The organism is Flavobacterium sp. HJJ, assembly GCF_015351475.1.
Taxonomy (GTDB): domain Bacteria; phylum Bacteroidota; class Bacteroidia; order Flavobacteriales; family Flavobacteriaceae; genus Flavobacterium; species Flavobacterium marginilacus.
Genome location: NZ_JADKPR010000020.1, coordinates 1 through 57,671 on the forward strand (window position 1 = coordinate 1; position 57,671 = coordinate 57,671).

Sequence of the window (57,671 nt, forward strand, 5' to 3'; positions counted from 1 at the left end):
TTATAATCATAAAAAAATACGTATCGTTTAATACAAGTGACTTTGAACTGCGCTAGTTACTGGTTATAACGAGAATCTTAGAAATAAATTTTATGATTTAAAAGCACCGCAACCGATACAAAAAAACATTCCTGCTGTTTGAATTTAGTAATCAAAATCGCATATGTACACGATTTTTTATATATTTGAAATTAAGCTTCTGCCTAAACAGCAGGGCGGTCATTTAAAACTAACATCTAAAAAAGAATAAAACAATTGAACACTATTCAATCATTGCCCCCCGATTTAAAATCAGTTATTGGAACAGAAAAAATTGATTTTTCTATTCTTGCCAAGAGAAAACAGCCTTTAAAAAATTCCTTTGGACTTATCATTTTTGGAACCATCTGGACAGCATTTATCAGCATTTTTGTATTTGCTTTTATAGTCCCGCTTTTTAAGGGCGAAGAGGTTCATTTTAAAGTAAACGATGAACCGGTAACCGGCAGCTGGGAGAATTTTGACCAAATGCTTGTTCCTACACTGTTGATTGGAGTTTTTGTTTTAATAGGAATAGGTATTTTAAGCAGCGGTTTTTACTCATTCTTTCAAAAAGGCGGTAATTTTGTAGGCACTCCAAACAGACTGATTCATTACCGAAAAGGAACTATTACCACCTATGACTGGGAGCAGTTTTCAGGAAACATGGAAATAAACAGTAAAAAAGAAGACATGTCAATGGAACTACGCACAGGGAAAATGGTAAGTGAAAAGAACAAACCCGATAAGTATGTTCCCGATGTCATTTATATTTCGGGAGTTACTGATATTTTAGAAATCGAAAGAATATGCAGAAACAGAATTAAAGAAAATGATCCTACTCCTGCCGCTGCTGTTTCCTTTTTTTAATATTTCAAAGTGATTGATACCGCAGAGTATTGACATCAAAAAAGCCTAATCAGAATATTTTGATTAGGCTTTTTTGATAATACTATTTTTACTGGAGTAAATTATGGATTTAATGGCTAGAACATCTAGAGCAAAGTACTAGTATCTTAATAATTGCAATTATTATAAAAATAACTGTCCTCGCAGAGATTCCAGATGAAGATCCTGATGATTCCTGGTTAGCAATATTAGCAAAAACTGTTTCCCTGTTTCTAAGCAAAACGTCTGTTAGATTTTGATCATAAGCTTTATAACCAGCCATTGAGGATATACATGCCATCAAAAAATCAGACTGCCTGTTCGCATTATAGCGCTCAGTGATAATATTCGTCAGACTCCGCACTTTATCATCCATTTCGATAGAACTGAAAAAAGATAATAAATCATAAAAACTTCTGTACTGAATATATGAAATATCAGATTGATCTGTATTGACAGACTGAGTCAGCCTCATTAACAGAAAATCAATTTTAACAATTAATTTTTTATTCAGCTGAAAAAGAGCATCTTCTGGAAAACAGTCTTTGTATTCAAAAACATCAGCGATAGTATCAAACTTGTTCTGGGATAAATATCCATCATAAAAAAGCACCAGATCATCTATAAGAAACTGATTGACAAAACCCTGAATTTTTTCAGAATCATATACTCTTTGTGGTGCAGGAAATTGGTGTCTCGAATAGTTTTTTTTAGAAAAAAGATTAAACAGAAGACGGTTTGAAACCACAAAATAGAGTTCTTGAGGGAATTCCTTGAATGCCAAAACCAGATTATTGGCCGCATTAGTATCTATGTCAGGATTTATTCTTTTTTCAACATTAATCTGTTTTTCTATGCGGATTATTTCTTCTGGGGAAAAGGACTGGATATTGCTTTTATCAATCTTTAACTCTTCAAATAACTCAATTATATTCATACTTTGTGCTAATTTTCAATCACAAACATAGTCAATTTAAAGCTTTTGCAAAACCTTTGATAAAAAATATTATTAGCAAATAACAACCTACAAAATAAATTGTAAATTGCCCATACCTAAAATCCAATTTAAAAATATATGAATGTAATAATAAACCAGCTGTTTGAAATTGAAAAAAAAGCGTTAGAACAAAACATTGATGGTTTTGAGCGAAATCTAAAAAGAATTTACCACGAATTGGAAGAAAAAGGATATAAAATAATAAATCCGCTGGGAACAAATTATGACGAAAGAGACAGTTCTATTGAAGCGAACATACTTAATTCGAATTCAAAAAAAATAACCAAAGTCATCAGACCCACCATTTATAAAACAGAAAACGATACTTTTCAGCTGGTTCAGAAAGCAGTTGTAATCGTAGAATAACAGCAAGCAGTATATGAAAAATATAAATATCGGAATTGATTTGGGAACAACCAATTCGGGAATTGCAAAATATGACAACGGTAAAATCAGTATTTACAAAAACCCTGTTGGTTTCAAAGACACCATTCCATCTGTAGTTTCGTTCCGAAAAGGGCGGATTCAGATAGGCGAAAAAGCCAGAGAACACAGTGCGACAAATGCTGAAAATGTATTTTCGTCCTTCAAACGTAAAATGGGATCCGACGAAGTTTACTATATCAAAGACCTGGATAAAAACTGCAGCCCGATAGAACTGTCATCGATGGTTTTAAACGAGCTGGTTAATTTCGCTCAAGGCGAAAGTTTAAAATCGGCAGTAATTACGATTCCGGCTTCATTTGATACAATTCAGTCCAATGCTACCAAAAAAGCAGGATATCAGGCTGGTTTTGAGGAAATTGTTCTGCTTCAGGAACCAATTGCCGCCTGTCTGGCCTATTCCAATTCCTTGAATCTTGAAATTACCGAAGATAAAAAATGGCTGGTTTACGATTTTGGAGGCGGTACTTTTGACATCGCATTAATCAATATCAATGAGCGAGAACTCAAGGTGTTTGATCATAAAGGCAATAATTTCCTTGGAGGCGTCGATTTGGATACTTTATTTGTCGAGAAAATAATCTGCCCGAAAATAGAAAAACAGACTCAGGAAAAAAACCTTTGGGAGAAACTGATTTCCAAAGAAAATACAGATTACAACAAGCTGTTTTTTGAGCTTCTTTTCAAAGCAGAAGAAGCCAAAAAAGAACTTTCGATAAAAGAAACTTCCAGCATAGAAGTTGATTTCGACGAACTTTCCATCTCATTGGATCTGGACATTGCCCGAAAGGAATTTGAAGCAATCATCAAATCCAAATTTGAAGAATCCTTCCATCTGGTTGAAAAACTGATTAAAGATAATCTGTTAACCTTTTCGGACATCGAGCGCATTATCCTTGTCGGCGGTACAACTTACATTCCGTACATACGCCAGCAATTGCAGGAACGCACCCAAATTCAGGTGGAGACCAGTTTGGATCCGACAACAGCAGTAATCATAGGCGCAGCATATTATGCCGGTTCAAAACCTTCGGAATTAATCGAAGAAGAAATTGTAAAAACACCTCAAATCGAGCAGAACAGTATTCAGGCCGAAACCATCTATGAACCACATTCTAAAGATTCGGAAGAACTGATCGTAGTTCTTTTGACAGAATCATTTGACGGTTATTACAGAATTATACGCGCTGACGGCGGTTTTGACACGGGTCTTTTGAAAGCAAGCAAAAAAATAGCCGAATTTGTTCCTCTGCTGGAAAAAACATCGAATCAGTTCACGCTGTTTTTATACGACAGTCAGCAAAAACAGGTATTCAGCAATGATTCTATCCAGATTACAAATGGACTTTACAGTATTTTAGGCCAGCCGATTCCTAATGACATCTGCCTTGAGCTGGATGAAGAATCCGGCAAAAGCCACATGGAAATTATCTTTAAGAAAAATGATATTCTGCCTTTAAAGAAAACGATTTATAAAACCTGCTCCAAAAACATTCTCAAAAACTCAGATCAAAAACTAATTATCAATGTCGTTGAAGGAAATGCGGGAAGCATGGTCGGCAGTAATCAATCCATTGGTTACATCGAAATATCCGGAAGGGATTTTGACCAGGATTTAGTTAAAGGAATGGATATTGAACTTAATTTCAAAGTTTCGGAATCACGGGATTTAAGCATCGATGTTTATATCAGTGCATTAGATCTGGAAATAAACGAAGTCTTCAATCCGCATCAAAGAATGATTTCCATCGACAAATTATCATCAGAAATCAAAAATGCCTTAGACGCTGTTACTGAAGAAATAAGAAATGAAGTTCAGAATGAAAATTATGAATATTTGGCCAAATTAAAAAGATCTGAAGAATCGCTGAGCATTCTTTACAATGAGGCATTGGAGAATAAAAATGATGCCATTACTGATAAAAAATATCAAATCGATGAGCTGAAAAAAATCTATATTCAGGAATTTGATGATATTATCAGACACAAACATATACTATCTGAACTTGAAGAATACAACAAGATAAAAGACAGTTTTTCATTTTATATTGAAAAAGGAAGTCCGCGCCAAAAGGAAGAGTATGAAAAGATTATAAAAAACGAGAAGGAAATTCTGCAGTCCAACAATAAATATCTGATCCGCAAAAAAAATAAAGAACTGGAAAGCCTGCTGGAAAATATTTATAACAATCAGGACGAAAGCTATATAGACTATTTTTATTATCTGCGTTTTGAAGATCCGAGTATTTTCAAAGACCGCTCAAAACACAGTAAATTGATGGAACTGGGAGAAAAAGCAATCAATAATTCTAATTTAACCGAATTAAAATCAATCTGCCATCAGCTGTATAATTTACTGATTGTTAAGCCCAAAAGAAAAGACGATTTCAATACATTTGACGGGAATCTTGGGATAAAATAACAGTATAAATTTAAACCATATAAGTCATTTAAGCACATTTAAGATTCAATTTTATTAGCTTCTTACTTGTATTAAATGACTTATATGGTAAAAAAACATGTAGTTATTTTGTTCTTACTATTTTAAATCACAACAAGATTTCAAATAATCTGTAATTCAAAATCTGAGTTTGTATTCTAAAAAAATTAAGAACTGGGAAGAAATACCTCAGCCGGAAGACTAAAATAATCTTTCAGTTTTTTTGCCATTTTAAGAGTGATTTCACGTTTGCCTGAAAGCACTGCCGAAACGTGCCCTTTCGTACCTATTAAGGGTTCTAAATCTTTGTTTTTTAAACCCATTTCCTGCATTTTCATTTTGATAACTTCCAGCGCATCAAGTTCAGGCATAGGAAAATGTTTGTCCTCGAAATCTTTTATCAAAAGAAGTAAAACAGCTAGTTCATCATCTTCGGGTGTGCTGGGTTCAGCATGAAATATTTCCATTGCACGTTTTACAGCAATTTTATGTTCGGCTTCTGTTTTTATGACCTTCCAGTTCATTTTTTTATTTTTTATTTTACAGATGTAAATTTTCGTCAAACTCAATGGTTTCAACATCTATTTTATCATATTCTTTATGCGTTCCGAACCAAATTGAATAACACGCTTTTCGTCTAAAATTGAATGAAACCACTAATCTAAAATCATTTCCTTTGATGTTAAAAACGACTCTTTGATTGTTTACTAAACTTGCATTTCTGTAAACTTATTTGAGTTCATTAAAATTGTCAAAATCTTTTTTAGAAACTTCATTATACCATGTCAATAATTGATTTTTTGCAATTGGATATTTTTGAGTATAGTAAATTATTGTGTTTCTGCTAATTATATTCATTGTCAAAGATATAAAATTGTTTTCATTTTGCAAACATTGTTTTGTCTTTCGATTCTAATTACTTTGAATTGAATCACCTGCTGAACAAAGTGATGAGAATTTACGATGCGAAGAATTTAGATAAGATTCTCAAAGATGTACAAATCTGCAATCTAGAATCGTTATTCTACAATCAAACCGCCTCAAACATTTTTCCCGGCAGAGGCCGAATCACACCTTTCAATTCCATATTCAGCAGTAAACCAGAAATCCTGTAAATGGGAAAATCGCAGTGGAGTGCAATAATATCCATCTGTTCTTTACCTGTTTTCAAAAGATAATCATAGACTTTCTGCTCATCATCATCAAGGGTAACAAACAATTGTTTTTGAACTGATTTATTCTCCTGTACAATATCCCAATTCAAGTTATAAATTAAGTCAGCTGCCGAAGTAATTACATTTGCTTTTTGAGTTTTAATCAGATTATTGCAGCCCTGACTGTATTTGTCAGTGGTGCGGCCTGGAACAGCAAATACATCTCGGTTATAATCATTGGCTATATTAGCAGTAATGAGCGAACCGCCTTTATCAGCAGATTCTATGACAATCGTGGCTTCGGACATTCCGGCAACGATGCGGTTGCGCCGAACAAAATTCTCTTTGTCGGGATTGGAAGTGCTCCAAAACTCAGTCATAAAACCGCCATTCTGTTCCATTTTGGCAACATACTTTTTATGGGGTTTGGGATAAATCTGGTTCAAACCATGAGCAACAACGCCAATCGTCTGCAGATCAAGATCCATCGCGAACTGATGTGCCACTATATCAACACCATAAGCAAAACCGCTGACAATTATCGGATCCAGCGGAGCTAAATCTTCAATCAACTTTCGGCAGAATTCCGTTCCATAAGAAGTGATTTGGCGAGTCCCGACAATACTGATTATTTTGCGATTTTTCAAATCGATGTTCCCAGACGAAAATAGTAAAACTGGTCCGTCAATGCAGTGTTTTAATCGATCTGGATAACTGCTGTCCTGAAAACCTGACACGGCAATATTGTTCTTTTGAATAAAATCCAGTTCATTTTTGGCTTTATCAAAAATGGTTTTATCTTTGAAATTCTTCAGTAAAACCGTGCCTACACCATCAATGGAGGCAAGATGCTGGGATTTAGCTTTTAGAATATTTTCGGCTGTTTCAAAGTGAGTGAGCAGTTTTTTGGCCATAATGTCGCCAACGCCCTCTATCCGAAGTAAAGCCAATGTGTAAAATAAATTTTCTTCTGACATATCTTACAATTATAAGACAAATTTTTGAATATCAGAAAGCTTTAAAAATTTAAAGCATTTCTTTTTTAGAATAAATACAAGAAATTGAGTTTTTTGCACATCAAAAATAAAACATAAACAACTGATTCAATAAAACATACAAATTGTTAATAAAAATTGTGAATAAAATTTTGATAACTATTCACGTTGCATAACTTTGTTAACATGAAAATAGAACTTTACATCGCGCAACTTTTATACCGTTACCAATGTGTAACTCTTCCTGGTTTTGGAGCTTTTTTGGCCGAAATCCAATCGGCACAGCTGCTTGAAAGCTCGCATTCTTTTTTCCCGCCAAAAAAGACAATTTCCTTTAATCCTCATATCAAAAACAATGATGGATTATTGGCAAACCATATTGCTCAAACCGAAAAAACTTCATATGATTATGCCGTAAGCGCTATTGAATATGAGGTTTTGAACTGGAAAAAAGCATTACACGAAAACCGTACTTTATCAATAAAAAACATTGGTATCCTTAACTTGAATACCGAAAACAATATTCTTTTTACTCCAAATGAACAAACAAATTACAATGCAAAATCTTTTGGATTGACCACATTTGTTTCACCAGCAATAAAAAGAGAAATTGAACTTCCAAAAACGGAAGTTATAGCGGAGATTCAAAAAACCGTAATCGAAGAAGAAAAACCTCTTTTCAATTTTATTCCGGAAACAGAAACAAGAAAAAATAATTCTTATCTAAAATATGCTGCTGTATTTGTAGTAGGACTTGCTGTTGCCGGATCTGTCGGATATCCCTTGTATCAAAATCAAATTGCGTCCGAAACTCTTTTAGTAGAAACTGCCGTGCAAAAAAAGGTGCAGAATAAAATACAGGAAGCAACTTTCTTTATACAGACACCAATTCCTGCGGTTACACTATCTTTAAAATCTGACAGTAAAGAAGCTGTCAAACTGCCTTATCACATTATGGCCGGCGCTTTCAGAAGTGAAGCAAATGCCCAAAAAAGATACAACCAATTGGTCGCCAAAGGTTATGATGCTAGAGTATTAGGTGTTAACAAAAACGGTTACTACCCTGTTTTATACGGAAGCTACAGCACTTTTGCAGAAGCAGAAAAAGACAAAAAAGAAATCATCGAAACTGATAATCCTCAAGCTTGGATTTTGATTCAGTCTTTGTAAAAAATTTTAAAATACTAAATCCCGAAACAAACCAATATAAAATGGCTTGTTTCGGGATTTTTGTTTTTCTAATGGACCCTAAATGATTTTAAGCCATTTCAGGCTGTTTTTCTTCAAAAACAAACCAAGACAGCTTTTGATGCCTAAAGCCCTTTAAAAGCACAAAAAAGCAGTTTTAGAATCTAAATTGAATCAAATCGTTAATACCGATTTTAGCCTGACAGATAAATTCAATTGTTTAATCACTTCGTTAGTCAAATTCATTCATACTTTCTTCAAATAATTTTCCATTCTCAATCTACTAATTTGATTTTTATTTTGCTGAATAAATACATACAGGACAGGGCATTCGTTTTAAGACTTTTAAATTCAATATACTCAAATTATAAAAAAAGGCACAAAGATGACACGGATTTAACCGATTTTGCACTGACTCCTGCTAAATTCCTAGCAGATTGTAAAATACCGTTTTCATTGTGATATAGTTTAAAAATACCTTTTACAAAAACTATAATAATACAAAAACACCCACAGATTATAAAATTTAATCTATGGGCATTTTTAGTTACAATTAAAACTATATACTGATTAATCAGTCTATAGTTTTAATTGTTTAATCTTCAATCATTTTCCAAAGTAATTCAAAGGTATCTGCAATAAGCTGATCGGATTCGTCTCCAGTAATTTTATTAGAAATAAGATAATAATACAATCCATTTATCTGGGCTGTAAAGAGCGAAAATACAAAACCTACCTGCATCGGCTTTAAAACAACCAGATTAATTCCGTTTTGAATTAAAACATAAAGAGGATGTTCATCATTATTTAAAACTTTAGTAATCCCAGATTTTGAATAAGGAGAATTGATAAACTGCTGCAGATAATGAAACTCCTTCGGATTCTCCAGATTCCATTGCAAAGAAGCAGTAAATAAAGAACGGAAAGATTCTTTTGAAACCGAATTTGACTCAATACTTTCGATAATAAAATCATCCATTTTCTTAATAATGCTGTTGTAAATACTAACGATAAGTATCTCTTTGGTAGCAAAATAATTAAACAAAGTTCCATTAGCAACACCTGCCTCCTGAGCTATTTTACTGGTTGCTGTTCCATGGAAACCATTGTCAACAAAGAGTTTAATAGCTGTTTCAATAATTATTTGATTTTTATTCATAAAATTTAACTGATTAATCAGTCGTAAAGATAAGAATAAATAATAAAAAAAGGTTTTAAACATAATCCTAAAACTGCTGATTCAAAATAAAATCAAAAGTCTCTAATTGTTGTTGGATCGGCTAATGCCAATGAAGCAATTTCATCTTTTCTTTTAAAAACTACACCTTTGTGCTTTTGCATATATTGTATTAAATCATAGGCCGCTTTTACCATCTGAGGAGTTCCTCCGATGCGGTCATGAAAACTAATAGAAAGCTGTCTTCTTCTGAATGAACTTTCAATATAAAGCTGATCAAATTCGGTTTTAACCTGATTAAAAAATTGATCAACCGAAAAATTCCTGCCTTCTATTAAAACAATATCGTTGCATCGAAGTGTATAAGGCACAACTACAAAATCAGAATGATTCACCTGAATAATAAAAGGCTCATCACGGCTCAAATCATCGATATGATACTTAAATCCAAGTTCCTGCAAAATTTTCAGAGTGTTTTCGCCACGCCGTAACCAATTAGCATTATAGCCAACTGCATCAAAACCAGTTGCTTGTTTTATAGCTTCCACTCCATCCTTAATAAACTTTTTTTCTTCCTCATATGGCATTGTATATTGTGAACTCCAATTCATGCCGTGTGCTGCAGCTTCATGACCCCGCTGTACAATCTCTTTGGCCAGCACTGGATTCTTCAATACCGCAGAACCAACCATGTGTGAAGTAACTTTTATACCCAATTTATCCCAGTTATCAAGCATTCTGGGAATTCCTTCTTTGTAACCATAATCAAACCATGTTGCACCAGGCAGATCAACATACCCTTTCTGAATGTTCTGCGGAAAAGGACTTTCGGCATTGACAGGCTGGCCGCCCGCTTCAAACTGCATCGAAATTGAAACTACCAATCTGGAACCATCAGACCATTTTGCAGACTGCGGTTCTCTTTTTTCAATTGGAAAAGCTTTAACAATTTCGGATGGATTAACTATTCCTGCTAATCCGGCTAAACTTCCCTGTTTAATGAAATGACGTCTTGAACTCATTCTGATTATTATTTGATTAAAGAATCCAATGAAATAGTGTTAGCCACAATAAACTGAAGCAAAAAAGCAAAGAAAGCAGCGTGAATCAATTGAGACGGCAAAGCTTCCCAATTCTCAATCAAAGCAGTTCCAAAAACAAGGATAACCATCACGATAGCAGCCACAACTAAAGCTGGTTTGGTAAATAAACCTGCAATGAGCAGAAGTCCAATAAACAGCTCAGCTATCGGCAAAGCATAACTGAAAGGCACCACAACGGTTTTTGGCAAAAGCGATTTTTCAAAACTTTCCGCCATCCAAGAACTGAAGGCCTGCAATTTGGGTATTCTAACCAATCCGTGACCAAACATGCTTGCTCCTATGGCAAGCCGTAACAAGAAATAAACTGTTGCATTCATTTTTAAAATGTTTAAAATTAGAATACAAAGATGAGGCACTCCCATATGCTTCATTTGTATAATCATTGGGAATAATTGTACATTTGTTAGTATGGAAATCCGAAATCTATATCAGCCTTTTGAACTGGAGTTATTGAAAATCGATAACTATGAGAATCGTGAACATAGGAATACCTTTTTTGAAATGGTTTTTGTACTAGAAGGCGAAGGCACACAAATGATTAACAATCATAAATTACCATATGCCAGCAACAAACTTTTTTTGATTTTTCCCCAAGACATACATGGATTCGAAGTTACTACAACCACGAGTTTTTTCTTTCTTCGTTTTAATGACAGTTATCTAAAAACACAGCCGAAAGAATGGATTCAGAAACTAGAACTGATTTTCAACAACCACAATCATCTGCCTGGCTGTATTTTAAAAAATGTTTCAGATAAAGCATTAATTAGAGCCTTAGTCGAAGCGCTTATCCGTGAAAATGCGAACCCGCAATTTCAGCAGCAGGAAGTCATAAAACAGCTGATAAATACAATCATTATCATTGCCTCAAGAAATATATTACTTATGCCGCCAACTGTTACGGATAAATCTAAAACAGATTATTCAATTCAATTGCTGAGTTATATTCACCAAAACATATATGACCCCGCTCTGCTGAAATCTGAGCGGATTGCAGAGCGATTTAATGTTTCTCCCAAGTATATCAGTACATTTTTTAAAATTCATATTGGACAGACTCTTCAGGATTATATCATTACCTATAAAATAAAACTAATTGAAACCAGGCTTCGCTACACAGATATGCAGATCAATGAAATTGTGTATGAACTGGGATTTAGTGATTCCAGCCATTTAAACCGCCTGTTCAAAAAATATAACGGAATAAGTCCAAGCGAGTATAAGAAAATGATGGATGAAAAGCAGACTTCTTTTTAGACCAAAGGCAAATTTTTAAACCGTCGGTGTTCAAAACCAGGAGGTGTTTTTTGTGCAATTTATAAATATACAATCTCAATTAAATAATTTTTAGTCATTTATCGGATTAACATGTTATTTATCAGATTTGTTTTCAGTAAAAAAAACCTTATTATAAGTTTGTATAGGTCTTAATATCAGAAAAATAAAAATTTGGAGTTATAATTAAAATAGAAACTTAAAAAATAACAAGATGAAAACTAATCAAATTTCCAGCAGAGAATGTGCGTTTATAATCTATGGTTATGTAAGCATTTCAACATTTTTATTGATGTCGATTAGCAAACTTACAGACAGTCTTGAAAAAGCTATGAATTTCAATTCATTTGCAACAGCAATAATTGTTTTAAACATGATCGTGTTTCTTACCTCTCTTTTTTATAAAAGAAAACATATTGTACACGGTTAAAATCATTTTTAACTTTAAAAAACAACAACAAAAATCTTCTTAAAATATAGATAGAGACTTGATTTATATCAGTCTCTATTTTTTTTAGACAAGAATAATAATACTGTCGTTTTAACTGCTATTTACCAGTTGCTATGAATAATAAAGCACGGTCTAAAACCTCGTCCTTTCCTTGCTGGATACCTTCAATTGTAGGCTTAATTTCGATGTCTGAAATAATTCCAAATCTTTGTGTTTCTCTTTTATTAAGATTATAAACGCCAATTCTTGACGTTTTTGTAGGTATATGAGTAATTTCAGAAATATAAATTTAAGTCTCATTAAGAGATTTTTGCCTAATCCTAAACTTTTGCGCACGATCCATATAAAACCAACTTTTTATTATACAATTTGCCTAATTAGCAGTTAAAATGAGTTACTCAAGTTACGCTGGAAAAAAGCGTTGAAGCAAAACTCACCGAAAATCATGCTATTAAACAAAATTTGGAAATCCAGGTTGAGGTTATTTAGAGAAACAATTCGGAGGCAGTAAACTATACATGAATTGATTTTAAAATCCTTTCAATTAAGAAAAATATAAGGTATGTTTGTAAAACTAAGCGGTCTGTATTAATAGAACGTATAAATATTATTTTATCAGACTTCAAATGAAAGTTAGTGCCAATTCTGCACAGAACCCAAAATCGACTATATTGAAAAATTTACTAAGAATTGAAATAAATTCAAATAGAATTTATGGATTAGATATTTTAAGAGCTTTGGCTATTATATTTGTTGTTGCTGAACATGGTGAATATCTCATGCCAAAAGCAAGATATAAATATATAAATTTTTTCCTTTTTGATGGAGTGAATATATTCTTTGTTTTAAGTGGCTTTTTAATTGGTGGAATACTTATAAAAATACTTAAAGAAAATAGACTTAATTCAAAGCTAATAATAAACTTTTGGATTAAAAGATGGTTTAGAACATTCCCTAATTATTTTTTAATATTAACAATACTTATATTGCTTAATGTTTTTTTCAATGATAATTTTAGTTTATATGATTATAAACGCTATTTTCTATTTTCACAAAATTTGTTTTCAGCACATCCTAATTTTTTTCCAGAAGCTTGGAGTTTAAGTGTAGAAGAATGGTTTTATCTATTACTTCCTATAGTTTTATTTATTTCAATAAAAGTATTAAAAATTTCAATTGGCAATTCAATACTTTTTTCCGCATTTAGTATAATTATTAGTATTACTCTATTTAGATATTTTAGATATACTACATTAACAATAAATGAATTTTGGGTTTGGGATATTACATTCAGAAAACAAGTTTTCACAAGACTAGATAGCTTAATGTATGGAGTTATAGGTGCATACATTTATTCTCGTTATATTATATTTTGGAATAAATATAGAATTCAATTTTTAGCATTAGGACTTATACTTTATATTTTTATGAAATTTAATTTATTTGAATTCAAGAGTTTTGGATTATTTAATTGTGTTTTTTCATTTTCTTTAACTTCAATAGCAACTCTTTTCTTACTACCATATTTGAGTTCTGTCAAAAAAGGAAAAGGAGTTATTTTTAAACTTATGACATATACGAGTTTAATTTCGTACTCAATGTATCTTATAAATTTAACAATAGTTCAAAATTGGATTTTAGGAAATATAGAGTGGTCAATATTAGAAAACTTTAATAGGTATGTCTTTTTATTAACGAGATATTCAATTTATTGGCTTCTGACAGTAGCTATCTCAATCATAATGCATAAATATTTTGAAATTCCTATTATGAATTTAAGGGATAAAATCAGAATAAAATAACTCACTCACGTTACGCAAAAAAAACATCACGTATTCGGTTTTAACATTTTCATTGTTGATAACTTATCTATGCTAAAAATGTAGTTATGCTGCTCTTTTTGTTTTTGACAATACAGCTAATTCTTTTTGAGCAGCCAAATAAATTTGAGCCTTTATTGCAAAATGATTTTTATGTGTTCTTTGTTACACCAAACACAAATATTATATGGTCTAAATTTCATCTAAAACACATAGCCATACCCCCATACTCATTACCTCATTTTTAGTTGTATTTTTTACGGCATCAGTAATAAAATTTTCGACATCCTCTAATGATTTGTAAAATTTATTAGAGAACTGTCGTTTGTATTTTGCCCACATTTTTTCAGCGGGATTAATACCGAACAAGTTAAAAGAAACCAGTGTATGTGTTAATTATATATCATTTTTTTCCTTAACTTAATGACATTGCGTGTGGGATAGAAATAAGCCGTCAAAGTAGCATGTATAGCCCAATCCAAGAAGCAGCCTCCTTTACACAGCGGGGTCGTGTCCTAAATTATTATTCACAGAACTGAGTAAATAATTCTGAAAGTTTATTTTAACTACGCATTCAGACTTGCCTTAAACATCCTTAACTCTTCCCAGGAAAATTTATCTCCGTATTTTTCTTTTAACGGAGAAACGGATTCTTCAGCGTATCCTTCAAAAGCGTCAGTAAGTGCAAGGATTTTGTCTTCGGGAAGGACTTCCTGAATGGTTATGGTTTTAGACTGAATCAGTTTTGTGAGGTGTGAAAGGATCGTCTCCTGATTGTATTTCCGGATCAGCGCAATTTCAGAAACTGTTTTCTTTTCTAACCACAGCTCATAAGTTAATTCCACTGTAGATTTCTTAGGTTCTTTAGTACCTGCTTTTTTGGGTGAATAGCGGTCAGCATCTTTTTCATCGTCAATAAGAGTAATATTCGCTTTCTTAAAATCTTCAGAAACACGTTCCAGTTTTATTGTTTTATATTGCTTAATTTCTGGTGAAGTCAGTCTTTCCTTGGAAATCGCTTCGCCGTTTACTAAGGTTTCAATCATCAGCTTAGCTTTCATCAGCTGCAGTACAGCTTTAGTCTGTAAATCGTCAAGAATGACTAATTCATCATAAAAAGATTTGGCTTTTTTCTGTCGTTTTATTTCTTCAATTTTCCAAAGGATTTCATATAAAAGCTTGTCCATTGGATCCATGAAATAATTAAAAGCAGCGTTAATACGATCAGAAATATATTTAAATTCAAGCTGTTCGCTGTGGAACAGTTTATCCAGCTGCAGCATAAATTTAGAAGAAGGATCTAAAAGCTGCCAGATTACGCCTGCCTGATTTTTTGCCCAGACTGCATGTTTCGATTTTACTGAATTTTCAGCATCTTCATTGTAGCTGAACTGATGATTGCGCCATTCCTGTGCCAAAACGTTCCAATCAAAACTGTTTTTCAGATAGTTAAGAATAAAATTCTTCGTTTCGCGTTTCAAAGCATTGGCCAAAACTTCGTCTGATGCTTTGTTTTCGGCATAATCCATAACATCCTGATCATTCGAAATACCATTCATCCGCATCGGAGAAAGCAAAATAAGCCCGTTTAAGGAACGCAAACGAGATAATGCTACATACGCCTGCCCAGGCAGGAAAACCTGCGATACATCAAGCACAGCTTTGTCAAAAGTCAATCCCTGGCTTTTGTGAACCGTAATCGCCCAGGCAAGTTTGATAGGATAATGAACAAAAGTTCCCAAAACCTCTTCCTCTATTCCCTTAGTCAGTTCATTTACAGTATAGCGGATGTTCTGCCATTCATATTTATCTACTTCGATCGTTTTATTCTCGTCAGGAAAATGAACCCATATTTCTTTTTTAGTCATTGTTTTTACAATTCCCATTTTCCCGTTGAAATAATTTTTCTCCATCGACAGGTCATTTTTGACAAACATAATCTGTGCACCAACCTTCAGTTGCAAATTGGAATCTACAGGATAAATTTTCTCTGGAAAATCATCTGTAATCTGTGGCAGGAAAGTCATAGCCTCTCCATCTAAATCTTCAAGAGATTGGGCATTCATTACATCAGCTTTGACGTTATGGGTTGTCAGAGTGATATAGCCTTTATTTTCTTTCAGATCAAAATCAGGTTTCACGAATTCGTTAAGCGTCTGAATATCGGTGGCCGTAATCTCATTATTACGAAGATTATTCAAAACCGAAATAAAACGGTCATCAGTCTGGCGGTAGATTTTGGACAATTCAATATACAGCGGCGGATACTGCTGGATCACATGCGCATGAAAAAAGAATTTTCCTCTGTAGTAATTTCGAAGTGTCCTCCATTCTTCATCGCGAATGATTGGTGGTAATTGTAATAAATCACCTATAAACAATACCTGTACACCGCCGAAAGGCTGCACTTTTTTTCGAACTGACTGCATCATAAAATCCATAGCATCAAGCAGATCAGCGCGCAGCATACTGACTTCATCGATTATAAGCAATTCCATGTTTTGTATCACAGCACGCTTTTGTCCGCTCATTTTAAAATGCCTGCGGAGTGTTGCCTTAGTTTCAAACTTTGTCGAATCTGAAAATTGCGGGGCTGAATTATCTGGAATAAAACCGCCAAAAGGCAATTGAAACATCGAATGAATTGTAACACCTCCAGCATTCAACGCTGCTATACCAGTAGGTGCCACAACAACTGTATTCTTGTGGGTAGTAGCAATAATTTCTTTTAAAAGCGTCGTTTTACCAGTTCCGGCTTTACCAGTTAGAAAAATGGATTGCTGAGTTTGGTTAATAAAACGCAGTGCGTAGGCAGCAGCTTCGGATATGGATTGCATTTGGCGAATAATTTAAAAGCTAAAATATAAAATAATGGAAATAAAAAAAACCTTCAATCTAATTCAAGATGAAGGTTTTATCTGTTTAGTTAAACTGAGATTATTTTTTGTCCTCAGCCTTTGGAGCTGATTTATATTTCTCGTTCAATAATTTAATAATCTCTTTTGTAATATCGTATGAATCTTTAGCATAAAGAACAGAAGCCGCATCGCCAGTCCCGTAGATATAGTCATACCCTTTTTCTTTACCGTAATCTTTGATAAATTTTTTAACTCCTTTTACAAGAGAATCCATTTCTTTACCGCTCTCCTGCTGCAATTGCATTTGTAAACCTTGCTGAGCCTGCGCTAACTGCTGCTCTCTGCGCTGTAATTCTGAACCTTTTTTCTGAGCCCATTCCTGACCGTTTGCTCTTGCGTTAGTTTGAAAATTAGCAGCTTCTTGTTTAAATCTGTTAATTTCAGCTTCCAATTGTCTACCTTTCTCAGCAGCCTGTCCTTTGTATTTTGCTTCTAAATCTTTAGTCTCTGTATATTCTTTCATCAGCTCAGCAGTGTCCACATATGCCGTCTTAAATTCTTTCGATTCCGGAGCTTTTTTATCACAAGAAATAAGTGATACTGAAATTGCGATAAATAATAATAATTTCTTCATTTTGGTGTATTTCAAGTTTTTTAGTATGGTTGACAAAAATATAAAAAAATAGATAGTATTGATAAAAAGTTTCAAAAATGCTTTAAATAAATACCATAAAATTTAACTATTAATAATTATAAAGAAATAGTGATTAACTATAATCTAAAACTGCTAAAATATTAAACTAATTAGTTGTTACTACAGCGGGTTTGGGGTTAAATTAAGCCATATTTTCGGATTTGCCAAATCATTCCAAAACAAAATCATTTTTTCATTAAGCCAATTGCTAAAATCCGTTGCAGCTGTTATGCATTCCATTTTTATTTAGTTACAAATTTTTTATAACTATCGACACGGAAAAGAAATGATGAATGTTTGAGTCCTATAACTTTCCCTTCGACAATGTATTCACTTCCTGCTTTTGTTGAAAAATAATCTTTTCCAAACAATTCTTCGGACATATTATTTTTACCTGTCAGATATAAGTCAAAACCGCTTGGTTTAAAACTCTTTTTTTTGATTTTATTTTCTTCGTCAATTATTGCCATTATAGATTTTGAAATATATAATTTTCCACTTTCTATGTACGCATCTAGATATTCAGTTCCTTCTTTATGACTTATCCTAATTTCGCTAATCGTATCTTTTACATTATATTGATTAAATTCATTTTTTTTTAGCCAATATTTTTTTCTAATTCTGAATTTTTAGATTTAGAGCAGGAAAGCGAAAATAATATTAAAATTGAAAAAATATATTTCATTTCGAATATTTGGATTGCTAGTTTTTTTCGGTTTTCTGTCGATCGAAACTGACGCATAACTAGTTGTTACTAATGATGTAAATATGTGATGAATATTCCATATCCTTTTTTGCTTTCCAGTTAGACTTAAGTCCAATAAAAAAAGCTTTGAAATAATTCATTTTTCCGTTTTTGTATTTCTCAGAAAGGAGGCTCACGTAAAAAGAATCAAATTTCATTGGCAAAACTTTCTTTAAATTCATTTTTTCTTTTGCAAAAAGTAATTCAATCGCTTTTTTAGAGAAATGCCAAAAATGAATAGGTACATCATAAGCTGCCCAAAAATTACCATAATGTCTTGCATCAAAAGATTTGAAATTTGGAACTGCTACTATCAAAGTTCCTGTAGGCTTTAATAATCGTTTCAATTCTTTAATCTGTTCCTCTAGATTTGGAACGTGCTCCAAAACATGCCACATTGAAATAATATCAAAAGAATGACTTTCCAATTCGGAAGTATTTTCTACAAAATTTACTCCTTTGTTTTTTGCGATAGCTTTTGCTTTGTCACTAGGTTCTGTTCCCATAGTTTTCCAGCCGTCTTTTCCAGCAACAGCCAAAAATTCTCCTGTACCTGCTCCAATATCTAAAATAAATCCTTTTGAAGGCTGATAAGAATTGATTAAATCCAATTTGTTTTTTAAAGCAATATTTTTCACGAAATGATATGCTTTTTCAAATAATGATCTTTTCGAATCTGTATGCGAAATGTAATCGGCACTTTCGTAATATCTGCCTAAAATATCTAAACTTGGCTGCGGATGCGTAACCAGCATATCCAATGAGTCATCATGATACAAATCGAAAGTTTCTTGCGAAACTGAATAATCTTTTACAGTAAGAAAGTGTTTTTTGTTTGTAATATCCATTAGTGTTTTTAAATAAATAATTTCAGCTCGATTCAAAAGCTGAAAAGAAATTCTTTTAATTTTATTGGGCTTGAAAAAATATTAATTTGCTATGTTCTCTCCCATCTTATTTTCACAGCAGAAATTTTTTCATTTTCCAACCGTATATTCTCGTTCACTATAAATCCGCATTTAGTATAAAAAACTAATGGGGATAAATATTGTTTTTTATTTCTTTTTAAAAAATTCTCATGATCTGTTACCCAACCGTTCAAAACCAAATTATCCATTTTTAACTGATCAAGCAAAAGCAATCCAAATCCTTTTCCTTGTATTGTGGTATCAATTATAATTCCAAACCAATCTTCATTATCTCTTAAAAAGGTAAAAGCCCAACCCTGAAGTTGCTTTAAATCATCAATCAGTAAATAATGTTTTATATTTAAAAGTCCTTCTAAATACTTTTCAAATTCTTCTAATTCATTATAAAAAATTCTCTCAGGATATTCAGAATTCCAAAGTTCAAACAACCTTTGCTTTTGTTCAGAAGTTAAAATACTAGTTTGAACAATATTCATTTTTCTAATCATTAAAAATCTATTAACTCAACAAATATAGGCAATACGACAGTAGTTTCACGTGGAACATATCAATTTTATTTTTTTTATTACTTCGAGACTAGTATCATTTTACAGAAAAAAATTAAATATAATTTTCAAATTCTAGTCCTAACAATTTTTACTTCTGTATATTTTTACGTGAATTTGGGTTCACAAAGTCACAGAAATACAAAGCATATTTAAACTTTTTAATACTTGTAATTATTTACAAATAGTAATTTGTGTTCTTTTCAAATCTTTTAAAAAAACAACTTAAAGTAAAACTTCAAATAAAAAAAATAAAACACTATAAAATTGAATTTATCCTTAAGCAAAACCAGTCTGCGCTTTCAATTCAGAGTTTAATTTTAAGAGGCACTAAAATCTCTCAATTCATTTCATTCAAAAATTAAATTTTAATTATCATCATTTTCATTTCTTTGATGATGTTCCAAATATTCATTTACTATTTTATCCGTGATATCTTCAGTACTTCAAATACAATAACAACTTGCTTAAAAATATTATTCAAAACAACTATTCTTCAACTCAGTAAATTCCATTTAAATTTTTATTGAAAACCGTCCACTACTTTTTAAATAAAAATTGTATTAACATTATAATTTGGAGCATATTAACTTGACCCGAAATAAATAACTCCCTTTAAAATTTCGACAGCAAAAGTTAACAACAACACTCTTAAACATCACCATTAAAACTTAAAATCTAAATTTTATAATCCAAACAAAATAATATATTAATCTGCTTACCATGCACGAATCTTTTCTAAATATCTGCATTTATAAACAAAAAACACTCTGCACATTCAGTACAGAGGTTTATCTTACAAGTGACTGAAAGTCTCTCAATTTTAAAAACTGTTTATCAATACTAAGGTCAAAAATTAGATTTTTTCGCATTACTAAAATACTGCAATAAACAACAAAATTCCAAACCCGATATTGTAACCAATAAAATTTTAGTTATCTGCCCATATAAATCAAAAGCACCGAAATATCACTCGGTGAAACACCACTAATTCTTGATGCCTGAGAAATTGTTACAGGTTTAATCTTATTCAATTTTTGCTTCGCTTCAATCGACATTGATTTTATTTTATTATAATCAAAATCCTCAGGAATTTTTACATCTTCCAAACGCGAAAGTTTATCTGCATTATTTCTTTCCTTTTCAATATAACCTGAATATTTTACCTGAATTTCGGCTTGTTCCAAAATTTCCTGATCAAGATCATTTTCGGCAACATATTCCTTTACTTTTTCAAATTTCAAAATATCTTCCAAATCAATCTGCGGTCTGGAAAATATTTTAAACATTTTATCACCCTGTGAAATTAAAGCTGATTCCTTTTCTTCAAGAATTGGATTTGTCTCAGCAACTGAAACACTCGTCTCTTTGAAAAAAGAAACCATCCTTTCAGATTCATTTAATTTCTTTTCCATACGGCGTAAACGCGCTTCCGAAGCTAAACCAATTTCATACGACAAAGGTGTCAATCTAAAATCAGCATTGTCCTGACGAAGCAGAGTTCGATATTCCGCTCTAGACGTAAACATACGATAAGGTTCTTCTGTACCTTTTGTAATTAGATCATCAATCAAAACTCCGATATATGCTTCATCTCTTTTTAAAATCAACGGCGCTTTTTCGTGAACTTTTAAATGAGCGTTAATTCCGGCCATCAAACCTTGAGAAGCAGCTTCTTCATAACCAGTTGTTCCATTAATCTGTCCAGCAAAATACAAACCTTCAACTAGCTTCGTTTCCAAAGTATGTTTCAATTGCGTCGGAGGAAAATAATCATATTCGATTGCATAACCAGGACGAAAGAATTTCACATTTTCAAAACCGGCAACTGTACGCAAAGCTTTGAACTGAATATCCTCCGGCAAAGAAGTTGAAAAACCATTTACATAAACCTCACAAGTATTCCATCCTTCTGGTTCAACAAAAAGCTGGTGACGCTCTTTATCTGCAAAACGATTTATTTTATCTTCAATCGAAGGACAATATCTTGGACCGATACTTTTAATTCTTCCGTTAAACATTGGAGAACGATCAAAACCTTCTCTCAAAATATTATGCACCTCATTCGAGGTATATGTCATATGACAGGATTTTTGAAACGCCAAAGGTTTTGTCAAATCTGAATATGAAAACTTATCTGGTTTAGTATCTCCTTTTTCTTCATTCATTTTAGAATAATCCAAAGAACGTCCATCCACTCGCGGAGGTGTTCCTGTTTTCATTCTTCCCGCTTCAAAACCGGCTTGAATCAAATCTTCGGTAATTCCGAACGCGGCACTTTCACCAGCACGTCCTCCTCCAAATTGCTTTTCTCCGATATGAATCAAACCATTCAAAAAAGTACCATTTGTCAAAACAACTGATTTAGATCTGATCTCTACTCCTAACGAAGTTCTGATTCCTTTTATCTTTCCGTTTTCTATTATCAGCCCCTTTACCATTTCCTGATAAAAATCTAAATTCGGAGTTCCTTCAAGCATCATTCTCCATTCTTCTGCAAAACGCATACGGTCACTTTGAACTCTCGGTGACCACATTGCAGGGCCTTTTGATTTATTCAGCATCTTGAACTGAATTGCAGTTCTGTCTGAAACAATTCCGGAATATCCTCCAAGCGCATCAATCTCACGAACAATTTGTCCTTTCGCTATTCCACCCATTGCAGGATTACACGACATTTGTGCAATGTTCTGCAGACTCATTGTAACCAATAAAGTTTTGGATCCCAAATTTGCTGCCGCTGCCGCGGCCTCGGAACCTGCGTGACCCGCACCAACAACAATTACATCATACTCTTCTAAAAACATTTTTCTTTTATATTAATCCTTTTCAAAAGGAATTATGAATTTCCAAACCTACGTTCCACGTGAAACACTTTTACTAACTATTTTTTTTTAAACACGTTCCACGTGGAACACAAAAAAAAACTTAAATTATAATTTAAAATTTTAAAAAAAAACTTAACGTTCCACGTGGAACGTAATGCTTTTTTATATAATTTTGATAGGTTTAAATCTACTGTTCCACGTGAAACATGGCTATTTTTTCATCTTCTTTGCTACGCATTAAAGCTTCGTCTACTTCAGATTTGTCTTTATAGCCACAGTAATGTAGAATACCGTGAACCAATACGCGCTTTAATTCGTCTTCAAAACTTGTGTTGTAATCCTTAGAGTTATCTAAAACTCTTTCTACAGAAACAAAAATATCACCGCTTATTTCGTTACCCATCGTATAATCGAAACTAATAATATCTGTAAGTGTGTCGTGATTAAGATACTCAAGGTTAATCTTGTGAAGATATTCATCATCACAAAAGATGTAATTGATTTCTCCCTCACTTTTGTTTTCTGAAACTATTACGGAACTCAGCCAAGTAGCTATCGCTTCTTCATTCTCAAGAGCGAATTCCAATTCGTAATTAAAATTGATCATTTGTTGTTAAAATAAATTTGAACTTTTTGATTAAAATTCGAGCGCAAAGGTAGCGATTGTCTATTTAATATCTCTATGCTATTCAAATAATCTGAAAGTGCCTTTGGTAAAGGACTAGCCTGATTACTATAATTCTTGGTATTGGTTTCTGACTGACATTTTGGATCCTCACCCTGCAAACGAATAGCTGTGTCCAATTTCAAAAGCTCTTGCTTGATACTATTTGTTCTTTGCAGGGATTCATTAGTAAAACCTTTGTTTAATAATTGCTTCTCCAATTGCTTCATTTGTTCCAAAGCATTCTGACCGCTGTTGCCAATTCCTTTCTTATTCAATTCTTCCTGCAATGCTTCGCGAAGCTGTTTTTGCTCTTTGTAAATATCCATAGTCGCTTTTGCATCTCCTTCTCCATCGCCGTCTGAATCGCCATTATCTCCCTGACCTTTCCCTGATTGAGAACCTTTATTTTTGCTTTCTCCAGGTTTATTTCCTTCACCTTGTTTGTTACCAGGTTTCATACCCTGCTTCATCTTTTCACTCAATTCTCCCTGCTTTTTAATGATATCAGGCAACTGCATTCCTGAACCTTGCCCTGGTTTTGGTTTCCCTCCACTGCTGCCGGACATCTGCATTTGCATACTATTCAATGAATCGCTTAACAAATCTGCTAATTTATTAGCCGATGAAATCGCATATTGCTGTTGGGCAAAACCCCTTTGCAATTGTGAATCGGATAAACTTTCGAGAGATTTATCAATATTGTATTGTACATTAGCAACTTCTTTTGTTACCTCTTCAGCGATTTTTGGCTGACGCAAAGACATAGCAAAAAGACTGTCATCAATGTGTTTGAACTGTGTTTTTAAGTTCTGCTGATTACGAATGTATTTACCAAAAGAAGGTGAACCAATCTTAGTAGCCTTGAACTGATTCATAACATCTTCCTGTGAAAATGAATAAGCCAAAAGGTTATCCAATATCTGACGCAACATTTTTACATCCTCTTCTATTTGGTCTTTACTGGATTCTTCCATCGCCTTATCCATTGCTTTGGACATTTCTTTCATCTTTTTAGAAGCACTTTTTTGATTTTGTTTTGCTTTTGATTTATTGTTGTTTTGCAAATCAGAACCAGCTTTATTAAGATCGTCCTTGATACTTTTTTCCTTATCCAGATCAGATGGAATATCTATTGGTGATTTTAAATCTTCATTATCTTTGTTCAATTGCTTCAATTCTTCCTGAATCTTTTCGAATTCATCTATCAGTTTCTTTTGCTCCTGAGCCGAATTCTCCTTTTCATTCTCTGATAATTTATCTTCCTTTTGAGATAATTTATCCAATTTATCAGCTAATTGTTCTGCCTTTTTTTCTACATAATAACGTTTGGTTAACTCAACCAATTGCGCTAAACTCTTATTTTGACTTTTACTGTTCTCCTTGAATTTCTCCAGCTTCTGAGTAAAATCTTCATCCTTGATTTTATTGTTCAGCTCGTTCAATTCGTCTAATAATTTTTTGTTTTTATCCAATTCCTTATCAGTATTCTCTAAACGTTTTTGAAGCAATTCCTTGGTATCATCCTGCTGTTTTGGATTGGATTTATCCAGATTGTTTTTCATCTTATTAGCAAACTCCTTCGTCAAATCATTCTGTTGTTGCTGTTGCTTAATGAAATCATTTATCTTTTGGCGGTCGTTAAAATCCAAACCTTCTTTTTCCTTGGAAGTCTGTTTCAATTTCTCCATCTGAGAAATCTGTTTATCCTGTTTGGATAAGGTTTTTTGCAGACTATTTATTGTATTATTTTGTTCCTGAAGCGTGTTGTTTTGCTTCTCTTCATCAGATAAAATTCGGTTTGAAAAGACAACAGAACGAGAACTTTTGAAATGATGAATGGCATCATTATCAAAAACTTCAAAATAAAAATCGTAATTCTTCCCTTTTTCAACATCAAGATTACTTGGAAAATTGAACACAAACTGATCAAAAGTGTCGTGCTTAACAGCTATGGTTCCACGTTTGCCAGTAGCAGGTTTACCAGATTCATAATAAACAATCTGTAATCGGGACAACCCATAATCATCGGCCAATTGACCAACAAAATAAGAACTTTCGACACCCAAACTATCAGGAGCTTTGGTAATATTGATCGTTGGGAACTGATCTTTTACAACATTCAGCTGATATGACAGTTTTTCGAAATTTTTTACTTGATTATTTGATGTAATTATTTGATATTCTGTATTTTGAACTATATTTTTAGCTAAATTAAAGCTGTTTTCACTTTTAGCGAATGGAATGGCCTGAGAATCATTTTTCCACGTTACATTCAGCGTAGCATTTGTATTCATTATCCAGGAAACCTGTGTTCCTTCGGGTATAATTCCGTTACCAGTTCCTTTAACAATTGTACTTTTCATATTCAAATACGTAGGATAAACAAACTTCATTTGAAAATTTGAAATGGTTGGAACAGCAATAACTTTCAATTCATAATCAGGGGAAACAATACTATTCGCTTCCAGATGAAACGAAACATTATCCATAGGTTTGGCAATTTTAAACTGAAATTCTCCTGTGCGAACCGTTTCCAAAAAGTAACTTTCATCACCAATGAAAATCATAACATTTTCAGGAACGATCTTTCCTTCTGATTTTACCTGAAGAACGAAATCCTTACCTTGCTCTGAAACCAAATCAGTATTTAAAATTGTAAACTTAAACGGAGCCGGTGGCGTAAATGCCGAATTAAAATGCACTACCCTATCCAAACTTTGAGAAATAATCTGGCTGTTTCCCGAAAGGAAAAAAAAGAACAAAAACAAAATTGGCAACACTGCCAGTGGCAAATATTTTTTGTTTACGCTAAAATCAATCGCTTTCCCAAAAGGAACTGGACGAAGTGAATTGGCCTTTTGCTCAATGGAAGCCAACAATAATTCAGAATTATAAACGCTAGTATCCGATTTTGATAACTGAAGATAGTTTATCAAAGTATCATTTACTTCAGAAAAATGATTTCCAATTATTAAAGAAGCTTGAGCATAATCAATCCCCTTCTGAAATTTAAACAATTTAAAAATTGGAAAAAGTATAAAACGCAACAGCAAAATAGCTTCAACAATAATGAAAATCCAAAAAAGGAATGTTCTTCCTTTTGGTTTTAACCAAAGGAAATACTCTATAAATAGCGTAAACAGAAAATAAATCAGTCCAAGTCCAATGAAAAAAAGGACACCGCGGATCAATTCATTGGCATAATACTTCTTTATAAAATCTTCTAGTTTTTGATGTATCGAATAGGACTTTTCCAAAATATCGGTATTAATTTAATAACCAATAAAAGTACTAATTATAATGTTTCCAAAAAGGTAAATAAAACATAATATTAAAGCATTGAAGAAACACGAATTACACCGATAAAACGACAATTTGAAATTGTATATTTGCAAAAAAATTACAAGAATGTCAAGACCAGTACGTGTGCGGTTTGCACCAAGCCCAACGGGGCCATTACACATAGGCGGAGTTCGTACCGCTTTATTCAATTATTTGTTTGCAAAAAAAAATGGAGGAACTTTTTATCTTAGGATAGAAGATACAGACCAAAATAGATTTGTTCCAGGTGCCGAAGAATATATAATAGAAGCCTTGGAATGGTTAGGAATCGCTCCGGAAGAAACTGTTGGAAAAAACGAAAAATTTGGACCTTACAGACAAAGCGAAAGAAAACACCTTTACAAACAATATGCCGATCAATTGATTGAATCGAGAAATGCCTACTATGCTTTTGATACTGCAGAAGCATTGGACGCACACAGAAAACAGCACGAAGCTGAAGGAAAAACATTTATTTACAATCATCATAATCGTGAAAAATTAGATACTTCATTGGTAATATCAAAAGACGAAACTGCCAAAAGAATCGCAAATAACGAAGATTATGTTATCCGTTTCAAGACTCCACAGAATGAAACTTTGCATTTGCAGGACATCATTCGCGGTGAAGTAAAATTTGAAACTGGCCTTTTGGATGATAAAGTATTATTTAAAAGTGATGGTATGCCTACTTATCATTTGGCTAATATTGTTGATGACCATTTAATGGAAACCTCACACGTAATCCGTGGTGAAGAATGGTTGCCTTCAATGCCTCTACACGTAATGCTCTACCGCGCTTTTGGCTGGGAAGCACCAGAATTTGCACATTTGCCATTGATTTTAAAACCAATTGGAAATGGCAAATTATCTAAAAGAGATGGTGATAAAATGGGATTCCCAGTGTTTCCTTTGGAATGGAAAACTGCTGAAGGCGTTTCATCAGGCTACAGAGAAAAAGGATTTTTCCCTGAAACAGTTGTTAACTTTTTATCATTGTTAGGATGGAATGACGGAACTGATAAGGAACTTTTTTCATTGAAAGAATTAACCCAAGCTTTTGATTTAAAAAGAGTTCATAAAGCCGGTGCTAAGTTTGACCCAGAGAAAAACAAATGGTTCAATCACCAATATTTAATGCAGAAAGAAGATTCAGTTTTGGCGGAAGAATATTCCAAAATCATTGAATTAAAACATTTAAACAGACATTATTCATTGAACGAAATGACCAAAATTGTTTCGCTGATTAAAGACAGAGCTGATTTTATTTCTGATTTTTGGGAAATGAGTGATTTCTTTTTTATTGCACCAACGGCTTATGATGAGAAAGCAAGCAAAAACTGGAAAGCTGAAACGCCAGCGTTGATGCAGGAATTAATTTCGGTACTTGAAGAAATAACAGATTTTACTTCTCTAAATATTGAAACAATTGTAAAAGACTGGATGACTAAAAACGAAATTGGAATGGGTAAAGTAATGCAGCCTTTCCGATTAAGTTTAGTTGGAGCACTAAAAGGTCCTCACCTATTTGACATAGTCGAAGTCATTGGAAAAGAGGAAACTGTTTCACGAATACAGAAAGCGATTTCAAGAATATAAAACTAAAAAGCTCCCATTGATTTGGGAGCTTTTTTTTATTTTCGATTGATAAAATAACTTATCAGATAAGGAACTATCGTCTGTAAAATAGATCTAAAGGGATTTGGAAAACTCTCTTTATAAGGAGCTAAAAACCCAGCAATTATATTTTCGGGAGTTACAGAATCTTTAGTTTTTTGAATACTTAAAATTAATTTCTGGTAGCTGATCTGTTTTTCTAATTTCAGAATTTCTAAATCACGATCAATAGATGCGTAGGATGAATATTTTTTGTTTTCCATAAATTAATCATTAAAAAATATTTCTGAAAATTTCTCTAAAATTGGTCCTTCAATTATTTTTTCCTTAACCAAAAATAAAAGTATTGTTGAAATCAAATACATTCCTCCAACAGAAAGAAACCCAATTGTATAACTTCCAAAATAATTGCTTAAAGCAAAAGCAACTGCAATGGAACTGAACAATAATACCATACTAAAGCACAATAAAATCAAAACAAATTTCAAAATCATGGTTGTTGATTTCATTGCAACCTTGAAACCCCATAATTTATAATAGGAAACAGATTTTTCGAAATAAGCCTGAGCTTGATTTTGAATATCCTCTGAATTTTCTTTTATTTTATCAAATGCCATAGACTAAGTTTTATGACTGAAATTTAGCATTTTTTTCTTTAAGTTCCGCTAGTTTGTTTTCCAAATAAGAAACTACATCTTCAGTCTTATCACTTAAATTATTGACGATACTTTCATAATGGCGATCAATTTCATTTTTACCTAATACACCATTGCCCATCAGCTTTTCAGAAACCTCATGTAATCTATCAGTAAGATTGTTTTTTACATCATCAAAACCATCTTTTATTTTTTCTCTTGTTTTGGAACCTTTATCCGGCGCAAACAAAATTCCAAGTCCGGCACCAATTGTTACACCAACCAAAACAGCTACTATTGTATTTCCAGTATTATTTGACATGCTTATAAAATTTAAAAGTTACTATATACTAAATTTACGACTTTATGAACAAACTTGTGTTAACAAGCCGTTAAACTGCTAAATATTGAGTAAAAAACTAAAATAAAGCCCGTATATCAATGAAAAAAAAATATCGGAGTATGGATATAGAAAATATAAATAAATACATTAAAAACGATTTATGAATGTCAATTTTTATAAGTAAAATAAATTAAAATTATTTTTAAAATAGATTTAATAAATAATAAATACATTTTATCAATTTTATTAAAAACATAGTTTATTATAATCCTAAAAAAGCATCAAAAAAAAGAAAATCTGTAATTTTGATCAAAAATTAAAATAAGGACTTTTAATAAACGAAAAACAAAAAAACATAAATTGGTATAAACAAAATTTTAAAAACTCTTAAAATCAATTTATGAAAGTCATTTTTAATAAATAAAAATTATTAAAAATTAAAAAATAATCATAATACTATATAATAAAAAAGCGCTTTATAAAAAGCGCTTTTAATAGATAAAATTTATATTTTTTATTTTAACAGAAATTTTTCAATAAATTCAGTTTCACGTTCTGTTGTACTTTTTGAAGGATTAGATTGTAGTTTCAAAACTTCCTCTCTAAATGAATTTACAAAATCTGAATCGTAATCCAAATTGCTTAAATTTAAAATTGCTCTGAAACGAACAAAAGTAGATTCACTTCGAAGAGACATTAAATACAATTTAGACAAATCCTCTTTGTCATAATCCGAAGGTTTCAAATTGGCATATTTCAAAATGAAATTGGCAAACAATAAAGAACTTTTATTATTGTTAATATTCTTTCTGAAAGAGTTTTGCAATAAACTGTAATTAGAAATTCCTGACAGCGTCTCCCCTATTGCTTTTCTGATTGCAATACGTTCTTCTCTTGTAGCAACTTTAAAATATTTATTGATTTCTTTTAGCGAATTATTAATGCTGTTTTCATCCTTTTTACCTTTTTCTTCCCAAGCATCTTTAAGTCCAACTGTCTTATTAAACACTAATTTTGAATCAGTTGTATCTTTATCAACAACAAAATAACCCAAACGCTGAAATTGGAAATGATCACCAATTTTAGCTTCAGCTAAACTAGGTTCAACATATCCTTTTACAATTTCTAAAGAAGAGGTGTTCATAAAATCCAAGAAACTTTTCTCTTTGTGACTGTCTGGTGCTTCGTCAATAAACAAACGATCATACAAACGAACTTCAGCCTCAACAGCATGAACAATAGAAACCCAATGAAGAGTTCCGGCAACTTTACGCTTGCTGGCTTCGCTTCCGCTTCCGCTCAAAGAATCAGTATCATAAGTCACTTGAATTTCGGTAATTACACCGTTTGTATCTTTCGTAACACTTTCTCCTTTAATAATATAACCGTTTTTTAGACGCACTTCATTTCCGATACTTAAACGGAAAAATTTAGCTGCAGCCACTTCCAGGAAGTCATCTCTTTCAATGTATAATTCACGAGAAAAAGGCACTTTTCTAAATCCTGCAGACTCATCTTCCTGATTATTTTCTGCATCAAGCAACTCTTCTTTTCCTTCCGGATAATTGGTAATAACCACTTTTACAGGATCTAAAACAGCCATAACTCTTGGAGCTGTTTTGTTTAAATCTTCACGCAGACAAAAGTCCAAAAGCGATACGTCAATGATATTTTCGCGCTTGGCAACACCTATAACCTCACAAAATTTACGAATAGCACTTGCAGTATAACCACGTCTTCTAAGTCCGGAAATAGTAGGCATTCTAGGATCATCCCATCCGCTTACGATGTTTTCCTGAACCAATTGCAGAAGCTTACGCTTACTCATTACAGTATAATTTAAATTCAGACGGGCAAACTCATATTGATGCGGACGCACTTGATTTTCATCATAAATCTGATCCAAGAACCAGTCGTATAATTCGCGATGCATTACAAATTCCAAAGTACAGATCGAATGCGAAATCTGCTCCACATAATCACTCTCACCATGTGCATAATCATACATTGGATAAATATTCCAATCATTTCCTGTACGGTGATGATGACGGTGTAATATTCTGTACATCAATGGATCACGCATCAGCATATTTGTAGAAGCCATATCAATTTTGGCTCTCAAAACATGACTTCCTTCGGGAAAATCACCATTTTTCATTCCTTCAAAAAGAGCCAGATTTTCTTCAATAGAACGGTTTCTGTAAGGCCCGTCAACTCCTGCTTGAGTCGGTGTTCCTTTCTGAATTGCCATATCTTCAGAAGACTGGCTGTCAACATAAGCTTTACCTTTTTTAATCATGGCAACAGCCCATTCATATAACTGCTGAAAATAATCTGAGGAATACACCTCTTCTGACCAGTTAAAGCCTAACCATTTTACATCTTCTTTGATTGAATCAACATATTCCTGCTCTTCTTTGGCTGGATTAGTATCATCAAAACGTAAGTTAACCGGTGCATTGTATTTTAATCCTAAACCAAAATTTAAACATATAGATTTGGCATGGCCAATGTGCAGATAACCATTAGGTTCTGGAGGAAAACGAAAGCGTAATTTATCTTGGGGAAAACCGTTTGTTAAACTATCTTCTATAATTTGTTCAATAAAATGAAGTGATTTCTCTTCTGATGCCATTTTTAAAAATTTTAGCAAAGATAAAAAATTGAGGACAGATAATGGGTAATAACAATATAGACTTTGAATTAAATTTATTAGTATTTTTGCATAAACACTGAAAGTTATGAGACAATTAACAGTAACAATTCCAGACGATTTTTATGAAACTTTTGTTAGTTTTTTCAAACATATTCCTGATGTTTCAATTAATGAAAATGTAAAGGATGAAGTTCCTTTATGGCAACAGGAAATGGTTTTGCAACGTATGAAGAATGCTAAGCCAGAGGATTATAGGAGTTGGGAAGAATCGAAAAAAAGGCGTGATGCTAAATGGAATAAGTAATGTATAAAATAATTATTCTTGTACGTGCCGATTTAGAAGTAGACGAAATTATTGATTATTACGAATTGGTTTCTAAAGGTTTGGGAATAAAGTTTAATAATGAATTCGATGATTATGTTGAAACCCTAAAAACTTTTCCTTTTTTTGAAGAAAAATATAATATTGTCCGCACTCTTCCATTAAAGAAATTTCCATACACTATTCATTTTACAGTAGATGAAAATGAAAAAATAGTTACAATTCACGCAATAACATCAGATTATCAAGATCCAAACACTACAAAATTAAAATTTTAAAAATGGGCATAATAAAATTAAAAAATATACGCACTTTCTCCTACCACGGCTGTTTAATAGAAGAAGGAAAAATAGGTTCAGATTACAGTGTTGACTTAGAAATAAGCACCAATTTAAAACAATCCTCAGAATCCGATAACTTGAAAGATACTGTAGATTATGTACATTTAAACAAGATTGTGGTAGAGGAAATGGCTATCCAATCTAATTTACTGGAGCATGTAGCCAAAAGAATTATCGATAGAGCGTTGGCTGAACTCGAAACGGTTTCAAGAATTAAAATAGCTGTTTCAAAAATAAATCCTCCTATTGGCGGTGATGTTGAAGCTGTTACAATTGAAATGGAAGAAGAGCGAAATTTTAAATTATATTAAAACTTATAAAAAAATAAAAAAGTTTACTTTATACTTTTAAACTTTAAAATTTTAAGTTACTTTTGCCATCCGTTAATGAATGGCGTCGTGGCCGAGCGGCTAGGCTGGGCTCTGCAAAAGCTCCTACTCCGGTTCGAATCCGGACGATGCCTCAAGAACCTCTAAAGCAATTTAGAGGTTTTTTTATGGTTAATTTTTAGAAAAAATTAAGTAAAGTTTATGTTCTAATCCAGACGATGCCAAAAGAAGAGAGATACATTTCTGTATCTATTTTTTAAACCATAATTTAAAAATTTTGAACCATTAAGATATTAGTTTCATTAAGTAGCTAGCTTAATTTTCTTAATATCTTAATGGTTCAAAAAAAAAGGAGCCTAAACAGTTCCTTTTTTATAATTTCTTTTAAACTACTTTTCTATCTTCTCAAAAGCTTTTTTAACCATTTGTTTTTCCTCAGGGAAACAGCCTTGAATGATTAATGCGAAACCAAAAATCATTAGTACAATACTAATTCCTCTTTTGATTTTATAGATATTCGTTGGTGTCATTTTGTGTTTTAATTGTTTTGCCAACGATATTTTAATACAATCTATTCCAAGATACGTAAGGATTACGGAGATAAAAAAGGTAAGCATTCTTGAGGTTTCCATTTCTAATTTTGGTCCTACAGAAATAATTACAGCCAGCCAAAAACCAAGAACGCCAATATTGATAATATTTAGAAAAAAACCTTTCAGAAAAAGTCCAACATAATTTTTTTTAATAATCTCGTTATCGATGGTTTTTGTGTTAACTCTTTTTTCTTTTTTTATTCCTAAAAACGAAATAAAACCATAAGCCATCATAATAAAACCTCCAAATATGAACAGCGAAGAGTTATCATTTAGACTTTGGATCAGTCTGTAACTTCCTAAATAAGCAATTGTTATAAAAAAAACATCTCCTAAAACAACACCTAAATCAAAAACTAAAGCGGCTCTGAATCCTTTAATTATACTGGTTTCAATCAGAATAAAAAAAACAGGGCCAATCATAAAACTTAATAATACTCCCCACGGAATACCTGTCAAAATATCGTTTATCATTAAAAAATGACTTTAAAAATTGGTTACAAATTTACAATTTCTGAACTATTGTTCCTCCCATAAAAGTTTCCTGTTTTATTTCTTTGGGCTTGCCATAAATAAAAATAGTACCTCCGGCTTTTATTTTTGCATCAACAAGAGAGCTGGCTCTTACATCGGCGCTTCCTCCTGCTGATAAACTGACAGTCGTTTGAGAAGTTTCTAAATCACCCGCTTCTAAAATACCTCCAGAATTAATCAAAACAGACTGAGTGACTGCTTTGCCTATAATTTTAATATTTCCGCCAGAATACGCTTTAATAGTTGCTTTTTCAACATCTAGCACTGCATTAATCTTTGCTCCTTCCTGTGTTCCCAAAGTAATAGAAGTCTGCTTGAAAATATCAGCACAAGTTACACTGCTTCCTTCATTGGCATCAATACTTTGGATTCTTTTGAAGTATAAAGTCACTTTTGCTTCGTCACCAGACATTATTTTAGTCAAAGGCATTCTTATTTTCAAAAGTCCATTTTTATTAACAATCTCAACTTTACTTTGGCTTGTTCCAGTAATTACCGCTTTATTTTCGGAAGAAGCCACTAAAGTAACACTCAGTTTATCAAACACTTTTACATCATCAAAATCCTTAAGTTCTATAGTCGTTTGTGCAAAAGAGAATTTTGCTAAAAACACAAAACTTATTAAAATTATCCTTTTCATGTTTTAAAAATTAATTGTTAGTATAAATTCTAAGTTACTAAACTACAAAGTTTTTAATCTTAGGAACTTAGCAGCTTTGAAACTTAGCAACTATTTAAAAAAAAACTTATTCGTTTCTTTTAATAAAATTGAAATCCAATTGTTTTTTAACCAAATCCGCGTTTTTGACTTTAACATAAATCTCATCACCTAATTGCAGTAATCTATTGGAATTAGCACCTACCAAAGCATACTGTTTTTCATCAAAAGTATAATAATCTTCTTTTATATCTCGGGTTCTCACCATTCCTTCGCATTTATTTTCGATGATTTCAACATAAATTCCCCATTCAGTAACACCCGAAATAACACCCAAAAACTCCTGATCCTGATGATTCTGCATGTATTTAACCTGCATGTATTTTATAGAATCTCTTTCGGCATTAGTAGCCAAACCTTCCATTGTTGATGAATGCAGACATTTGGTTTCATACTCTTCTTCATCTACCGATTTACCACCATCCAAATAAAACTGCAATAAACGATGAACCATAACATCAGGATAACGACGAATTGGCGAAGTGAAATGTGAATAATAATCAAATGCTAATCCGTAATGGCCAATATTATCCGTAGAATATTTGGCTTTGCTCATCGATCGAATAGCCAGAGTATCAATTAAATTCTGCTCTTTTTTGCCATTAACATCAACCATAAGCTGATTCAACGATTTTGAAATATCACCTTTATTTCTGAAATCAATTTTATAACCAAACTTAGCAATCACATTCTGCATTGCAATTAATTTGTCTTCATTGGGTTCATCATGAATTCTGTAAATGAACGTTTTCTTTTGTTTTCCAATGAATTCTGCCACTTTTCTATTGGCTAATAACATAAATTCTTCAATCAGATGATTGGCATCTTTTGAGACTTTGAAGTACACTCCTTCCGGTTCTCCTTCTTGATCTAAGTTGAATTTTACTTCTACTTTATCAAAAGAAATAGCTCCTTCATTCATTCTGTTTCTTCTGAAAATCTTAGCTAATTGATCCATTTTCAGTGTGGCTTCGACAATTTCATCCGAAACAACATAAGAACTTCCAGTAATCGAAATTTCAACAGGAATTGTATTGTCTTTATTTTCAATGATATATTGGGCTTCTTCGTAAGCAAAACGCTGGTCTGAAAAAATAACTGTTCTTCCAAACCATTGATTGACAACCTGACATTTTTCAGTAATTGCAAATATCGCCGAGAACGTATATTTCTCTTCCTGAGGACGCAATGAACAGGCAAAATTAGAAAGCACTTCAGGCAACATTGGCACTACCCTATCCACTAAATAAACGGATGTTGCTCTTTGATACGCTTCATCATCGAGTATGGTTCCTTCTTCCAGATAATGCGACACATCGGCAATGTGAATACCAATTTCGTAGTTACCATTTTCTAACTTTTTGAAAGACAAAGCATCATCAAAATCCTTAGCATCTTTTGGATCAATTGTAAAAGTCAGCGTATCGCGCATATCACGACGTTTTGCAATTTCACTTTCTGAAATCGAAGTATCAATTTTCTGTGCAAAGGTTTCCACTTCAATAGGAAACTCCGCAGGCAAACCATATTCAGCCAGAATAGCATGAATTTCGGTATCATGTTCTCCAGGTTTACCCAGAACTTTTATCACTTTTCCAAAAGGACTATCCGCTCTCGCCGGCCAATCTTCTATATGAACCAAAACAACATCTCCTTGTTCAGCCTCCCCTATTTTATCTTTTGGAATAAAAATATCCGTATACATTTTTGGATTCGCAGTCGAAACAAAAGAGAAATTCTTCTGAATATCAATCACTCCAACGAAATCAGTTTTGTATCTTTCGATAACTTCAATAACCTCACCTTCAGCTCTTCTACCACTTCTTTTGTTATAAACATACACTTTTACGGTATCTTTATCCAAGGCGTGATTCAGATTATTCGAAGGAATAAAAACATCTTCTTCAAATTCAGGACAAATGAAATAGGCACTTTTTCGGCCTGTCATATCAATTGTTCCTTCGTAATATTCTCTGCTGGTGGCTTTTATTAAATATTTGCCTGGTTCGGTTTCTATAATTTTCTTGGAAGAAGCCAAAATCTTCAGATCTTTTATAATCTGATTACGGCTTTGCGTATCATCCAATTCTAATTTCGAAGCTATTTGTTTGTAGTTAAAGGCTTTATTGGCACTTTGCGATAATATTTTTATAATTTTATCCGAGAAATCTTTATCTTTCTTAATCGGTTTTCTTAATCTTTTACCCATGTATCTTTTCTTAAATGCCTAAAATTACGAAATTGTATTCACTATTCCGTATTCCAAAAGAGTTTTAAACTAATAATAACTTCATTACATTTATAAAAAATTCTAAATGATAGGCTTTAAAACAATTGCTGTTTTCAATTATCAGCATGAAATTATGGTACTTAAACACATTTTGGATCAGGAGGAAATTCATTATTTTTTTGAAAACGAAAACATTATCTCCATTGATCCGCTGGCAAGCTTTGCCTTCGGAGGCATACAGCTCAAGGTACATCCAAACGATTTTGAACAGGTTCAGGAAATTCTCGACAATTTGAATCCAAAACTTTCCATCGTTTAGAAAACTTCACAATTCAACTTTTTTTTGGGCGTGACCCTCCCGAAAAGGTCGGGTCGGGCTGTCAGTTCCCGCTTCCCGATGAAAAATCGGGAGAGCACCACTTCCATCCCTCACGCAGATCCTGCAAAACAAGAACAGAAACAGTAAAAAAGAAACAACTTTTGAAGAAACAGAATATTTTTAAATTTTTTTCTTTCTTTTTAAATTTCAAAGTTGTCAACATATATTAAATACAACAAAAAGAAATTTTAAAATTTTAAAAAATATTTATGGTTATTATAGCTTGTTAATTGTTGCTATAAATTTTTAAAAAAATGCATTGAAATCAAGTTTTAGGTTTTTATCTTGAGTTATCAACAGTGTTATTTATATGTAAATTACTGTTTTTTAAGATATTTTTAAAAATAGTTAACAACTGTTAATATTTCAAAATTGCGATAAATTGTAAATAAGTGTTTTTTATTTTCTTGTTCAAAAACTAAAATTTAGTATTGATAACTTTTCCAAAAAATCCTCAAACTTTATTTGGTTTTTAAAAATAGGTTTTGGATTACATAATTTTTTTAAACAAACTAAAAAAACTTCTAAAATTCTTTTCAAAGTTATAAACATTTTGTGTTAATTTAAGGTTAACTGAATATCAAGTAGTTACGTTTTGGTATTAACATGATAAAAAATTAACATTATAATTACATTCTCTTTACTGGTTTACAGCTTCTTATAAATAAGGAAATATGTTAATAACCTTCAAATTTTCTTATAATCAGCAGATTATAGAAGATTATAAAGTTTGTCTTTTTTTGTATTTCTTAATGTGTTAGTAATAGAAAGTGAAAAGGATTTTTGTATGCTATCTTAAATAGAATGGCTAAATTTGTATTTTAAAAACTAATACAAAAAAAATGAAAATTTCAATAGGAAATGACCACGCCGGACCGGATTATAAAAAAGCAATTGTTCAATATTTAGAATCAAAAGGACATCAGGTTACTAATTATGGAACAGATACAGAAGCTTCTGTGGATTATCCGGATTTCGGGCATCCGGTTGCAAGTGACGTTGAAGAAGGAAAAGCAGATTTTGGAATCGTAATCTGCGGAAGCGGAAACGGAATTGCAATGACTGTTAATAAACATGCCGGAGTTCGTGCAGGTTTGTGCTGGACTAAGGAAATTGCTTATTTGACCCGTTTACATAATAACGCTAATATCGTGAGCATTCCAGCCCGTTATACTTCTATTCAGCAGGCAGTAGAGATTGTTGAAACTTTCTTGGAAACCGAATTTGAAGGAGGAAGACATCAAACCAGAGTTGATAAAATAAGCTGTTAAAATATTTTGGAACATCATCACCATCATAGCCACAGCCATCACCATCATGTAGAAGGTAAAAATCTGCTGTTTTCGATTGTATTGAATATTGTGATTACGGTAGCACAAGTTATTGGAGGAATTCTTTCGGGAAGTCTGGCTTTGCTGTCAGATGCCCTGCATAATTTTTCCGATGTACTTTCTTTAGTATTTAGTTATGTAGCCCATAAATTATCCCGAAAAAAAGCTTCCAACGATCAGACGTTTGGATATAAACGAGCCGAATTGATAGCCGCTTTTATCAATTCAATGACTTTGATAATAGTGGCTTTGTTTTTGGTTTATGGAGCTGTGGAAAGGTTTTTCAATCCACAGCATATAGAATCAGGATTGGTGATTTGGATGTCAATTATAGGTATTGTTGCCAATGGTTTGTCAGTAATAATGCTAAAAAATGATGCCGATAAAAATCTGAATATGAAATCGGCTTATCTGCATTTGTTTACTGATATGCTGGCTTCCATTGCAGTATTAATTGGCGGTCTGCTGATGAAATATTTCCAATGGTTTTGGATTGACAGTTTATTAACTTTGATAATTGCTATTTACCTGATAATTGTCGGTTTTGATCTGCTGAAAAAGTCAACACAAATGCTGATGCTTTTTACGCCAAGCCATCTTGATATTGATAGTATTATCAACGAAGTTCATAAAATTTCAGGAGTGCATAAACTGCACCATATTCATCTTTGGTATCTCAACGAAGAGGAATTACATCTCGAAGCACATCTCGACTGTTCCGAAGATATAAAAATGTCTGAGTTTAATGAGCTTTTGGACAAAGTTGAACACGTTCTGTTCGAAAAATTCCACATTAATCACATTAATATTCAGCCTGAATATAAAAAGGAGGAAGATTCCAAGGATTTCATCGTTCAGGATTAGGTTGTTTATTGAAAAAAAAAATCGCGGTGCTTCGCACCAATAATATTACAAAGCCTGGTCAAAAAACTGGGCTTTTTTTGTTTTCTACTGACTGAATTAATGTAAATTTAGTCATCGTATTGACTAAATTAATGTAAATTTAGTCATCGTATTGACCAAATTAACGTTTTTTAGTTATATTTGCATTATGATTTTTAAATAATTAGAAATGCCTGATCATTATAAAAGAGCCGTTTTAACTGAATTTACCCGCAAGTTACTGCCTAATAAAGTATTGATTTTGTTGGGCGCAAGGCGAGTGGGTAAAACAGCCTTAATCAAAAATTATCTCGAAACAATTCCTGCCGATTCTTATTTGCAATTGAATGGAGAAGATATAAAAGATGCCAATTTGTTAAAAGAACGTTCCGTAAGTAATTATAAACGGCTTTTAGCAAATGTGCCTTTGTTGGTCATTGACGAAGCGCAGCATATTCTTGATATTGGAATGATTTTGAAATTGATAGTCGATTCTATCGATGGTATAAAAGTAATCGCTACAGGATCGTCGGTTTTTGATTTGTCGAATAATTTGGGCGAACCTTTGGTAGGTAGAAAAAACACGATGTATCTTTTTCCACTGGCACAGATAGAGTTTTCAGAGAAAGAAAATTATAAGAAAACCATCGAAAATCTAGAGCAAAGATTACTTTTTGGAAGCTATCCAGAACTCGAACAATATGAAGATTGGGCAAGTAAAGAGGAGTATATCAACGAAATTATAAACTCCTATCTGCTAAAAGATATTTTGATTTTTGACGGTATCAAACATTCGAATAAAATTTATGATTTGTTGCGATTAATTGCTTTTCAAATCGGAAAAGAGGTTTCGCTACTCGAATTGGCTACACAATTGCAAATGTCAAAAAACACGGTGGCTAATTATTTGGATTTACTTTCTAAAGTTTTTGTTTTGTTTAAAGTAGAAGGATTTAGTCGCAATCTTCGTAAAGAAATAGTAAAATCGTCGCGATGGTATTTTTATGACAACGGCATTCGAAATGGCATTATAAACAACTTTAAAACCATTGAAAACCGCAATGATATTGGCGAACTTTGGGAAAATTATCTTGCATCCGAAAGAATAAAAAAACAGCAGTATCAAAAAATAAATACCAAAAATTATTTTTGGCGCACTTACGACCAACAAGAATTGGATTGGTTAGAAGAAAGAGGAGAAACACTCGCCGGATTTGAATTCAAATGGAACGAGAATAGAAAAGCAAAGATTCCTACAGCTTTCGCCAAAGCCTATCCTGAAGCGACTTTTGAAGTAATTAACAGGAGTAATTATTTGGATTTTATTCTCTAGTTAAATAAAACCAAGCAATCAAAATTTGAATAAAAACGATTCCAAAATATTTCCACAAATAGGATATTTTCGAAGTTTTATGTCTAAAAAACAGCATTCCTAATCCTGAACCAATTGTTCCTCCAAGTAAAACAAAAGTTAAAAGTGTTTTTTCGGAAATTCTTCTTTGGTGGTTTTGAGCTCGATTTTTGTCGTAGCCCATTAATAAAAAAACGATTATGTTTAAAATTAAGAAAGTGTAGAATAAAAATTGCATTGTAGTTCGAATTGGAAGTGAAAGATAGTATTTTAGCATTTATATTATAATTATTAATTTATATTAATAAAATGAAAGATTTAACTAATTCACAGATTAACAGAAATAATATATTAAATAACAATGTAGCTATTAAATAAATGTATAACCAATTAGGTTTTACGGGGATATATTTTGAAAATAAATATAGGTTTACACTGAATCAGGTTGCTAAATTTTATGAAGTCGATACAAGAACTATAGAACGTATTTTGCAGGATAATAATCAGGAGTTGCATAATTCAGGTTATGAAATTTTTAGAGGTGTTAAACTTAAAGATTTTAAAGACTTTATAAATCAACTGACCGACATCAATGTCGGTCAGTTGATGGAAGATAATGACAATGAATTGGTAGGAAAAAGAGCAACAGCTTTCGGATAAATTAGGATTTAATACCGAGATTCTAACGCCAACAACGCTTACAGATATCTATAATCAAACAGAAAATGATTATCTTGAAGAAAAGAGATCGATTGGGTTAAGGAATTAAAAAACTAAATATTTAGCTATAAACAAACAATATGAACTATTCAAACGAATTTGAAGAAGCGGTAGATTTTAGCAAAAAAAACAAGTTATTTCTAGGATATGGTAATCCTAACGGAAAAATTTTAATGATTGGAAAAGAACATTATTTTAATCATTCACTCAAAGAAGATTCTTCTGAATTTTATGAAGAAATATTAAAAGCTAGAGAATTAGAAAATCAAAATAATATTGCTTCTTGGGAAAGTAATTTAAAAAATAATTTTGAACCTGAATGGAACCCAAACCAAGAGTTTCATTGTGACAATAGTAATGCTTATACAGCTTGGTGGAATCAGAAAAACATACAACATAAAAACTATAATGGAGGTACAAGTAATACATACTTACATTATCAAAAATTATATCAAAATATATTTTTGAATAGACAAAAAGGAGACCGTATTAATTTCCAAAAAGAGTTTTTTAACACAGAATTAAATGATCTTCCTGCGAAAAAAGATTTTAATTTACTACTATTAAACAAATTGAAAAATGAGTTCATAGAAAAACGTAAAGAGTTATTTAACTTGCCATTTTTTAAAACTTTTCCAATTGTAATTGTAGCATCAGGGCATTATCCTAGCAAATATAATTTTGATATTGAAAAAATATTTGAAGTTACTTGGGATAAAAATACAATAGTAATTAGTAAATCTTGGTATAATTTACATTATAGTGAAGACAATAAAAGATTACTTATTCATACACGACAATTGAGTACATCAGTTTCAACAGATTTAATGGAGGCATTGAGTAAAGAAGTAAGTGTCTTTCTGTCAAAAAACGGATTTAAATTAACATAAAAACCTTTGTAAACTTTGCGAAAACTTCGCTTCTTTGCGGTTAGAAAAACAATAAAATGACCAACATACAATTCATCGCTAAGTCTGTTAACACAGCACCCATAAACATTCAAAACACCGTTCAATTATTACAGGAAGATTGCACGATTCCGTTTATTTCCCGTTACCGAAAAGATAAAACAGGGAATCTGGACGAAGTAGTGATAGAGCAAATTGCAAAATTGCAGAAAGATTACGAAACGATTGTAAAACGTAAAGAAGCAATTTTAAAAAGCATCGAAGAGCAAAATGCCTTGACGCCCGAATTGGAGAAAAAAATCCAGCAAAGTTTCGATTTACAGGAATTGGAGGATTTTTATCTGCCTTATAAAAAGAAAAAACGCACCAAGGCCGATGTTGCCAGAGAGAATGGATTAGAACCTTTGGCGAAGATTATTATGAATCAAGGGAAGGATGATGTTGATTTCTTGGCGACACAATATTTGAATGAAAATGTAATCAATGAAGAAGTGGCTTTACAAGGCGCTCGAGACATTATAGCAGAATGGATTAATGAAAATATTTACGTTAGAAAACAGCTGAGACGATTGTTTGAACGTAAATCAACCATCACCACAAAGGTGGTTAAGGCCAAAAAAGAGGAGGAAGGCGCACAGAAATTCAATCAGTATTTTGATTGGTCAGAACCGTTGGCCAAAGCACCGTCCCATCGTTTATTGGCTATTTTGAGAGCCGAAAATGAAGGTTTCATCAAGTTTAAAGTCGATGTAGAATTGGATGATGCTTACGATATTATTGATGAATTAATCATAAAAGGTGAAAACAGCACGACGCCACATATTCAATTGGCAATTGAGGATAGTTATAAACGATTGCTGAATCCGGCGATTTCGAATGAAACATTGCAGGAAGCCAAAGCTAAGGCTGATGCCAATTCGATTCAGGTTTTTGCGAATAATTTGGGTCAATTGCTATTGGCACCGCCTTTGGGAGAAAAACGAATTTTGGCGATTGACCCAGGATTCCGTTCGGGTTGTAAAGTAGTTTGTTTGGACGAAAAAGGTGATTTGTTGTACAACGAAACCATTTATCCTCACGCACCGCAGAACGAAACGGCTATGGCGATGAAAAAGATAAAATCGATGGTCAATGCTTATAACATTGATGCAATTTCAATCGGAAACGGAACCGCTTCGAGGGAAACGGAATTCTTTATCAAAAAAATTGCTTTCGACAAGCCAGTACAAGTTTTTATTGTTTCGGAGGCAGGAGCTTCGGTGTATTCGGCTTCGAAAATAGCGAGAGAAGAATTTCCTAATTATGATGTAACCGTTCGAGGTTCGGTTTCTATCGGGCGAAGGCTTTCAGATCCATTGGCAGAATTGGTTAAAATCGACCCAAAAGCCATTGGAGTAGGGCAGTATCAACACGATGTGGATCAAACCAAACTTAAGGAAGAACTTGACAATACGGTGATTCGTTGCGTGAACTCTGTGGGGATAAACATCAATACGGCAAGTAAACATTTGTTGGGTTATGTGAGTGGAATAGGAGAGAAGCTGGCAGAAAATATAGTACAATATCGTTCGGAAAACGGTCCTTTTACTGATAGAAAGCAACTAAAAAAAGTGCCTCGATTAGGCGATAAAGCCTATCAGCAGGGAGTTGCTTTTATCCGAATTTCGAATGCAAAAAATCCGTTGGATAATTCGGCGGTACATCCCGAAGCTTATTCCATTGTTGAAAAAATGGCAAAGGATTTAAAACTTTCCGTAAATGATTTGATTGCCAATAAAGAAAAAACAGCTTTGATTAAAGCTGAAAATTACATCACACCAGAAATTGGTCTATTGACTTTAAAAGATATTATTAAAGAACTTGAAAAACCAGGGTTGGATCCAAGAAAATCTGCCAAAGTTTTCGAGTTCGACCCGAATGTAAAATCAATAAAAGACTTGAAAACCGGAATGATTTTACCAGGAATTGTCAACAATATTACCAATTTTGGATGCTTTGTAGATTTAGGAATCAAAGAAAGCGGATTGGTCCATATTTCCCAACTGAAAGCAGGATTTGTAAGCGATGTAAACGAAGTGGTGAAACTGCATCAGCATGTTGAGGTAAAAGTTACTGAGGTTGATGAGGATAGGAAGCGTATCCAGCTGACGATGGTTTTGTAAACGAAAATCTTCGTATTTTTGTTACTAATTGAAAATAAAATGGAAAAGAAAAAAGTAGTTGAACAGGAAAATAAAAATCATTCTTATTTCTATTCTTTAGAATTAGAAGGTGTTAATTGTTTTAAAGAGAAACAAACATTAGATTTATCTGATGGAAACGGCAATTATTCTCCTTGGACAATTATTTTAGGTGATAATGGAACTGGGAAAACTACTTTGTTGAGAGTTTTGGATAGGATGCAACCGAGTACATTAAATGATGATGATTATGTACCAATAATTTGGGCATTTAATTCAATATTAATGTCTAAAAAAGCAATTATTAAGTTAAGAGTTAATGATAATATTAAAGAATTTGAGGTAAATGAGGATGGAGAAAATAATTCATCTTTCATGACAAGTGGAGATATGAATTTCCCTTTTTTATTATCTTATGGAGCATCGAGAAGGATGAGTAAAAAAGAGAATTTATCGGTTAGTGAGAGAGGTAATTTAAGAATCACATCACTTTTTGATGATTCTATAGAATTAATAAATGCTGAGGAATGGTTTTTACAAAAAGAATGGGCTTCTATCAAATCTGAGGGAAGTTCAAAACAAAAATTTGAAAATGAATTTAATAAAGTTAAATCTATTTTAATTGATATTTTACCTGATGTTTCAGCTATTCAATCGAAACCTATTAATGAGAATAATTCGAAACCAATTTTAGAAGTAGAAACATCATATGGCTGGGTAAATTTGCGAGATTTAAGTTTTGGTTATCAAACTTTAACCGCTTTAATTGTTGATATAGCTTCCAAAATGATGGAACAATATTCAAAAAGTGATAATCCATTAGAAGAACCCGCAATTATTTTAATTGACGAAATTGATTTGCATCTGCACCCCAAATGGCAACGTATAGTTATTGATAAATTATCGCAACATTTTCCTAAAGCACAGTTTATAGCCACTTCTCACAGTCCGTTAATAGTTCAAGCGGCTTTAGATAAAAAAGCCAATATTGTAGTTTGTAGAAAAGAAGAAGACAAAGTAATTATTGACAACAATCCTGATGAAGTAAAAGGCTGGCGAATTGACCAAATTTTGATTTCTGATTTGTTTGAAATTAATAGTCCTCGTTCTGTTGAAACAGAAAATTTTATTAAAGAGAAAAACACAATCCTTTCCAAAAGCGAATTGCTGGAATCAGACAAACAAAGGCTTAAAGAATTGAATGCTAAAATTGAAACAGTTCCTTTTTCTTTGGATAAAGAAGGAATTAATGCTGAAGATATTATTAAAAAAGCAGCGGAACTTTTAAAAAAATAACTGGTATGATAAAAATTATTAAACCAGATGCACCGCAAAATTTAATTACTAGAGGGCAAGCTCAAACAAATTTAGATTTAAAAGACTACAACAACAAGACCGAACAATATAATTCTGGAGAACTAAAATTTGAAGCCAGTACGGCTATTTATAATTCAGATATTGTGAGGCAAACGCTTGAATTGGCACATCACAATAAATGTTGTTATTGCGAAACAAAAGATGTGAGAAGTAACAAGGATGTTGAGCATTTTCGTCCCAAAAGAGCCTACTCGGAATCATTAGACGGTAAAAGTAAGTATCCAGGTTATTTTTGGTTGGCTTATGATTGGGAAAATCTTTTTTTAGCTTGTCAGGTTTGTAACCAAATTTTCAAAAATGATTTTTTTCCAATTCAAAATGAAAATTTTCGAGCTCAAACAAATGATTTATCAATTGAAAATGAGCAATCTGTATTGATTCATCCATCAAAAGATAATCCAGAAGAGCATATAGGATATAGAGAACATTTGCCTTACGGAATAACAGAAAGAGGTAGTAAGACAATTTATTTTTTGGGTTTTGGAAAAATTGATGAAGACAAAAAGTATTCAGTTAAACAAGAAAGTAGGATAAAATTACTCGTAGAAGAAAGAGAAAAGTATTATCGAGAGAAAGAACTTCTTTATAAATTAATCTTGATTTTTGAAAGTAAAGACGGTCTAAATTTCGATGAAACTGAACTTTTAGAAAAAGCAAAAAAGACTATTGCAATGGCTCAAAATAATGATTCTGAATGGTCTTCTATGATAAAATGTGCCGTTAAAAATGAGTTTAAGCAATATTAGTTTTTTGGTAAATGAATTTACACCAACACGTTGAGGTAAAAGTAACCGAGGCGGATGAGGATAGAAAGCGAATTCAGCTGACGATGGTTTTGTAAAATATTAAATTCCGTCACCGTACTGACGGAAATGAATTAAATTCCGTCAGCACGGTGACGGAAATCAATAAATATACTTATATTTGTGTCAATTAAAATCTACTTTTATGGAAATAAATAGATTGGCACTTGATTTAGTTTTGCAAAAATTACAACCCAACAAAGTAATCGTTTTGTTAGGAGCCAGGCGGGTAGGCAAGACCGAACTGATTAAGAAGCTCATGGAAAAAGTGACCGAAAAAGTACTTTTTTTAAATGGAGACGATATTGAATCCCATAATTTATTGGAAATTCAGAGTACGGCCAATTTTAAAAGATTGCTTGGGGACACAAAACTTTTGATAATTGATGAAGCACAAGAAATACCTGCCATTGGCAAAAAACTAAAATTGATGGTGGATACCATTGAAGATTTAAAAGTTTTGGTAACAGGTTCTTCGGCATTTGAAATCAACAATCAGTTAGGTGAACCGTTAGTTGGCCGGATGAAAACCATAAATTTATATCCAATCGCACAAATTGAATATTCTAAAACCGAAAATTTTCTCGAAACCCGCAATAATCTTGAAGACCGATTAATATTGGGTAGTTATCCCGAATTGAGCCATATTACTAATCGAGAAGATAAAATAAGTTATTTAAAAGAATTGGTAAATACGCAATTGTTGAGAGATGTTTTTGCTTTTGAAGGTATCAAAAAAAGAGATAAAATTATTGCGTTACTTCAGATTATTGCCTTTAGAACTGGTAGTGAATTATCACTCGAAAGTGTGGGGCGTGATTTGCAAATCAGCAAAAATACCGTCGAAAAGTATTTGGATTTATTTACTAAGGTTTTTATAATTTATAGTGTATCAGGCTTCAGCAGAAATAGGGATAATGAAATCACTAAAATGAAAAAATGGTATTTTGTGGATAACGGTATCCGTAATGTGATTATTAATTCGTTTAATCCATTGAATATTAGAGAGGATGTTGGCAAACTTTGGGAAAATTACTTGAATTCGGAACGAATTAAAAAAATGAGTTATTCCGAAAATTTTGTGCACGACTACTTTTGGCGTACCCATACTAAACAGGAAATAGACAGAATAGAAGAAAAAGATGAACGGTTATCGGCTTTTGAATATAAATATGGAAAAACTAAATCAAAGATCCCAACGGAATTCGCAAAATCCTATCCGGAAGCTACTTTTGAAATTATAAATCAAGACAACTATTTGGATTATATACTTTAAAAAGGATTCAGTTAACGATGTTTTATAAAATTTCAAATCCCAATCCGAACTATCTTGGATTGGGATTTTTATTTAAGTAAAAAACTACAAATTACAAAAACTACGTATTTTTACTTATTTATGAATTATTGTGAATATCTGAAAAAGAGAGTTTCTAAGTAGAGGAAACATTCAATGATGCAGTTTTTTGTATTTATTTATAAAAAATACGCAAAAAAAGGACTTTTTCCTGACTGTTTTTTTGCATCTGGCAAAAGTCATACATTATTATTTATTGCGAAAAACTTATACATTTACTTAAAATAAGGACAGTTACAGTAAAGTTTTTACTGATTTTGTTATTTAACCAAGATTTTTTCATAGCATTGAATTTTTGATTCATATCGAAATAAGGAACGAAATATTGGTTGGGATGTATTACTTAGAAAATAATAATTAGCTACAGATGAAAGATAATCAAGCCATTTGCAACAGCTGCCATAATGATAATTGTTTTATCAGAAAGCATATTCATTTGCCTAACATGCAAAGTTATATAGAGAAAAAACACAGTTTTACCTGCAAGAAAGCGCAGCAGTTCATCATAGAAGGTGCTCCTATTCAGGGTTTGTATTTTGTCAATAAAGGAAAGGTGAAAACAGTTAAGACGGGTATCAATGGCAGAGAACAGATCGTTCGGTTTACGACAGACGGCGACACTGTTGGTTTCAGGGGATTTGGAACTAGCAATCGGTATCTGATTGGTGCTTATGCTTTGGAAGATACGGTTTTGTGTAATTTTAATAATGAGGTGATGATGGATATTCTTAAGAATGTTCCCGAGTTCACGTATGATATGATGCTGTTTTATGCGGAGGAATTAAACAAGAGTGAGAACAACATCAGGAAAATTGCCCACATGAACGTGCGTGAGCGCGTAATAGATACCTTATTATATATTCATCGAAAATTTGGTCAGGCCAATGATTTGATTAATATTGATTTGTCCCGAAAAGAAATGGCCGATTTTGCCGGAACGACTGAAGAGCAGGTTACTCGTGTGATTTCGAGTTTGAAGAGAGAGGAATTGATAAAAACAGTCGGAAAGAAAATTGGATTACAGAAAATAAGCAAAATGCAGTCAGAAATTATGGAGCATAAGTATGTCTAAGTAGTTTTTTGATTATGCATTAGATTTAAAAGCCTTTTTTGGGCTTTTTTTTATGGAAATAAATATCGTTTTTTTAGAATTTTAAATTTTTTTTTCCTCATAAGTAATTTATAAGTAAAAGGTTTAGACAAAATAGAAGTATTATAAAGCTAGTAATTACGGTACTTTGTAAAAAAAAATTGCGAAAGCGCAGTAAATTTTTTGCCATCAGAATATTTTTTGCTGCGTAAAAAAGAGGTTTTTAGCTGTAAAAAGCAAATACGTAAGTATAAGTACGTATGTATATTTGCTTCATACTAATCAAAACCTATTTATCATGCAAAAGATTACAAGGACATTACAAAAAATAAAAGCATTAAAAAACGGTAAAAATTCAAGATCAATTTTATTAGGCGCAGCTATACTTCTTGGTTCATCTGCTGCAAATGCACAGCTGACTGCTACAGGACAATTCAGACCAAGAACAGAGTTCAGAGACGGATACAGTACATTGCAGGCAAAAGATGCAGAGACTGCAGCTTTCATTTCACAAAGAACAAGATTAAATGTTGGATTCACAGGATACAGATTCAAATTTTTTGCAGCTATTCAGGATGTTCGTGTTTGGGGACAGGATGCTTCAACAATTAATAGAGTAACAACTGCTGAGAACAACGGAGTACAATTACACGAAGCTTGGGGGGAAATTATGCTGAACGACACAATAAGCAGCATTCAAAATCTTTCTTTAAAAATAGGACGTCAGGAAATTTCATATGATGATCAAAAGGTTATTGGAGGTCTTGACTGGTTACAGCAGGCACGTTACCACGATGCGGTTGTCCTGAAATATTTCAACAAAGGATGGACTGCCGATTTTGGAGCCGCATTTAACCAAAACAAAGAATTATTAGCAGGAACAATTTATAATGGTGTTCCGGCAGCAACATCAGGCTATACGGCTGGTACAAACGGTTTAGGGACGAATTACAAATCACTTGAATATGTTTATCTGGCTAGAAAGTTTTTCTTTGGAGATATTTCCTTTTTATTCCTTAGCGATAACTTCAATAAATATACCAATGTAACTGCAGGAACTCCACCGGTTACAACCAAAGTAAACGAGCAGGGAATCTGGACACGCAACACGACCGGTTTCTACTATAATGTGAATCCAACTCGAAAATTAAAATTTGAAGGAAGTGTGTACCACCAATTTGGTCACGACAAAAACGGACGCAGTTTAGACAGTAATCTGGCTTCCATCACTTCAACTCTGCAAGTAGGAAGAAAACTGTTTGTAGGCCCTGGTATTGATTATTTATCAGGTAATGATGGGACAAAAGCCGTTACAGCGACTTCAGATAATAATCAATTTGATCCGCTTTACGGAACGCCTCATAAATTCTGGGGATATATGGATTACTTCTATGCTTCAAGCGGTTTTGGCTCACAAGGTCTGCTAAACTACTTTTTGAAAGCGAAATATAACCTGAAAGACAATCTGACTCTTTTTGCTGATGTTCACTGTTTTGAAGCAGCAAACAAATTATCTGACGGAGCGGGAGGAACACAAACCAGTTATTTAGGTACAGAGCTTGACTTAAAAATGTCTTACAACATGACCAAAATGATCAATATTGAAGCTGGATATTCGGTAATGCAGGCAACCAATTCAATGGCATCTGCACAAGTTAAGGCTGTTGCCAACGCAAATCTTACTCCGCAATGGGCGTATGTAATGGTAAATATTAAACCAAATTTTTTAAATAAAAAGTAATTGAATTAACAATTAAAAAACTAAAAAAATGATACAGACTAAAAAACATATAGGAACTCTTTTTGCCCCATTGATGTTGATAATGTGTGCGGTTTTGTTTTCTTCTTACACGACAAAACCAAATCCGCCAGCGAGTGAACCTGTCAAATTAGGTTTCATTCCACTAACGGACTGTTCACCAATCGTAATGGCCAAAGAATTAGGATTGTTTAAAAAATACGGTGTTGAGGTTGTAGTAACCAAAGAAACATCCTGGGCCAATGTTCGTGACAAAATCTTAACAGGAGAATTGGACGGAGCTCACTGTCTATATACTATGCCATTTTCAGTGTACACAGGAGTAGGAGGAAAAGCCGGTTCAGAAATGAAAATCGCGATGATGCTCAGTGTAAATGGGCAAGCGATTACTTTGTCGAATGACTTTTGCGGAAAAGTAGGTTTCAAACAAATGAATAAGGTAACTCCTGTCGTGGCTGCTAAATTAAAAGCCGAAAAAGAAGTGACTTTTGCAATGACTTTCCCAGGAGGAACTCACGATTTATGGTTAAGAAACTGGATGTCATTAGCAGGTTTAAACCAAAAAGCAGTAAAAATCATCACGATTCCGCCTCCGCAAATGGTGGCGAATATGAAAGTGGGCAACATGGACGGATACTGCGTAGGCGAACCTTGGGGAGGAGTTGCCGTAAAACAGGGAATTGGTTTTACCCAAATCGCTTCTCAGGATATCTGGAAAGACCACCCGGAAAAAGCGCTGGTTGTAAACAAAGATTTTAGCACATCACGCCGTGAAGACCTGAAAAAAGTAATGAAAGCGATTATGGAAGCCTGTATCTGGCTTGATAATCCTGCAAACCGCAAGAAAGCTGCCGCCATCATCGGGAAAGCACCTTATGTAAACGCTCCAGCCGATGTTATTGAAGCACGATTAATGGGAGATTATAACTTAGGCTGTAATCAGGGAACCGAAGTTTATGACAAAGACTATATGCTGTTTTACAAAGGAGGAACAGTAAATTATCCTCGTAAATCCTATGGAATCTGGGCAATGGCACAATATGTACGATTTGGATATCTGAAAGAAGAACCTAATTATCAAGCAATCGCCGATAAATTAATTCTTCAGGATTTATACGAAGAAGTAGCAAAGAGCATGAAAATTAAAATCCCTGCAGACGATATGAAACCGTTCTCACTAACGATGGACAAAACCGTTTTCAATCCAGCAAATCCATCCGCTTATTTAAAAGTGGTGAAGCATTAGAATAAGATGCTAAGACTCTGAGTTGCTAAGATCCTAAGTTTTTAAAAAATCTCAGAAACTTAGAGACTCAGAGTCTTAGAAACTAAAAAATAACATTAAAATTTAACATTATGTCAAATTCAACTACAGCAGCAATAGAAACAGAAGCGATAGCAGGAAGCAATCCTCTTCTAAAAACTTTTGGTAAAGTAATTAAGAAAAAAAGCCTCAAAAAAGCCTCACGTTATATAATTGAAAAAGCAAAATCAATTGCATTTGCCTGTATTGGACTGGCTGTTTTCTGTGGATTTTGGGCTGCACTAAGTATTTATACCAAAGAAGCTCTTCCAAGTCCTTTAGCAACATTAAAAGTATTGTACGAAATGCTGAGTGATCCGTTTTATGATTACGGTCCGAACGATAAAGGTATTGGACTGCAGCTGTTTGTTTCGATAAAAACCGTTTTGACGGGATTCTTATTAGGTTCGTTGTTTGCAATCCCATTTGGAATTCTGATTGGAGCCAGCTCGTTTTTCAAAAAAATATTTTATCCGATTGTTCAGTTCTTGAAACCGGTTTCGCCTTTGGCTTGGTTTCCAATAGGTTTGGTGGTTTTCAAGGACACTGGATTGGCAACTATATTCATCGTGTTTATCACTTCGCTGTGGTCTACGCTGATTAATACGGCTTTTGGAGTGGGAACGATTCCGCAGGATCATAAAAATGTTGCGAAAGCTTTTGGTTTCTCAAAATGGAGATACTTAACCAAAGTTGTTTTTCCATACACACTGCCACACATCATCACAGGATTGCGATTGAGTATAAGTGTTGCGTGGCTGGTGATTGTTGCCGGCGAAATGCTTTCGGGCGGTGCAGGAATCGGATTTTTTGTGTGGGACAGCTGGAATGCATTGAGTTTGGAAAAAGTGATTTCGGCCATTATCATCATCGGATTTGTGGGAATTATTTTTGATGGATTTTTTACAATGATTGAAAATAAGGTATCGTATAAAGCTTAAGAAGTTGCTAAGATACTGAGTTTCTAAGTTTTTTTAGAAGTCTTAGAATAGCAGCAACTAAAAATTAACTAGAAACAAACAAAAAACGGAGTTCCTAAGTCTTAGAAACTTAGAATCTCAGAAACTTACAAACTTAAAGATATGAGCTATTTAGAAATAAAAGATTTGGAAATTTCTTTTCCAACTCCAAAAGGAAAATATATTGCAGTAAAAGATATCAATCTTTCAATCAAAAAAGGTGAAATCATATCGATTATCGGGCATTCGGGCTGCGGAAAATCGACCATTATGAATGCAATAGGAGGGATGCTGACCCCAACAGGAGGTTCGGTTGTACTGGATGACAAAAACGTAAAAGGACCTGGTCCGGACCGCGGAATTGTTTTTCAGAACTATTCACTATTGCCTTGGCTGACTGTGGAAAACAATATTTTTCAGGCGGTGGATTCGGTTATGAACTGTTCTCTCGAAGAAAAGCATGAAATTGTGATCAAGAATCTGAAAATGGTGAATTTATACCAGCACAAAGACAAACTGCCTGGACAGCTTTCGGGCGGGATGAAACAAAGGGTAGCGATTGCAAGAGCATTTGCAATCAATCCGGGAGTATTATTGATGGATGAACCTTTTGGTGCATTGGATGCTTTGACTAAAGGCGCAATGCAGCTGGAAGTTTTAAAATTATGGAACCTGAACAACAGAGAAAAAACAATCGTCATGATTACGCATGATATTGAGGAAGCGTTATTTTTATCTGATAGAATTGTGGTTTTGCATAATGGTCCGGCTTCTACCATTCGTGAGATTGTACATGTAAATCTGCCAAGACCAAGAAACAAAATCGAAATCGTAAAAACTCCAGAATACATTGAGCTGAGAGATCATTTATTACATCTCTTGACCGATCACTTTTCTATTGAAGATATGGGGGTTACCTACAAAAGTTAGTTAATTTTGTTTGCCCAAAAAATGGTCTTTTTAGTACTTGAAAAGGCCTTTTTTAAAATAAAAAATTCCAAACTCCATTATAAAATATTGGAATTTGGAATTTTTATATTTGAAAGAATTTCTATGAAAAATTTATTCTTTAGTTTCTTCTTTTTTATCAGCTGGCTGATCTTCTTTGGCTGCGTTTTTAAATTCTTTAATTCCGCTTCCTAAACCTTTCATTAATTCTGGAATTTTTTTACCTCCAAAAAGTAATAAAAGAACTCCGATAATCAAAAGTATTTCTGTAACTCCTAATCTTCCCATGATTGAATAATTTATGCCGTAGCAATTTGTAATTATATAATGGACAAAGGTATATAGAATAAATTTATGAGCATTGATTTTAGACTTTTTTTTGTTTGAGATAGCGTTAAATATTTTATAAAATTGTATAGTTTGTAATATAAGTACCTATAATAGGCTAGTGTTGGCAACACTTTAAATTATTATATTTGTGACTTAAACACATGTCATGCCTAAAAATCGGTTAAAAAGAAAAAAGTTTTGGGACAGATTATTAATCAAAAATCGATTAATAATTTTGAACGAAGATACTTTTGAAGAAATTTTTTCTTTTAAACTGAACATAATGAGTGTTTTCGTTACACTTACATTAGGTGCCATCTTTCTGATTTCGGCTACAACAATTTTGATTGCTTTTACTCCATTGCGGGAACTTATCCCAGGCTATTCTTCTTCGGAACTGAAAAAAAATGCTACAGTTTTAGCGTTAAAATCGGATTCTCTTTCGAAGGCTTTAAAGAAAAACGAAATCTATATCAAATCAATTCAAAAAGTACTCAATGGTGAATTAGAATATGCCAAATTCAGCAAAGATTCGATACTTTCAGCTGCTGATGAAGTAAAGGAACCAGTAGATTTGTCTCCTTCTGAAAATGAAATTGAATTGAGAAAAAGAGTGAAGGAAGAGGAGAATATCTCTACAGCGGTACCAAACGGAAAGAGCCAAAAGACTAAAAAATAATCTGGATATTCCGATTATAAAGTACAGTACAATTTTAAAACAAATCCAACAGAATGTCACTAAAATCACTTGCGGCAAAAATATTTGCCCAAAGAATATATAAAAAAACACAAATCTGGGCCAGTTCACCTGTTGAAACTCAGAAAGCAGTTTTTTTAAATTTAATAAAGGAAGCCAGGCAGACTGAATTTGGTAAAGACCATTCTTTTGCCCAAATAAAGACATTTGAAGATTTTGCCAATCAAGTTCCTATTCGGGATTATGAAGCCTTGAAACCGTATGTTGATAGAGTTGTTAAGGGAGAAGAAAATATTCTTTGGAAAGGAAAACCATTGTATTTTGCCAAGACTTCGGGGACAACTTCGGGAGCCAAATACATTCCGCTGACCAAAGAATCAATGCCATATCATATCGAAGCGGCGCGAAATGCGATTTTGCATTATATACATGAAACTGGAAATGCCAGTTTTGTAAACGGAAAAATGATTTTTCTGCAGGGAAGCCCCATTCTGGATGAAAAAAACGGAATAAAATTAGGAAGATTATCTGGAATTGTGGCGCATTTTGTTCCAAAATACCTGCAGAAAAACCGCCTGCCTTCGTGGGAAACCAACTGTATTGAAGATTGGGAAACCAAGGTAAATGCAATTGTAGGGGAAACGATGAACGAGGACATGACCGTGATTTCGGGAATTCCGTCATGGGTGCAGATGTATTTTGAAAAACTGCAGCAAAGAGCAGGAATGCCTGTTGGGGATATTTTCAAAAATTTTAATCTGTTTATTTACGGTGGTGTTAACTACGAACCGTATAGAGCTAAATTTGAAAACCTTATAGGAAGAAAAGTAGACAGCATTGAGCTGTTTCCAGCTTCGGAAGGTTTCTTTGCTTATCAGGATTCCCAAAAAGAAAAGGGAATGTTACTGTTGCTGCATTCGGGAATTTTTTATGAGTTTATAAAAGCGGATGAATTTTATTTGGAAAACCCAAAGAGATATACGATTGGCGAAGTGGAATTGGGAATAAACTACGTTCTGATTATTTCTACCAATGCTGGGCTTTGGGGATACAATATTGGGGATACCGTTCAGTTTACTTCATTGAAGCCTTATCGTGTTATTGTCTCGGGAAGAATTAAGCATTATATTTCTGCTTTTGGAGAACATGTTATCGGGAAAGAAGTGGAACACGCTTTGCAGGAAGCAATGGAAGGAACCAGCGTAAGAGTCAATGAATTTACCGTTGCACCACAAATTACGTCTTCTGAAGGATTACCTTATCATGAATGGTTTATCGAGTTTGAGAACGAACCTGAGGATTTTAATTCTTTTGCGGAAGCGCTGGATAATGCGATGCGCAAACAGAATATTTATTATGATGATTTGATTGTAGGCCATGTTTTGAAAAAATTAGTCGTTACCAAAGTCGTTAAAAATGGTTTTCAGGAATACATGAAATCGATTGGAAAATTGGGCGGGCAGAATAAAATTCCGAGATTGAGCAATGATAGGAGTATTGTGGGTTTATTAAAAAAAAACTCTTAGGATAGCAAAGATTAATAGCATTTATTTGTAATTGAATGCTTTGGTATAAAATAATATTCTTCATTAAAATTTTTGAAGTATATTTAAACAAAAAGTTATAAAAATGAAAATCGAGAAAATAAGAATAAAAAATTTCAAAGTGTACCAAGATACCGAAATTAGAGATTTACCAAATATGTGTGTCTTTCTCGGAGCAAATGGAGCAGGAAAATCTACACTTTTTGAAGTATTCGGTTTTTTGAGTGATGCACTTAAAAGTAACGTAAAAACAGCACTTAATAAAAGAGGCGGCTATAAAGAAGTTTATTCAAGAAATGGAGTTGGTGATATTGAAATTGAAATAAAGTTTAGAAATCCTGATATTGATGGAAAAAAGCAACCTCTAATTACGTATGAACTTTCTGTTTGTTTAGGAGAAACAAACATGCCAGTTGTGTCAAAAGAAGTATTGAGTTATAGGAGAGGAAATAGAGGGAGACCATATAGGTTTTTAGAATTTACTTATGGTAAGGGAAATGCAATTGTAAATGAAAGTGAATTTGAAAGTGCTAAACAAGAATTTAAAGAACAAAGAGAAGAGCAAACTTTGGATAGTCCTGATATTTTAGCAATAAAAGGGTTAGGTCAATTTCAAAAATTTAATGCTATTAGTTCATTTAGAAGATTACTAGAAAATTGGTATGTTTCTAATTTTCAAATCCAAGCGGCTCAAAATATTGAAGACACGGGCTTGAGTGAGCATTTATCAACTTCGGGAGATAATTTAGCTCAGGTCACCAAATATATATATGAAAACTATCCGGATACTTTCCAAAAGATTTTAGATAAAATGAAAGAAAGAGTCCCAGGTATAGATAAAGTTGAAGCTACAGAAACCATAGATGGACGAATTGTTTTGCAATTTAGCGATGGCAGTTTT

Annotated in this window: 54 protein-coding genes, 1 tRNA gene and 1 pseudogene (1 of these 56 running past the window's edge); 30 read left to right on the plus strand and 26 right to left on the minus strand. The window is 33.0% G+C overall.

The window, feature by feature from the left end; genetic code table 11:
- Positions 1 to 255: 255 nt before the first annotated feature.
- Positions 256 to 888 (plus strand): hypothetical protein, encoded by a 633-nt coding sequence (locus IRZ80_RS15250; RefSeq protein WP_194642442.1) that lies wholly within the window; start codon positions 256 to 258, stop codon positions 886 to 888.
- Between the two features lie 109 nt (positions 889 to 997).
- Here IRZ80_RS15250 and IRZ80_RS15255 read toward each other — a convergent pair whose 3' ends face one another.
- Positions 998 to 1,843 (minus strand): hypothetical protein, encoded by an 846-nt coding sequence (locus IRZ80_RS15255; RefSeq protein ID WP_194642443.1) that lies wholly within the window; start codon positions 1,841 to 1,843, stop codon positions 998 to 1,000.
- Positions 1,844 to 1,981: 138 nt separating this feature from the next.
- On the opposite strand from IRZ80_RS15255, the gene IRZ80_RS15260 reads away from it, so the two are divergent.
- Positions 1,982 to 2,269, plus strand: coding sequence for a hypothetical protein (locus IRZ80_RS15260; RefSeq protein WP_194642444.1), 288 nt, complete (start codon positions 1,982 to 1,984; stop codon positions 2,267 to 2,269).
- Between the two features lie 13 nt (positions 2,270 to 2,282).
- On the plus strand, positions 2,283 to 4,769 hold the full coding sequence (locus IRZ80_RS15265; protein ID WP_194642445.1) for an Hsp70 family protein: 2,487 nt from the start codon (positions 2,283 to 2,285) through the stop codon (positions 4,767 to 4,769).
- 185 nt (positions 4,770 to 4,954) lie between these two features.
- On the opposite strand, the gene IRZ80_RS15270 is transcribed toward IRZ80_RS15265, so the two are convergent.
- The 4 genes and pseudogenes from IRZ80_RS15270 to dprA form a co-directional block, all read right to left on the minus strand.
- On the minus strand, positions 4,955 to 5,311 hold the full coding sequence (locus IRZ80_RS15270; RefSeq protein WP_194642446.1) for a type II toxin-antitoxin system HigA family antitoxin: 357 nt from the start codon (positions 5,309 to 5,311) through the stop codon (positions 4,955 to 4,957).
- 16 nt (positions 5,312 to 5,327) lie between these two features.
- A pseudogene (locus tag IRZ80_RS21270) lies at positions 5,328 to 5,504 on the minus strand (type II toxin-antitoxin system HigB family toxin); the annotation flags it as partial.
- Between the two features lie 12 nt (positions 5,505 to 5,516).
- A complete protein-coding gene (locus IRZ80_RS21155) occupies positions 5,517 to 5,645 on the minus strand; it encodes a hypothetical protein (protein ID WP_255549692.1) in 129 nt (42 codons plus the stop codon).
- A gap of 172 nt (positions 5,646 to 5,817) precedes the next feature.
- Positions 5,818 to 6,918 carry a DNA-processing protein DprA gene (gene dprA / locus IRZ80_RS15280; protein ID WP_194642447.1) on the minus strand — a complete coding sequence of 367 codons (1,101 nt, stop codon included), beginning with the start codon at positions 6,916 to 6,918 and terminating at the stop codon, positions 5,818 to 5,820.
- A 204-nt stretch (positions 6,919 to 7,122) separates the two neighbouring features.
- On the opposite strand from dprA, the gene IRZ80_RS15285 reads away from it, so the two are divergent.
- Positions 7,123 to 8,106: an SPOR domain-containing protein gene (locus tag IRZ80_RS15285; RefSeq protein ID WP_194642448.1), complete on the plus strand. Its 984-nt coding sequence runs from the start codon at positions 7,123 to 7,125 to the stop codon at positions 8,104 to 8,106.
- A 613-nt stretch (positions 8,107 to 8,719) separates the two neighbouring features.
- Here IRZ80_RS15285 and IRZ80_RS15290 read toward each other — a convergent pair.
- From IRZ80_RS15290 to IRZ80_RS15300, 3 genes are all read right to left on the minus strand, one after another.
- Positions 8,720 to 9,283: a TetR/AcrR family transcriptional regulator gene (locus tag IRZ80_RS15290; RefSeq protein ID WP_194642449.1), complete on the minus strand. Its 564-nt coding sequence runs from the start codon at positions 9,281 to 9,283 to the stop codon at positions 8,720 to 8,722.
- Positions 9,284 to 9,375: 92 nt separating this feature from the next.
- A complete protein-coding gene (locus tag IRZ80_RS15295; protein WP_194642450.1) occupies positions 9,376 to 10,323 on the minus strand; it encodes a polysaccharide deacetylase family protein in 948 nt (315 codons plus the stop codon).
- An 8-nt stretch (positions 10,324 to 10,331) separates the two neighbouring features.
- On the minus strand, positions 10,332 to 10,721 hold the full coding sequence (locus IRZ80_RS15300; RefSeq protein WP_194642451.1) for a DoxX family protein: 390 nt from the start codon (positions 10,719 to 10,721) through the stop codon (positions 10,332 to 10,334).
- Between the two features lie 91 nt (positions 10,722 to 10,812).
- Here IRZ80_RS15300 and IRZ80_RS15305 point away from each other — a divergent pair, with 91 nt between their 5' ends.
- From IRZ80_RS15305 to IRZ80_RS15315, 3 genes are all read left to right on the plus strand, one after another.
- On the plus strand, positions 10,813 to 11,661 hold the full coding sequence (locus tag IRZ80_RS15305) for an AraC family transcriptional regulator (RefSeq protein ID WP_194642452.1): 849 nt from the start codon (positions 10,813 to 10,815) through the stop codon (positions 11,659 to 11,661).
- A 232-nt stretch (positions 11,662 to 11,893) separates the two neighbouring features.
- Positions 11,894 to 12,109, plus strand: a complete 216-nt coding sequence (locus IRZ80_RS15310) for a hypothetical protein (RefSeq protein WP_194642453.1) — start codon at positions 11,894 to 11,896, stop codon at positions 12,107 to 12,109.
- Positions 12,110 to 12,801: 692 nt separating this feature from the next.
- Positions 12,802 to 13,932 (plus strand): acyltransferase family protein, encoded by a 1,131-nt coding sequence (locus IRZ80_RS15315; RefSeq protein ID WP_194642454.1) that lies wholly within the window; start codon positions 12,802 to 12,804, stop codon positions 13,930 to 13,932.
- Between the two features lie 210 nt (positions 13,933 to 14,142).
- Here IRZ80_RS15315 and IRZ80_RS15320 read toward each other — a convergent pair whose 3' ends face one another.
- From IRZ80_RS15320 to IRZ80_RS15360, 9 genes are all read right to left on the minus strand, one after another.
- Positions 14,143 to 14,292, minus strand: a complete 150-nt coding sequence (locus tag IRZ80_RS15320; RefSeq protein WP_194642455.1) for a hypothetical protein — start codon at positions 14,290 to 14,292, stop codon at positions 14,143 to 14,145.
- Positions 14,293 to 14,516: 224 nt separating this feature from the next.
- Positions 14,517 to 16,787, minus strand: a complete 2,271-nt coding sequence (locus IRZ80_RS15325) for a helix-turn-helix domain-containing protein (protein WP_194642456.1) — start codon at positions 16,785 to 16,787, stop codon at positions 14,517 to 14,519.
- A 100-nt stretch (positions 16,788 to 16,887) separates the two neighbouring features.
- Positions 16,888 to 17,442 carry an OmpH family outer membrane protein gene (locus tag IRZ80_RS15330; protein WP_194642457.1) on the minus strand — a complete coding sequence of 185 codons (555 nt, stop codon included), beginning with the start codon at positions 17,440 to 17,442 and terminating at the stop codon, positions 16,888 to 16,890.
- A 302-nt stretch (positions 17,443 to 17,744) separates the two neighbouring features.
- Entirely contained in the window at positions 17,745 to 17,972 is a 228-nt protein-coding gene (locus IRZ80_RS15335; protein WP_194642458.1) for a hypothetical protein, read from the minus strand.
- A gap of 274 nt (positions 17,973 to 18,246) precedes the next feature.
- A complete protein-coding gene (locus IRZ80_RS15340; RefSeq protein WP_194642459.1) occupies positions 18,247 to 19,095 on the minus strand; it encodes a class I SAM-dependent methyltransferase in 849 nt (282 codons plus the stop codon).
- Between the two features lie 89 nt (positions 19,096 to 19,184).
- Entirely contained in the window at positions 19,185 to 19,652 is a 468-nt protein-coding gene (locus IRZ80_RS15345) for a hypothetical protein (RefSeq protein WP_194642460.1), read from the minus strand.
- A gap of 1,004 nt (positions 19,653 to 20,656) precedes the next feature.
- Positions 20,657 to 22,528, minus strand: a complete 1,872-nt coding sequence (gene mnmG, locus IRZ80_RS15350) for a tRNA uridine-5-carboxymethylaminomethyl(34) synthesis enzyme MnmG (protein ID WP_194642461.1) — start codon at positions 22,526 to 22,528, stop codon at positions 20,657 to 20,659.
- A 208-nt stretch (positions 22,529 to 22,736) separates the two neighbouring features.
- Positions 22,737 to 23,156: an rRNA maturation RNase YbeY gene (gene ybeY, locus IRZ80_RS15355; protein ID WP_194642462.1), complete on the minus strand. Its 420-nt coding sequence runs from the start codon at positions 23,154 to 23,156 to the stop codon at positions 22,737 to 22,739.
- Positions 23,153 to 26,473: a hypothetical protein gene (locus IRZ80_RS15360; RefSeq protein ID WP_194642463.1), complete on the minus strand. Its 3,321-nt coding sequence runs from the start codon at positions 26,471 to 26,473 to the stop codon at positions 23,153 to 23,155. Before IRZ80_RS15360 ends, ybeY begins: the two co-directional genes overlap by 4 nt.
- Positions 26,474 to 26,624: 151 nt before the next feature.
- Between IRZ80_RS15360 and gltX the strand changes: the two genes are divergently transcribed.
- Positions 26,625 to 28,136, plus strand: coding sequence for a glutamate--tRNA ligase (gene gltX / locus IRZ80_RS15365; RefSeq protein ID WP_194642464.1), 1,512 nt, complete (start codon positions 26,625 to 26,627; stop codon positions 28,134 to 28,136).
- Between the two features lie 35 nt (positions 28,137 to 28,171).
- Here the strand turns inward: gltX and IRZ80_RS15370 are convergent, their stop codons facing one another.
- The 4 genes from IRZ80_RS15370 to IRZ80_RS15385 form a co-directional block, all read right to left on the minus strand.
- Positions 28,172 to 28,417, minus strand: a complete 246-nt coding sequence (locus IRZ80_RS15370) for a DUF6327 family protein (protein ID WP_194642465.1) — start codon at positions 28,415 to 28,417, stop codon at positions 28,172 to 28,174.
- Between the two features lie 3 nt (positions 28,418 to 28,420).
- Positions 28,421 to 28,771 carry a competence protein gene (locus IRZ80_RS15375; protein WP_194642466.1) on the minus strand — a complete coding sequence of 117 codons (351 nt, stop codon included), beginning with the start codon at positions 28,769 to 28,771 and terminating at the stop codon, positions 28,421 to 28,423.
- Positions 28,772 to 28,781: 10 nt separating this feature from the next.
- Positions 28,782 to 29,111, minus strand: coding sequence for a YtxH domain-containing protein (locus IRZ80_RS15380; RefSeq protein WP_194642467.1), 330 nt, complete (start codon positions 29,109 to 29,111; stop codon positions 28,782 to 28,784).
- Between the two features lie 535 nt (positions 29,112 to 29,646).
- Positions 29,647 to 31,767, minus strand: coding sequence for a glutamine--tRNA ligase/YqeY domain fusion protein (locus tag IRZ80_RS15385; RefSeq protein WP_194642468.1), 2,121 nt, complete (start codon positions 31,765 to 31,767; stop codon positions 29,647 to 29,649).
- A gap of 106 nt (positions 31,768 to 31,873) precedes the next feature.
- On the opposite strand from IRZ80_RS15385, the gene IRZ80_RS15390 reads away from it, so the two are divergent.
- The 4 genes from IRZ80_RS15390 to IRZ80_RS15405 all read left to right on the plus strand — a co-directional run bounded on the left by IRZ80_RS15390 (position 31,874) and on the right by IRZ80_RS15405 (position 32,914).
- Entirely contained in the window at positions 31,874 to 32,092 is a 219-nt protein-coding gene (locus IRZ80_RS15390) for a hypothetical protein (protein ID WP_194642469.1), read from the plus strand.
- Positions 32,092 to 32,388, plus strand: a complete 297-nt coding sequence (locus IRZ80_RS15395) for a type II toxin-antitoxin system RelE/ParE family toxin (protein WP_194642470.1) — start codon at positions 32,092 to 32,094, stop codon at positions 32,386 to 32,388. Before IRZ80_RS15390 ends, IRZ80_RS15395 begins: the two co-directional genes overlap by 1 nt.
- A 2-nt stretch (positions 32,389 to 32,390) precedes the next feature.
- A complete protein-coding gene (gene folB / locus IRZ80_RS15400; protein ID WP_194642471.1) occupies positions 32,391 to 32,762 on the plus strand; it encodes a dihydroneopterin aldolase in 372 nt (123 codons plus the stop codon).
- Positions 32,763 to 32,843: 81 nt separating this feature from the next.
- Positions 32,844 to 32,914, plus strand: a tRNA-Cys gene (locus IRZ80_RS15405).
- Positions 32,915 to 33,169: 255 nt separating this feature from the next.
- On the opposite strand, the gene IRZ80_RS15410 is transcribed toward IRZ80_RS15405, so the two are convergent.
- The 3 genes from IRZ80_RS15410 to rnr all read right to left on the minus strand — a co-directional run bounded on the left by IRZ80_RS15410 (position 33,170) and on the right by rnr (position 36,834).
- A complete protein-coding gene (locus IRZ80_RS15410) occupies positions 33,170 to 33,847 on the minus strand; it encodes a LysE family translocator (RefSeq protein ID WP_194642472.1) in 678 nt (225 codons plus the stop codon).
- Between the two features lie 31 nt (positions 33,848 to 33,878).
- Positions 33,879 to 34,547, minus strand: a complete 669-nt coding sequence (locus tag IRZ80_RS15415) for a head GIN domain-containing protein (RefSeq protein ID WP_194642473.1) — start codon at positions 34,545 to 34,547, stop codon at positions 33,879 to 33,881.
- A 106-nt stretch (positions 34,548 to 34,653) separates the two neighbouring features.
- Entirely contained in the window at positions 34,654 to 36,834 is a 2,181-nt protein-coding gene (gene rnr, locus IRZ80_RS15420; protein ID WP_194642474.1) for a ribonuclease R, read from the minus strand.
- A 106-nt stretch (positions 36,835 to 36,940) separates the two neighbouring features.
- Between rnr and IRZ80_RS15425 the strand changes: the two genes are divergently transcribed.
- The 4 genes from IRZ80_RS15425 (at position 36,941) to IRZ80_RS15440 (ending at position 40,780) form a co-directional block, all read left to right on the plus strand.
- Positions 36,941 to 37,174 carry a DUF2007 domain-containing protein gene (locus tag IRZ80_RS15425; protein ID WP_194642475.1) on the plus strand — a complete coding sequence of 78 codons (234 nt, stop codon included), beginning with the start codon at positions 36,941 to 36,943 and terminating at the stop codon, positions 37,172 to 37,174.
- Between the two features lie 902 nt (positions 37,175 to 38,076).
- Complete coding sequence (gene rpiB / locus IRZ80_RS15430; RefSeq protein WP_194642476.1) at positions 38,077 to 38,505, plus strand: ribose 5-phosphate isomerase B; 429 nt, start codon at positions 38,077 to 38,079, stop codon at positions 38,503 to 38,505.
- A 6-nt stretch (positions 38,506 to 38,511) separates the two neighbouring features.
- Positions 38,512 to 39,429: a cation diffusion facilitator family transporter gene (locus IRZ80_RS15435; RefSeq protein ID WP_194642477.1), complete on the plus strand. Its 918-nt coding sequence runs from the start codon at positions 38,512 to 38,514 to the stop codon at positions 39,427 to 39,429.
- A 208-nt stretch (positions 39,430 to 39,637) separates the two neighbouring features.
- Positions 39,638 to 40,780, plus strand: coding sequence for an ATP-binding protein (locus IRZ80_RS15440; RefSeq protein ID WP_194642478.1), 1,143 nt, complete (start codon positions 39,638 to 39,640; stop codon positions 40,778 to 40,780).
- On the opposite strand, the gene IRZ80_RS15445 is transcribed toward IRZ80_RS15440, so the two are convergent.
- The gene (locus IRZ80_RS15445) at positions 40,770 to 41,036 is read right to left on the minus strand and encodes a DUF1294 domain-containing protein (protein ID WP_194642479.1); all 267 of its coding nucleotides are present in this window, start codon (positions 41,034 to 41,036) and stop codon (positions 40,770 to 40,772) included. The two genes, IRZ80_RS15440 and IRZ80_RS15445, sit on opposite strands and share 11 nt — an antisense overlap.
- Positions 41,037 to 41,176: 140 nt before the next feature.
- On the opposite strand from IRZ80_RS15445, the gene IRZ80_RS15450 reads away from it, so the two are divergent.
- From IRZ80_RS15450 to IRZ80_RS15500, 11 genes are all read left to right on the plus strand, one after another.
- Positions 41,177 to 41,458 carry a hypothetical protein gene (locus IRZ80_RS15450; RefSeq protein WP_194642480.1) on the plus strand — a complete coding sequence of 94 codons (282 nt, stop codon included), beginning with the start codon at positions 41,177 to 41,179 and terminating at the stop codon, positions 41,456 to 41,458.
- A 140-nt stretch (positions 41,459 to 41,598) separates the two neighbouring features.
- The gene (locus tag IRZ80_RS15455; RefSeq protein WP_194642481.1) at positions 41,599 to 42,408 is read left to right on the plus strand and encodes a hypothetical protein; all 810 of its coding nucleotides are present in this window, start codon (positions 41,599 to 41,601) and stop codon (positions 42,406 to 42,408) included.
- A 56-nt stretch (positions 42,409 to 42,464) separates the two neighbouring features.
- Positions 42,465 to 44,588, plus strand: coding sequence for a Tex family protein (locus IRZ80_RS15460; RefSeq protein WP_194642482.1), 2,124 nt, complete (start codon positions 42,465 to 42,467; stop codon positions 44,586 to 44,588).
- A 39-nt stretch (positions 44,589 to 44,627) separates the two neighbouring features.
- Positions 44,628 to 45,902 (plus strand): AAA family ATPase, encoded by a 1,275-nt coding sequence (locus IRZ80_RS15465; protein ID WP_194642483.1) that lies wholly within the window; start codon positions 44,628 to 44,630, stop codon positions 45,900 to 45,902.
- A gap of 5 nt (positions 45,903 to 45,907) precedes the next feature.
- Positions 45,908 to 46,729: a hypothetical protein gene (locus tag IRZ80_RS15470; RefSeq protein ID WP_194642484.1), complete on the plus strand. Its 822-nt coding sequence runs from the start codon at positions 45,908 to 45,910 to the stop codon at positions 46,727 to 46,729.
- A gap of 202 nt (positions 46,730 to 46,931) precedes the next feature.
- Positions 46,932 to 48,062, plus strand: coding sequence for an ATP-binding protein (locus IRZ80_RS15475; protein WP_194642485.1), 1,131 nt, complete (start codon positions 46,932 to 46,934; stop codon positions 48,060 to 48,062).
- 445 nt (positions 48,063 to 48,507) lie between these two features.
- Positions 48,508 to 49,212: a Crp/Fnr family transcriptional regulator gene (locus tag IRZ80_RS15480; RefSeq protein WP_194642486.1), complete on the plus strand. Its 705-nt coding sequence runs from the start codon at positions 48,508 to 48,510 to the stop codon at positions 49,210 to 49,212.
- Between the two features lie 316 nt (positions 49,213 to 49,528).
- Positions 49,529 to 50,971, plus strand: a complete 1,443-nt coding sequence (locus IRZ80_RS15485; protein WP_194642487.1) for an alginate export family protein — start codon at positions 49,529 to 49,531, stop codon at positions 50,969 to 50,971.
- A 28-nt stretch (positions 50,972 to 50,999) separates the two neighbouring features.
- The gene (locus IRZ80_RS15490) at positions 51,000 to 52,235 is read left to right on the plus strand and encodes a CmpA/NrtA family ABC transporter substrate-binding protein (RefSeq protein ID WP_228520922.1); all 1,236 of its coding nucleotides are present in this window, start codon (positions 51,000 to 51,002) and stop codon (positions 52,233 to 52,235) included.
- 110 nt (positions 52,236 to 52,345) lie between these two features.
- On the plus strand, positions 52,346 to 53,233 hold the full coding sequence (ntrB, locus tag IRZ80_RS15495) for a nitrate ABC transporter permease (RefSeq protein WP_194642488.1): 888 nt from the start codon (positions 52,346 to 52,348) through the stop codon (positions 53,231 to 53,233).
- A gap of 141 nt (positions 53,234 to 53,374) precedes the next feature.
- Positions 53,375 to 54,181 (plus strand): ABC transporter ATP-binding protein, encoded by an 807-nt coding sequence (locus tag IRZ80_RS15500; RefSeq protein WP_194642489.1) that lies wholly within the window; start codon positions 53,375 to 53,377, stop codon positions 54,179 to 54,181.
- A 132-nt stretch (positions 54,182 to 54,313) separates the two neighbouring features.
- On the opposite strand, the gene tatA is transcribed toward IRZ80_RS15500, so the two are convergent.
- Positions 54,314 to 54,487 (minus strand): twin-arginine translocase TatA/TatE family subunit, encoded by a 174-nt coding sequence (gene tatA / locus IRZ80_RS15505; protein ID WP_100432686.1) that lies wholly within the window; start codon positions 54,485 to 54,487, stop codon positions 54,314 to 54,316.
- A gap of 325 nt (positions 54,488 to 54,812) precedes the next feature.
- On the opposite strand from tatA, the gene IRZ80_RS15510 reads away from it, so the two are divergent.
- From IRZ80_RS15510 to IRZ80_RS15520, 3 genes are all read left to right on the plus strand, one after another.
- Positions 54,813 to 55,208, plus strand: coding sequence for a peptidase (locus IRZ80_RS15510; protein ID WP_317174776.1), 396 nt, complete (start codon positions 54,813 to 54,815; stop codon positions 55,206 to 55,208).
- Positions 55,209 to 55,261: 53 nt separating this feature from the next.
- On the plus strand, positions 55,262 to 56,752 hold the full coding sequence (locus IRZ80_RS15515; protein WP_194642491.1) for a GH3 auxin-responsive promoter family protein: 1,491 nt from the start codon (positions 55,262 to 55,264) through the stop codon (positions 56,750 to 56,752).
- Between the two features lie 103 nt (positions 56,753 to 56,855).
- Positions 56,856 to 57,671, plus strand: the 5' portion of a protein-coding gene (locus IRZ80_RS15520; protein WP_194642492.1) for an AAA family ATPase. Its footprint extends 387 nt past the window's final position; only the first 816 of its 1,203 coding nucleotides appear in the window; its start codon is at positions 56,856 to 56,858; the stop codon falls past the right edge of the window.

What these genes read in the sequence shown, in the direction of transcription:
- folB (WP_194642471.1), top strand. Translation starts at nt 32,391, where the DNA reads ATGGGCATAATAAAATTAAAAAATATACGCACTTTCTCCTACCACGGC.
- IRZ80_RS15255 (WP_194642443.1), bottom strand. Translation starts at nt 1,843, where the DNA reads ATGAATATAATTGAGTTATTTGAAGAGTTAAAGATTGATAAAAGCAAT.
- IRZ80_RS15345 (WP_194642460.1), bottom strand. Translation starts at nt 19,652, where the DNA reads ATGAATATTGTTCAAACTAGTATTTTAACTTCTGAACAAAAGCAAAGG.
- IRZ80_RS15390 (WP_194642469.1), top strand. Translation starts at nt 31,874, where the DNA reads ATGAGACAATTAACAGTAACAATTCCAGACGATTTTTATGAAACTTTT.
- IRZ80_RS15370 (WP_194642465.1), bottom strand. Translation starts at nt 28,417, where the DNA reads ATGGAAAACAAAAAATATTCATCCTACGCATCTATTGATCGTGATTTA.
- IRZ80_RS15465 (WP_194642483.1), top strand. Translation starts at nt 44,628, where the DNA reads ATGGAAAAGAAAAAAGTAGTTGAACAGGAAAATAAAAATCATTCTTAT.
- dprA (WP_194642447.1), bottom strand. Translation starts at nt 6,918, where the DNA reads ATGTCAGAAGAAAATTTATTTTACACATTGGCTTTACTTCGGATAGAG.
- IRZ80_RS15325 (WP_194642456.1), bottom strand. Translation starts at nt 16,787, where the DNA reads ATGCAATCCATATCCGAAGCTGCTGCCTACGCACTGCGTTTTATTAAC.
- tatA (WP_100432686.1), bottom strand. Translation starts at nt 54,487, where the DNA reads ATGGGAAGATTAGGAGTTACAGAAATACTTTTGATTATCGGAGTTCTT.
- IRZ80_RS15415 (WP_194642473.1), bottom strand. Translation starts at nt 34,547, where the DNA reads ATGAAAAGGATAATTTTAATAAGTTTTGTGTTTTTAGCAAAATTCTCT.
- IRZ80_RS15490 (WP_228520922.1), top strand. Translation starts at nt 51,000, where the DNA reads ATGATACAGACTAAAAAACATATAGGAACTCTTTTTGCCCCATTGATG.
- IRZ80_RS15510 (WP_317174776.1), top strand. Translation starts at nt 54,813, where the DNA reads ATGAGTGTTTTCGTTACACTTACATTAGGTGCCATCTTTCTGATTTCG.
- IRZ80_RS15455 (WP_194642481.1), top strand. Translation starts at nt 41,599, where the DNA reads ATGAACTATTCAAACGAATTTGAAGAAGCGGTAGATTTTAGCAAAAAA.
- IRZ80_RS15310 (WP_194642453.1), top strand. Translation starts at nt 11,894, where the DNA reads ATGAAAACTAATCAAATTTCCAGCAGAGAATGTGCGTTTATAATCTAT.
- IRZ80_RS15330 (WP_194642457.1), bottom strand. Translation starts at nt 17,442, where the DNA reads ATGAAGAAATTATTATTATTTATCGCAATTTCAGTATCACTTATTTCT.
- IRZ80_RS15480 (WP_194642486.1), top strand. Translation starts at nt 48,508, where the DNA reads ATGAAAGATAATCAAGCCATTTGCAACAGCTGCCATAATGATAATTGT.
- ybeY (WP_194642462.1), bottom strand. Translation starts at nt 23,156, where the DNA reads ATGATCAATTTTAATTACGAATTGGAATTCGCTCTTGAGAATGAAGAA.
- IRZ80_RS15260 (WP_194642444.1), top strand. Translation starts at nt 1,982, where the DNA reads ATGAATGTAATAATAAACCAGCTGTTTGAAATTGAAAAAAAAGCGTTA.
- IRZ80_RS15450 (WP_194642480.1), top strand. Translation starts at nt 41,177, where the DNA reads ATGTATAACCAATTAGGTTTTACGGGGATATATTTTGAAAATAAATAT.
- ntrB (WP_194642488.1), top strand. Translation starts at nt 52,346, where the DNA reads ATGTCAAATTCAACTACAGCAGCAATAGAAACAGAAGCGATAGCAGGA.
- IRZ80_RS15335 (WP_194642458.1), bottom strand. Translation starts at nt 17,972, where the DNA reads ATGGCAATAATTGACGAAGAAAATAAAATCAAAAAAAAGAGTTTTAAA.
- IRZ80_RS15270 (WP_194642446.1), bottom strand. Translation starts at nt 5,311, where the DNA reads ATGAACTGGAAGGTCATAAAAACAGAAGCCGAACATAAAATTGCTGTA.
- rnr (WP_194642474.1), bottom strand. Translation starts at nt 36,834, where the DNA reads ATGGGTAAAAGATTAAGAAAACCGATTAAGAAAGATAAAGATTTCTCG.
- IRZ80_RS15500 (WP_194642489.1), top strand. Translation starts at nt 53,375, where the DNA reads ATGAGCTATTTAGAAATAAAAGATTTGGAAATTTCTTTTCCAACTCCA.
- IRZ80_RS15375 (WP_194642466.1), bottom strand. Translation starts at nt 28,771, where the DNA reads ATGGCATTTGATAAAATAAAAGAAAATTCAGAGGATATTCAAAATCAA.
- IRZ80_RS15410 (WP_194642472.1), bottom strand. Translation starts at nt 33,847, where the DNA reads ATGATAAACGATATTTTGACAGGTATTCCGTGGGGAGTATTATTAAGT.
- rpiB (WP_194642476.1), top strand. Translation starts at nt 38,077, where the DNA reads ATGAAAATTTCAATAGGAAATGACCACGCCGGACCGGATTATAAAAAA.
- IRZ80_RS15265 (WP_194642445.1), top strand. Translation starts at nt 2,283, where the DNA reads ATGAAAAATATAAATATCGGAATTGATTTGGGAACAACCAATTCGGGA.
- IRZ80_RS15475 (WP_194642485.1), top strand. Translation starts at nt 46,932, where the DNA reads ATGGAAATAAATAGATTGGCACTTGATTTAGTTTTGCAAAAATTACAA.
- IRZ80_RS15340 (WP_194642459.1), bottom strand. Translation starts at nt 19,095, where the DNA reads ATGGATATTACAAACAAAAAACACTTTCTTACTGTAAAAGATTATTCA.
- IRZ80_RS15440 (WP_194642478.1), top strand. Translation starts at nt 39,638, where the DNA reads ATGCCTGATCATTATAAAAGAGCCGTTTTAACTGAATTTACCCGCAAG.
- IRZ80_RS15460 (WP_194642482.1), top strand. Translation starts at nt 42,465, where the DNA reads ATGACCAACATACAATTCATCGCTAAGTCTGTTAACACAGCACCCATA.
- IRZ80_RS15300 (WP_194642451.1), bottom strand. Translation starts at nt 10,721, where the DNA reads ATGAATGCAACAGTTTATTTCTTGTTACGGCTTGCCATAGGAGCAAGC.
- gltX (WP_194642464.1), top strand. Translation starts at nt 26,625, where the DNA reads ATGTCAAGACCAGTACGTGTGCGGTTTGCACCAAGCCCAACGGGGCCA.
- IRZ80_RS15425 (WP_194642475.1), top strand. Translation starts at nt 36,941, where the DNA reads ATGATAGGCTTTAAAACAATTGCTGTTTTCAATTATCAGCATGAAATT.
- IRZ80_RS15285 (WP_194642448.1), top strand. Translation starts at nt 7,123, where the DNA reads ATGAAAATAGAACTTTACATCGCGCAACTTTTATACCGTTACCAATGT.
- IRZ80_RS15485 (WP_194642487.1), top strand. Translation starts at nt 49,529, where the DNA reads ATGCAAAAGATTACAAGGACATTACAAAAAATAAAAGCATTAAAAAAC.
- mnmG (WP_194642461.1), bottom strand. Translation starts at nt 22,528, where the DNA reads ATGTTTTTAGAAGAGTATGATGTAATTGTTGTTGGTGCGGGTCACGCA.
- IRZ80_RS15470 (WP_194642484.1), top strand. Translation starts at nt 45,908, where the DNA reads ATGATAAAAATTATTAAACCAGATGCACCGCAAAATTTAATTACTAGA.
- IRZ80_RS15290 (WP_194642449.1), bottom strand. Translation starts at nt 9,283, where the DNA reads ATGAATAAAAATCAAATAATTATTGAAACAGCTATTAAACTCTTTGTT.
- IRZ80_RS15385 (WP_194642468.1), bottom strand. Translation starts at nt 31,767, where the DNA reads ATGGCATCAGAAGAGAAATCACTTCATTTTATTGAACAAATTATAGAA.
- IRZ80_RS15395 (WP_194642470.1), top strand. Translation starts at nt 32,092, where the DNA reads ATGTATAAAATAATTATTCTTGTACGTGCCGATTTAGAAGTAGACGAA.
- IRZ80_RS15380 (WP_194642467.1), bottom strand. Translation starts at nt 29,111, where the DNA reads ATGTCAAATAATACTGGAAATACAATAGTAGCTGTTTTGGTTGGTGTA.
- IRZ80_RS15445 (WP_194642479.1), bottom strand. Translation starts at nt 41,036, where the DNA reads ATGCAATTTTTATTCTACACTTTCTTAATTTTAAACATAATCGTTTTT.
- IRZ80_RS15295 (WP_194642450.1), bottom strand. Translation starts at nt 10,323, where the DNA reads ATGAGTTCAAGACGTCATTTCATTAAACAGGGAAGTTTAGCCGGATTA.
- IRZ80_RS21155 (WP_255549692.1), bottom strand. Translation starts at nt 5,645, where the DNA reads ATGAATATAATTAGCAGAAACACAATAATTTACTATACTCAAAAATAT.
- IRZ80_RS15515 (WP_194642491.1), top strand. Translation starts at nt 55,262, where the DNA reads ATGTCACTAAAATCACTTGCGGCAAAAATATTTGCCCAAAGAATATAT.
- IRZ80_RS15305 (WP_194642452.1), top strand. Translation starts at nt 10,813, where the DNA reads ATGGAAATCCGAAATCTATATCAGCCTTTTGAACTGGAGTTATTGAAA.
- IRZ80_RS15320 (WP_194642455.1), bottom strand. Translation starts at nt 14,292, where the DNA reads ATGTGGGCAAAATACAAACGACAGTTCTCTAATAAATTTTACAAATCA.